44 protein-coding genes (1 of these 44 running past the window's edge) are annotated in these 57,671 nt (G+C 70.7%); 24 read left to right on the top strand and 20 right to left on the bottom strand.

What is annotated here, in order from left to right; translation table 11 throughout:
• Together HV826_RS12815 and HV826_RS12810 are read right to left on the bottom strand one after the other, a co-directional pair.
• On the bottom strand, positions 1-2,792 hold the 5' portion of the coding sequence (locus HV826_RS12815) for a tetratricopeptide repeat protein (protein ID WP_176417299.1). Its footprint begins 322 nt before the window's first position; the window shows 2,792 of its 3,114 coding nt (coding positions 1-2,792); its start codon is at positions 2,790-2,792; its stop codon lies beyond the left edge, outside the window.
• 57 nt (positions 2,793-2,849) lie between these two features.
• Positions 2,850-3,668: a PHP domain-containing protein gene (locus tag HV826_RS12810; protein ID WP_176417298.1), complete on the bottom strand. Its 819-nt coding sequence runs from the start codon at positions 3,666-3,668 to the stop codon at positions 2,850-2,852.
• Between the two features lie 118 nt (positions 3,669-3,786).
• Between HV826_RS12810 and HV826_RS12805 the strand changes: the two genes are divergently transcribed.
• The 3 genes from HV826_RS12805 to HV826_RS12795 all read left to right on the top strand — a co-directional run bounded on the left by HV826_RS12805 (position 3,787) and on the right by HV826_RS12795 (position 5,205).
• On the top strand, positions 3,787-4,074 hold the full coding sequence (locus HV826_RS12805) for a hypothetical protein (protein ID WP_020478791.1): 288 nt from the start codon (positions 3,787-3,789) through the stop codon (positions 4,072-4,074).
• A gap of 62 nt (positions 4,075-4,136) precedes the next feature.
• Positions 4,137-4,571 (top strand): OsmC family protein, encoded by a 435-nt coding sequence (locus tag HV826_RS12800; protein ID WP_176417297.1) that lies wholly within the window; start codon positions 4,137-4,139, stop codon positions 4,569-4,571.
• Positions 4,572-4,677: 106 nt separating this feature from the next.
• Positions 4,678-5,205, top strand: a complete 528-nt coding sequence (locus HV826_RS12795) for a hypothetical protein (RefSeq protein WP_217917877.1) — start codon at positions 4,678-4,680, stop codon at positions 5,203-5,205.
• A 74-nt stretch (positions 5,206-5,279) separates the two neighbouring features.
• Here the strand turns inward: HV826_RS12795 and speA are convergent, their stop codons facing one another.
• Positions 5,280-7,310 carry a biosynthetic arginine decarboxylase gene (speA, locus tag HV826_RS12790; protein ID WP_176417295.1) on the bottom strand — a complete coding sequence of 677 codons (2,031 nt, stop codon included), beginning with the start codon at positions 7,308-7,310 and terminating at the stop codon, positions 5,280-5,282.
• A 239-nt stretch (positions 7,311-7,549) separates the two neighbouring features.
• On the opposite strand from speA, the gene clpX reads away from it, so the two are divergent.
• Positions 7,550-8,620: an ATP-dependent Clp protease ATP-binding subunit ClpX gene (gene clpX / locus HV826_RS12785; RefSeq protein ID WP_176417294.1), complete on the top strand. Its 1,071-nt coding sequence runs from the start codon at positions 7,550-7,552 to the stop codon at positions 8,618-8,620.
• Between the two features lies 1 nt (position 8,621).
• On the opposite strand, the gene HV826_RS12780 is transcribed toward clpX, so the two are convergent.
• The 3 genes from HV826_RS12780 to dnaK all read right to left on the bottom strand — a co-directional run bounded on the left by HV826_RS12780 (position 8,622) and on the right by dnaK (position 13,426).
• Positions 8,622-9,377, bottom strand: a complete 756-nt coding sequence (locus tag HV826_RS12780) for a CvpA family protein (protein ID WP_176417293.1) — start codon at positions 9,375-9,377, stop codon at positions 8,622-8,624.
• Positions 9,378-9,391: 14 nt separating this feature from the next.
• Positions 9,392-10,042, bottom strand: a complete 651-nt coding sequence (locus HV826_RS12775; RefSeq protein ID WP_368670906.1) for a J domain-containing protein — start codon at positions 10,040-10,042, stop codon at positions 9,392-9,394.
• 1,776 nt (positions 10,043-11,818) lie between these two features.
• Positions 11,819-13,426, bottom strand: coding sequence for a molecular chaperone DnaK (gene dnaK, locus HV826_RS12770; protein WP_163785134.1), 1,608 nt, complete (start codon positions 13,424-13,426; stop codon positions 11,819-11,821).
• A gap of 205 nt (positions 13,427-13,631) precedes the next feature.
• Between dnaK and HV826_RS12765 the strand changes: the two genes are divergently transcribed.
• From HV826_RS12765 to HV826_RS12750, 4 genes are all read left to right on the top strand, one after another.
• Positions 13,632-14,465 carry a class II glutamine amidotransferase gene (locus HV826_RS12765; protein ID WP_176417292.1) on the top strand — a complete coding sequence of 278 codons (834 nt, stop codon included), beginning with the start codon at positions 13,632-13,634 and terminating at the stop codon, positions 14,463-14,465.
• A gap of 197 nt (positions 14,466-14,662) precedes the next feature.
• On the top strand, positions 14,663-14,995 hold the full coding sequence (locus HV826_RS12760) for an ATP-binding protein (RefSeq protein WP_368670905.1): 333 nt from the start codon (positions 14,663-14,665) through the stop codon (positions 14,993-14,995).
• A gap of 277 nt (positions 14,996-15,272) precedes the next feature.
• Positions 15,273-17,201, top strand: a complete 1,929-nt coding sequence (locus HV826_RS12755) for a GYF domain-containing protein (RefSeq protein ID WP_255217192.1) — start codon at positions 15,273-15,275, stop codon at positions 17,199-17,201.
• 19 nt (positions 17,202-17,220) lie between these two features.
• Positions 17,221-17,550 carry a DUF1330 domain-containing protein gene (locus tag HV826_RS12750; protein ID WP_176417290.1) on the top strand — a complete coding sequence of 110 codons (330 nt, stop codon included), beginning with the start codon at positions 17,221-17,223 and terminating at the stop codon, positions 17,548-17,550.
• 87 nt (positions 17,551-17,637) lie between these two features.
• Here HV826_RS12750 and HV826_RS12745 read toward each other — a convergent pair whose 3' ends face one another.
• The 4 genes from HV826_RS12745 to polX form a co-directional block, all read right to left on the bottom strand.
• Positions 17,638-19,860, bottom strand: a complete 2,223-nt coding sequence (locus tag HV826_RS12745) for a M4 family metallopeptidase (RefSeq protein ID WP_176417289.1) — start codon at positions 19,858-19,860, stop codon at positions 17,638-17,640.
• A 226-nt stretch (positions 19,861-20,086) separates the two neighbouring features.
• A complete protein-coding gene (mrtX, locus tag HV826_RS12740) occupies positions 20,087-20,806 on the bottom strand; it encodes a myxosortase MrtX (protein ID WP_176417288.1) in 720 nt (239 codons plus the stop codon).
• Positions 20,803-21,423 (bottom strand): trypsin-like peptidase domain-containing protein, encoded by a 621-nt coding sequence (locus tag HV826_RS12735; protein ID WP_176417287.1) that lies wholly within the window; start codon positions 21,421-21,423, stop codon positions 20,803-20,805. Before HV826_RS12735 ends, mrtX begins: the two co-directional genes overlap by 4 nt.
• 19 nt (positions 21,424-21,442) lie before the next feature.
• A complete protein-coding gene (polX, locus tag HV826_RS12730) occupies positions 21,443-23,188 on the bottom strand; it encodes a DNA polymerase/3'-5' exonuclease PolX (RefSeq protein ID WP_176417338.1) in 1,746 nt (581 codons plus the stop codon).
• Positions 23,189-23,266: 78 nt separating this feature from the next.
• Between polX and HV826_RS12725 the strand changes: the two genes are divergently transcribed.
• The 7 genes from HV826_RS12725 to HV826_RS12695 all read left to right on the top strand — a co-directional run bounded on the left by HV826_RS12725 (position 23,267) and on the right by HV826_RS12695 (position 30,758).
• Positions 23,267-23,584 carry a Rieske 2Fe-2S domain-containing protein gene (locus tag HV826_RS12725; RefSeq protein WP_176417286.1) on the top strand — a complete coding sequence of 106 codons (318 nt, stop codon included), beginning with the start codon at positions 23,267-23,269 and terminating at the stop codon, positions 23,582-23,584.
• 182 nt (positions 23,585-23,766) lie between these two features.
• The gene (locus tag HV826_RS37130; RefSeq protein WP_176417337.1) at positions 23,767-24,234 is read left to right on the top strand and encodes a MogA/MoaB family molybdenum cofactor biosynthesis protein; all 468 of its coding nucleotides are present in this window, start codon (positions 23,767-23,769) and stop codon (positions 24,232-24,234) included.
• Positions 24,235-24,399: 165 nt separating this feature from the next.
• Entirely contained in the window at positions 24,400-26,442 is a 2,043-nt protein-coding gene (locus HV826_RS12715; RefSeq protein WP_176417285.1) for a M20/M25/M40 family metallo-hydrolase, read from the top strand.
• Between the two features lie 106 nt (positions 26,443-26,548).
• On the top strand, positions 26,549-26,905 hold the full coding sequence (locus tag HV826_RS12710; protein WP_176417284.1) for a GatB/YqeY domain-containing protein: 357 nt from the start codon (positions 26,549-26,551) through the stop codon (positions 26,903-26,905).
• 82 nt (positions 26,906-26,987) lie between these two features.
• The gene (locus HV826_RS12705) at positions 26,988-27,953 is read left to right on the top strand and encodes a TIGR02757 family protein (RefSeq protein ID WP_217917466.1); all 966 of its coding nucleotides are present in this window, start codon (positions 26,988-26,990) and stop codon (positions 27,951-27,953) included.
• Between the two features lie 88 nt (positions 27,954-28,041).
• Positions 28,042-29,607, top strand: coding sequence for an ATP-binding protein (locus HV826_RS12700; RefSeq protein ID WP_176417283.1), 1,566 nt, complete (start codon positions 28,042-28,044; stop codon positions 29,605-29,607).
• Positions 29,604-30,758 carry a hypothetical protein gene (locus tag HV826_RS12695; RefSeq protein ID WP_176417282.1) on the top strand — a complete coding sequence of 385 codons (1,155 nt, stop codon included), beginning with the start codon at positions 29,604-29,606 and terminating at the stop codon, positions 30,756-30,758. The genes HV826_RS12700 and HV826_RS12695 overlap by 4 nt, the downstream gene beginning before the upstream one ends.
• A gap of 12 nt (positions 30,759-30,770) precedes the next feature.
• Here HV826_RS12695 and HV826_RS12690 read toward each other — a convergent pair whose 3' ends face one another.
• Positions 30,771-32,258, bottom strand: a complete 1,488-nt coding sequence (locus HV826_RS12690) for an NAD(P)/FAD-dependent oxidoreductase (RefSeq protein ID WP_176417281.1) — start codon at positions 32,256-32,258, stop codon at positions 30,771-30,773.
• 285 nt (positions 32,259-32,543) lie between these two features.
• Here HV826_RS12690 and HV826_RS12685 point away from each other — a divergent pair, with 285 nt between their 5' ends.
• Complete coding sequence (locus HV826_RS12685) at positions 32,544-33,662, top strand: tetratricopeptide repeat protein (RefSeq protein WP_368670904.1); 1,119 nt, start codon at positions 32,544-32,546, stop codon at positions 33,660-33,662.
• 6 nt (positions 33,663-33,668) lie between these two features.
• On the opposite strand, the gene HV826_RS12680 is transcribed toward HV826_RS12685, so the two are convergent.
• The 3 genes from HV826_RS12680 to HV826_RS12670 form a co-directional block, all read right to left on the bottom strand.
• Positions 33,669-34,427, bottom strand: a complete 759-nt coding sequence (locus HV826_RS12680) for an energy transducer TonB (RefSeq protein ID WP_176417279.1) — start codon at positions 34,425-34,427, stop codon at positions 33,669-33,671.
• Between the two features lie 166 nt (positions 34,428-34,593).
• Positions 34,594-35,310 (bottom strand): response regulator transcription factor, encoded by a 717-nt coding sequence (locus tag HV826_RS12675; protein ID WP_176417278.1) that lies wholly within the window; start codon positions 35,308-35,310, stop codon positions 34,594-34,596.
• Positions 35,307-37,136, bottom strand: coding sequence for a HAMP domain-containing sensor histidine kinase (locus tag HV826_RS12670; RefSeq protein ID WP_176417277.1), 1,830 nt, complete (start codon positions 37,134-37,136; stop codon positions 35,307-35,309). Before HV826_RS12670 ends, HV826_RS12675 begins: the two co-directional genes overlap by 4 nt.
• Positions 37,137-37,322: 186 nt before the next feature.
• On the opposite strand from HV826_RS12670, the gene HV826_RS12665 reads away from it, so the two are divergent.
• The gene (locus tag HV826_RS12665) at positions 37,323-38,069 is read left to right on the top strand and encodes a pyridoxal-phosphate dependent enzyme (protein WP_217917467.1); all 747 of its coding nucleotides are present in this window, start codon (positions 37,323-37,325) and stop codon (positions 38,067-38,069) included.
• A 27-nt stretch (positions 38,070-38,096) separates the two neighbouring features.
• Here HV826_RS12665 and HV826_RS12660 read toward each other — a convergent pair whose 3' ends face one another.
• From HV826_RS12660 to HV826_RS12645, 4 genes are all read right to left on the bottom strand, one after another.
• Positions 38,097-38,861, bottom strand: a complete 765-nt coding sequence (locus HV826_RS12660; RefSeq protein ID WP_176417275.1) for a hypothetical protein — start codon at positions 38,859-38,861, stop codon at positions 38,097-38,099.
• A gap of 171 nt (positions 38,862-39,032) precedes the next feature.
• Positions 39,033-41,447 (bottom strand): ABC transporter permease, encoded by a 2,415-nt coding sequence (locus HV826_RS12655; protein WP_255217190.1) that lies wholly within the window; start codon positions 41,445-41,447, stop codon positions 39,033-39,035.
• 150 nt (positions 41,448-41,597) lie between these two features.
• Entirely contained in the window at positions 41,598-42,278 is a 681-nt protein-coding gene (locus tag HV826_RS12650) for a hypothetical protein (protein ID WP_176417273.1), read from the bottom strand.
• 120 nt (positions 42,279-42,398) lie between these two features.
• Complete coding sequence (locus tag HV826_RS12645; protein ID WP_255217189.1) at positions 42,399-45,293, bottom strand: ATP-binding protein; 2,895 nt, start codon at positions 45,291-45,293, stop codon at positions 42,399-42,401.
• A gap of 498 nt (positions 45,294-45,791) precedes the next feature.
• On the opposite strand from HV826_RS12645, the gene hppD reads away from it, so the two are divergent.
• The 4 genes from hppD (at position 45,792) to HV826_RS12625 (ending at position 49,529) form a co-directional block, all read left to right on the top strand.
• Positions 45,792-46,856: a 4-hydroxyphenylpyruvate dioxygenase gene (gene hppD, locus HV826_RS12640; protein WP_176417272.1), complete on the top strand. Its 1,065-nt coding sequence runs from the start codon at positions 45,792-45,794 to the stop codon at positions 46,854-46,856.
• A 30-nt stretch (positions 46,857-46,886) separates the two neighbouring features.
• Positions 46,887-48,224 (top strand): homogentisate 1,2-dioxygenase, encoded by a 1,338-nt coding sequence (hmgA, locus tag HV826_RS12635; RefSeq protein ID WP_176417271.1) that lies wholly within the window; start codon positions 46,887-46,889, stop codon positions 48,222-48,224.
• Between the two features lie 7 nt (positions 48,225-48,231).
• Positions 48,232-48,612 (top strand): Rieske (2Fe-2S) protein, encoded by a 381-nt coding sequence (locus HV826_RS12630; RefSeq protein WP_176417270.1) that lies wholly within the window; start codon positions 48,232-48,234, stop codon positions 48,610-48,612.
• Positions 48,613-48,752: 140 nt separating this feature from the next.
• Positions 48,753-49,529 carry an endonuclease/exonuclease/phosphatase family protein gene (locus HV826_RS12625; protein ID WP_176417269.1) on the top strand — a complete coding sequence of 259 codons (777 nt, stop codon included), beginning with the start codon at positions 48,753-48,755 and terminating at the stop codon, positions 49,527-49,529.
• A gap of 12 nt (positions 49,530-49,541) precedes the next feature.
• Here HV826_RS12625 and HV826_RS12620 read toward each other — a convergent pair whose 3' ends face one another.
• Positions 49,542-50,369, bottom strand: coding sequence for a serine protease (locus HV826_RS12620; protein WP_176417268.1), 828 nt, complete (start codon positions 50,367-50,369; stop codon positions 49,542-49,544).
• Between the two features lie 3 nt (positions 50,370-50,372).
• Entirely contained in the window at positions 50,373-51,167 is a 795-nt protein-coding gene (prtB, locus tag HV826_RS12615) for a M57 family metalloprotease PrtB (protein ID WP_176417267.1), read from the bottom strand.
• Positions 51,168-51,566: 399 nt separating this feature from the next.
• Between prtB and HV826_RS12610 the strand changes: the two genes are divergently transcribed.
• The 3 genes from HV826_RS12610 to HV826_RS12600 form a co-directional block, all read left to right on the top strand.
• Positions 51,567-52,778, top strand: a complete 1,212-nt coding sequence (locus tag HV826_RS12610) for a DUF6068 family protein (protein ID WP_368670903.1) — start codon at positions 51,567-51,569, stop codon at positions 52,776-52,778.
• A gap of 94 nt (positions 52,779-52,872) precedes the next feature.
• Entirely contained in the window at positions 52,873-53,994 is a 1,122-nt protein-coding gene (locus tag HV826_RS12605; RefSeq protein ID WP_176417265.1) for a hypothetical protein, read from the top strand.
• A 306-nt stretch (positions 53,995-54,300) separates the two neighbouring features.
• A partial coding sequence (locus HV826_RS12600) for a type I polyketide synthase (RefSeq protein WP_255217193.1) occupies positions 54,301-57,671 on the top strand: 3,371 nt, incomplete at its 3' end.

The following is a 57,671-nucleotide window of genomic DNA, read 5'->3' as shown; positions in this document are numbered from 1 at the left end:
TCCGGGCTGTCGTCCCCCTGCGCGGCTTCGTCCAGGGCCAGGGCGCGCTGGCAGCGGGTGAGTGCCGCTCGGAACGCGCCCGTCTCCAGGTCCACCCGGGCCAGGTCCCGCTCCACGCCGCACGCCACCACGCTGTCGGTGCCGTTCTCCTTTTGGAGGAGGCTCAACGCCTGCGTCAGGTTGCGCCGCGCCACCGCCGGCCGGCCCGCGCGCAGGTGGATGAGGCCCAGGTTGCGCAGCGACATCTCCAGGCGCGGCGAGTCCTGTCCCACGCTGCGTTGGATGCGCTCCAGCGCCTGCTGGTTGTGGGTGAGCGCCTCGTCGAGCCGGTCGGAGTCATAGGCCACCATGCCGAGTCCGCCGAGCGCGGTGACGGTGCTGGGATGGTCCGGCCCCTTGCTGCGCTCGAAGATGGCCAGGGCCCGCGCGTAGTGGCTCCGGGCTTCCTCCAGGCGTCCCTCGCGGCGCAGCAGGCCCGCCAGGTTGTTGAGTGGCGCGGCCAGGCTCGCGTGCTCCTTGGAGCGCGCGGCCTCCAGCAGCGTCAGCGAGCGTTGGAACGTCTCGAGCGCTTCCTGCGTGCGGCCCAGGGAGAGCAGCTCGGTGGCGATGTTGTTGAGGTTGAGCGCGAGCACCGGGTGCTCGGGGCTCCACTGGCGCTCCTGGAACGCGTAGGCCTGGGCCTCCCGGTAGAGCGCCAGGGCCTCCTCCGCGCGGAGCTGCCGGGAGCGGACGCGCCCCAGGCCGGTGAGGAAGTACGTCACGCGAGGCCGCGAGGGGCCCGCGGTCCGCCGCGCCAGCTCCAGCCCCTGAGTGAACTCCGCGTCCGCTTCGTCCAGCTTGCCCTGCACCAGGAACAGGCCGCCCATGCGCAGGTGCAGGTCGGTGGCGATGTGCGGGAAGCGCTCACGGCCCAGGCGCTCCACCGCGGCGCGGGCGTGGTGTACCAGCCGGTTCGCCTCGTCCATGCGCGCCATCTGGTCGCCCACCACCCACAGGAGGAGGTTCCAGACGCGGGCCACTGTCTCATCGTCGCGGCCCGCCTCGGCGGCCCAGAGCGCCTTGTAGAGGTGCTCCTCGGCCTCCTTGGGCTTGCCCGCGAGCCCATGGGCATAGCCATGCAGCGTCAGGACCTCTGCCTCCAGCGGGCGGTACTCCAGCCCCTGGATGGCCTGGAGCAAGGCCGTCGTCTCCTTCAACGCGCCAGGGTGGTTGCCCGCGTCCATGTGGGCCCGCGCCTCGGCCAGCTTGCGTCGCGCCGCGTCCACGCGAGGCCGCAGGGCATCCGGAGGCTGAGGCCGGTTCACCAGCTCCGGAGCGTCCCGGCAGCCGGAGACACCCTCCAGTGACGCCACCAGCTGCGGCGCGTTCTGCACCGTTCGCGCGTCCGCCTTCTCCAGCACGTCGACGACGGCGGCCAGATGCCACAGCCGCGTGTCCAGGCACGCGGCCGTCTGCCATGAGGCGTTGGCGTCATCGCGCGAGGCCGTGCACGCGTCGGTGCGCAGCGCGCGCCACGTGTCCGCGTGTCCGTCCAGCGTGCGGGCGACGGCTTCCCACGCGGCGGCGGCGAAGGGCTTTCCCGTGGCCAGGAAGGCCGCGTGGATTCGCTCGCGGCGCTCCGGCCCCCAGATGGTGGTGAGGCGCTCCGCCTCCCGCTCGCAGCCGGCCTGCCTCCGGTGCGCCGCCACGTAGCCCACGGTGAGTCCCAGCGCGCAGGCCACGGCGGCGGCGCCGACCCAGGCCAAGCGCCTCCCGGTGCGGGGGGCCAGCTCGGCCAGCAGCGCCTCCATCGTCGGGAAGCGTTCCTCCGGTCGGGCTCGCAGGCCCCGCAGCACCGCGCGCCGCACGCGGGCCGGGATTTTCGATTCGCGCTCCGGCGCGCGGATGCGTCCTTCCCGCGCGGCCTGACCCAGTGCTTCCAGCGTCCGGCCCTCGAAGGGGCGCACGCCGTGGAGCGCTTCGTACAGCGCCACGCAGAAGCTGAACTGGTCCGAGCGCGCGTCCACGCCGTGGCCCTGAAGCTGCTCGGGCGCCATGTACGCGGGTGTGCCCAGCAGCGCGCCCGAATGGGTCAGCGGCGAGTCCACCCACGAGGTCGGCGCCCTCGCCGCGTCCAGGCTCGCGGGCGCGGCGTGGCCGAGGACTCGCCGGTGGGACGGGCGGGCCAGGCCGAAGTCCGTCACCCGCACGCGACCCTCCTTTCCAACGAGCACGTTGCCCGGCTTGAAGTCGCGGTGGACCAGCCCGGCGGCGTGGGCGGCCGCAAGTCCCCGGCCCGCGTCCACGAACACGCGCACCACGTCCTGCCAGGGACGCGGCGACTCCAGCCACTCCGCCAGCGACGCGCCCTCCACCAGCTCCAGCGCCAGGAAGACGCAGTCGTCGCAGACGCCCACGTCATGGACGGTGACGACGTGCGGATGGGCCAGCCGGGCCAGGGCCTGGGCCTCGCGCAGCAGCCGCAGCCGCAGCTCCTCCAGGTGCCGGCCCTCGGGGCGCAGCAGCTTCAGCGCGAGCCTTCGGTCCAGCTCCGGGTCATGGGCCGCGTACACCTCGCCCATGGCGCCCCGGCCAATGCGCTCCTGCACCACGTAGCGTGAGAGCTGGGTGCCCGGAATCACCAGGGGCCCATCGACGGGCGGGGGCACGGCCTCCGAAGCACTCGCGCCCAGGGCCAGGTGCTCCTGGCAGCGCTCACAGCCTTCCACGTGGGCCAGGACGCGCGTGCGGTGCGCGTCCGGGAGCGCCCCTTCGAGGAAGTCGCTCAGTGTCGTCTCGCTCGGGCACCCCATGGAGGCCAGGAGACTATCAAATTCCGGGAATTTTCACTTTTACCCGCCTGTGACGGCTCAGGCCTGGGCGCGTGATTTGAGCCGGGCGAAGAGCTCGGGAGGCATGGAGGCGGTGCCCAGCCGGTGGTCGGCGGAGATGGCCTCGCCGTGGAAGTCGCTGCCCGCGGTGGGGACCAGGTCCAGCTCCCGGGCCAGGCCGAGGTACTTCTGGCGCACGCTGGGGTTGTGGTCCTCGTGGAGCACCTCGAGGCCGGCCAGGCCCACCTGGGCGAGCGCGCGGATTTCGAGCCGCTCCATTCGCGACGAACCTGGGTGGGCGAGGGTGGCCGTGCCGCCCGCGTTGCGGATGAGGCGGATGGCGTCCTCGCCGGCCAGCTTGAAGCGCTCCACCCAGGCGGCGCCGCGCGTTCCCAGGAAGCGGTCGAAGGCCTCCTTCACGTCCACCACCCAGCCTCGGTCCACCAGCACGCGGGCCAGGTGGGGGCGGCCCAGCTGCGCGTCGCCGGCCACCGCCCGGACGTGCTCCATGCGCACCGGGTAGCCCAATTGCCGCATGCGCTCCAGCAGGGCTTCCATGCGCTGCTCGCGCTCCAGGCGGAGCCGGTCGGCGAAGCGGGCGATGTCCTCGTCGTCCGGCCTCAGGAAGTGCCCCAGGATGTGGCACTCGCGTCCATGGATGAACGCGGAGATTTCGATGCCCGGCACCAGCTCCACGCCGTGGGCGCGCGCCGCCACCGCGGCCTCGGCCAGGCCCGCGACGGTGTCGTGGTCCGTAATCGCCAGCACCGTCACCCCAGCGGCGGCCGCCCGCGCCAGCAGCTCCGTGGGCGCGTATTGACCGTCGCTGGCGGTGGTGTGCGAGTGCAGGTCAATCACGGCGGGCTCCGGGGTGTGGGGCGAATGTTTCCCATACGCGACCTCTGCCGGGTTTCACACCAACTTGCGGCATGGGGGGTGCCGCCGCCACCGGGGGTGTGGCTACTGTCCGAGCCCTATGGGCAAGAAGTCCGATACGACCATCGAGAACCGGGTCTACCTCTTCGAGTCACTGGCGAGCAGCTACGTGGCGTCCGCCACCGAGGTCTTGTCCTCGGAGGACCCCGCGGTGCGGCAGCGCGCGCGCCGGGCCCTGGCGGAGCTGGCCTTCGTGTCCTGTGTGATGGCGGACACTGCGCATCTGCCGGCCGAGCAGGTGCGAGCCCAGGTGCTCGGCGCGCCCGAGCGCGTCCCGGAGGCGCCTTCAAAGGTGTCCGGCGGCGCGGCCCGGAAGCGCAACAAGTAGCGGCTACTGGTGCTGTTCGGGTGGTATGCCAGCCGCGCCCTTTTGCTTCGAGGAGCGCCGACATGAGCCTGCCGCAGACGCCCGCCACGGGTGTGGTGATGACGCTGGTCAGCCAGCCCCAGTTCAAGACGCAGCTCACCCATGGCCCGTCGGGCATGGTGAACCAGACGGAGGCGCCGCGCGACAACGGGGGCACCGGGGGCAGCTTCTCTCCCACGGACCTGGTGGGCGCGGCGCTGATGTCATGCGCGGTGACGACGATGCACCTGTTCGCCTCGCGTGAGGGCATTGCCCTGGGGGAGGTGAGCGCCCGCGTGGAGAAGCGGATGACGCCGCCGCCGCGCCGCATCGCCGAGCTGGTGCTGGACATCCAGATGCCGGCCGGCCTGTCCGCCGAGCACCGCGCCACGCTGGAGAAGGTGGGCCGCGAGTGCCCGGTGGCCCGCAGCCTCCACCCGGACGTGAAGCTGCCGCTGACGTTCAGCTACCCGGACTGAGGACGCCAGGCCGCTTGCCCTCCAGGGGGCCTGCTCGCGCGTGCTGCGGGTGGGCGCCTTCGTGTTCATCCTCCCCGGCTGCGGGGCTCGTCCTGGAGGACACGGCATGCATGCGAAGCGGCTGGGCATCTACCTCAATGACCACCTGGCGGGCTCGGTGGGCGGGCTGGAGCTGGCGATCCGCACGGAGGCGGAGAACCACGGCAACCTGCTGGGCCGCTACCTGGCGGCGTTCATCCCCGAGCTGAAGGAAGACCAGTCCACGCTGCTGTCGGTGATGGACGTCCTGGAGCTGAAGCGGGACGGGCTGAAGACGCGCGCCGCGTGGGCGGTGGAGAAGGTGGGCCGGCTGAAGCGGAACGGCACGCTGGTGCGCTACTCGCCCCTGAGCCGGCTGCTGGAGCTGGAAGGGCTGTGCGCGGCCACGGAGGGCCGCTTGTCCCTCTGGCGCACGCTGGCGCGCGTGTCGGTGAAGGACGCGCGGCTCGCGGTGTTCCCCTTCGAGTCGCTCGTGCAGCGCGGCGAGGCGCAGCGCTCCGTGCTCCAGCGCCTGCGGGCCCAGGCAGCTGACGTGGCCTTCGCGGAGGAGCCGCAGCCCTTCGGCTCCGGAGAGCCGCTCGTCGCGGGCCTCTGACGGACGCCCAGGAATGAAGAAGCCCCCTGCCGCGGCGCGCGACAGGGGGCGGGGACTTCATCCGGGCGCGGGGCTCAGGTGCCCGACGTCTCCGACGCACCGGGGGGCGGCGTCGTGGGCCGGGCGCCCGAGGTGTCCGGCGTGGGCACCAGGCGCAGCTGGCTGGCGCTGCCGCCGAAGCTCGCGTCCACCTCGCGCTCCAGGTACGTGTAGCCGGACAGGCCGTCCTCGTACATGCGCAGCAGGTTGCGCGACTCGTCCAGGGTGATGCGGCCCTGGCGCAGCGCGGCCTCGGTGAACTTGCGCAGCCGCGCCACCAGGTCGTCCTTGGTGTAGCTGACGTAGTTGAGCACCTCCGTCACCGTGTCGCCGGCCACCACGTTGTCGATGAGGTAGCCCCCGTTGGGCCCCAGCGACACCTGCACGGCGTGGGTGTCGCCGAACAGGTTGTGGAGGTCGCCCAGAATCTCCTGGTAGGCGCCCACCATGAAGATGCCCAGGTAGTAGTCGTCATCGTTGAGCGCGTGCAGCTCGAGGGCGTCCTTCACCTCGCGCTTGTCGATGAAGTGCTCAATCTTCCCGTCCGAGTCGCAGGTGATGTCCGCCAGCGTCGCGCGGCGCGTCGGCTTCTCCGCCAGACGGTGGATGGGCATCATCGGGAAGAGCTGGTCGATGGCCCACGAGTCCGGCAGCGACTGGAACACGGAGAAGTTGCAGAAGTACGTGTCGTTGAGCGCCTTCTCCAGGGAGTCCAGCTCCTCGGGAATCTCTCCCTGCTCCCGCGCGATGCGCATGATTTTGTGGCAGGTGGCCCAGTAGATGTTCTCCGCCGCCACGCGCTGCTCCAGCGACAGGTGGCCCAGCGAGAAGAGGGTGAGGCTCTCCTCCTTGGCGTCCTGCGCGTCGTGCCACGCCTCCAGCAGGTTCTTGTTGGTGACCTCGCGGTAGGTGGACCAGAGGTTGCGCACCACGGAGGGCGCCTTCTCGTCCACCTTCTCCGGGACTGGCGCCGGGTTGAACTCGCTGGTGCCCAGCACGTCCACCACCAGCACCGCGTGGTGCGCCACCACGGCGCGGCCGGACTCCGACACCAGCGTGGGGTGCGGCACGCCGGCCCTGTCACAGGCCTCCATGACGCCGAACACCACGTCGTTGGCGTACTCCTCCGTGGTGTAGTTCATGGAGGACGCGAAGTTCGTCTGGGAGCCGTCGTAGTCCACGCCCAGGCCGCCGCCCACGTCCAGGTACTTCAGCGGCGCGCCCTGACGGGCCACCTCCACGTAGAAGCAGCCCACCTCGCGCAGCGCGTTCTTCACGTTGCGGATGTTGGAGATCTGGCTGCCCAGGTGGAAGTGCAGCAGCTCGAAGGAGCTGAGCAGCCCGGCGTCCTTCATGAAGCTGATGCAGTTCATCAGCTCGGAGGAGGTCAGCCCGAACTTGGAGCGGTCACCGCCGCTGGCCTCCCACTTGCCGGCGCCGCGCGTGGACAGCTTCACGCGGATGCCCAGCCGAGGCGCGATGCCCGTGCGCCGGGCGACCTCCGCGATGAGGGGCAGCTCGCTGGGCTTCTCCACCACCAGGATGACGTTGCGGCCCAGGCGCGAGTAGAAGAGCGCAGTCTCGATGTACTCCTCGTCCTTGTAGCCGTTGCAGATGACGAGCGCGTTCTCGTTCTCCAAGAGCGCCATCACCGCGAGCAGCTCCGGCTTGCTGCCGGCCTCCAGGCCGTAGTTGTAGCCCTTGCCCGCCTCGATGAGGGTCTCCACCACGTAGCGGTGCTGGTTCACCTTGATGGGGTACACGCCGCGGTAGCCGCCCTTGAACCCGTGCTCGGTCATGGCCTTGCGGAAGGCCTCGTTCAGGTGGACCACGCGGTGGCGCAGCACGTCCGTGAAGCGGATGAGCAGCGGCAGGCCAATGCCCCGGCGGCGCACTTCGTCGACCAGCTCCTTCAGGTCCATGTTCGGGGCCTGGGGACCGTCCGGGTGGACGATGACATGGCCCTTCTCGTTGATGCCGAAGTAGGGGTTGCCCCAGTTCCGGATTCCGTACAGCTCGTGCGCGTCGGCGAGGGTCCAGCGGTGGGGAGGGGCGTTTGCGGGCATCGGCGTCTCGAGGCTCCCTGGGTAGAGGGGGTGGACTCCCATGAACAACGGAAACGCTCACGGGAATCGCGCGGGAAGTATCGGAAAGCCCCTCGGTATTCAACAGCCGCCTGTGCGGAGGGCAGGCAGGCTGGCGGGACGACCGCCCGGTGCGCCTCCTCCCGCGGGCCGACCCTCCATTCAATTCCTACCCTTTCCGGGTGAGTCCTGAGGGACGCGTGGAAACAAGGGGAGGGTACATGGAGTCGTCCGCACGCAGGGAAGAAGCGGTGCTGACCCCGCGGGAAATCTACGAGCGGCTGGATCGCTTCGTCATCGGCCAGGCCGGCGCCAAGCGCGCCGTGGCCATCGCCGCCCACAATCACCTCAAGCGTCTCCTGGCGCGAAGGCTGCGCCGGACGTCGCTCATCAAGAAATCCAACATCTTGCTGATTGGGCCCACCGGGAGCGGCAAGACGCACATCGCCCGCAACCTGGCGGACATCCTCCACGTGCCGTTCACCACCGTGGACGCCACCGAGTACACGGAGGCTGGCTACTACGGGAAGGACGTGGAGGTGATGATCTCCGACCTCCTCTTCAAGGCGAATCACTCCGTGGAGGACACCCAGCGGGGCATCATCTTCATCGACGAGGTGGACAAGATTGCCCGCCGCTCCCAGGGTGCCCGCAACGGTGCGGGCAGCCGCGACATCGGCGGCGAGGGTGTCCAGCAGTCACTGCTGAAGCTGCTGGAGGGGCGCGAGGTGTACGTGCCCCTCAACGTCACCCAGGCCTGGAACAAGAGCGACTTCGTGCAGGTGGACACGCGCGACATCCTCTTCATCTGCGCGGGGACGTTCAGCGACTTGCACGATGATGGGGATGAAGGGAGCCGCGCCATGGGCTTCGGCGCGGAGGACGCGGCGAAGCGCGGCCAGAAGCGCATCAGCACCCGTCAGTTGACGGACTTCGGCATGCTGGCGGAGTTCCTCGGACGCCTGCCGGTGGTGGTGCAGTTGGAGCGGCTGGGTGAGGAGGACCTGATTCGCGTGCTCACCGAGCCGCCGGACTCCATCGTGCGCGAGTTCCGCGAGCTGCTCTCCATGGATGACCTGGAGGTGGACTTCGCCGGCCCGGGCCTGCGCGAGGTGGTGCGCTATTCCGTGGAGCGTGGGCTGGGCGCTCGAGGATTGCGGTCCATCCTGGAGCACGTCATGGCGGACGTCATGTTCGAGGCGCCCGAGCGGCGGCGGCGCCAGGTGACGGTGGACGCGGGCTTCGTACGGGAGCGGCTGCGCGGGCTGGATTCGACGCAGCTGAACGTGTGAGTCAGGGCTCGCGCTCGGAGGCGCGGGCCGCGGCGCCCAGCCGGGCCGCCACGTCCGGGTCCTGGATGAGCTGGAGCACACCGTCGTGGCGCAGCAGCGCGGCGGTGTCTCCGCGCGCCAGGGCCTGCTTCAGCTTCGGATCTTTCAGCAGGCGCTGGAAGCGGGCGTCCTTGCGCAGGGCCTTGTAGGCCGGGTCGTCCTGGAGCTGTCCCGCGCGCTTCGGGTCGCTGGCGGCCTTGGCGACCTCCACCAGGTTCTTCACCGGGGCGAACTGCGTCATCTCGAAGAGGTTGTAGCGGCGGGCGACCTCGATGGAGAGCGACTCCTTCGGGGACAGGCCCACGCGGCGGCCCGCGATGACGACGTGCTGTTCGAAGAAGGCGATGGCGCTGAGCACCACCCAGGCGATGATGCCCATCTTCGCGCCGCCCAGCGCGAAGCCGAGGAAGCGGTCCAGGCCCCGATTCTCATTGTGCTGGCCGGTGGAGAGGATGCGCAGCAGCAGCGCGCCCAGGGCGTAGCGCACCGCGAGCCACGTGCAGATGAACACGAGCACCGTGCCCACGATGGCGCCCAGGAAGAGCGGGCTGCCCAGGGCCTCCGCCAGGTGTGGGGCCGTCACGGGGCCCAGGCGGCGCGAGGCGAAGTAGCCCACCGCCAGCCCCACCACGTTGGCGACCTGGCGCGACGCCCCGGTGATGGCGCCAATCATGGCGAAGAACAGCACCAGCCCGAGGATGATGAGGTCGATGACCATGGGCGCCGCCGCCGTCAGCGAATCTTGAACGAGCCGCCCTTGTCGCGGGACTCGTCCTGGGCCTGCTTCTGGACCTCCGCCAGCCGCTCCTTGTAGCGGGCGTTGGCGGGCTCATAGGTGAGCGCCATCTTCAAGTTCCGCTCGGCGGCGGACCAGTTGCCCGCGTCCGCGTCCTTCTGCGCCTGCTGGAAGAACTGGCGTCCCTTGGGGTGGGTGCCGATCTGCGCTTCCTGCTCCTTCTTGGCGGCGGCCTTGGTCTCCGCTTCGGAGGCCTCGGTGAAGCGCAGCTTCTGGGCGCGCTCGGGGCCCGCCACGTCGACGACGTACTTCTTGCGCTTCGTGTCGTCGCGCAGGACGTAGTAGGCCTCGGTGACGCGCTTGTAGAGCTCGTTGATACGGTCCTTCAGCTCCCTGGAGTCGACCTGGAAGAAGCGGTCCGGGTGGTAGGTGCGGCTCTCCCGGTAGAAGGCGCGCTTGATGTCCGCGGGCGTGGCGGTCCGCTCCAGCATGAGCACTTCGAAGTAGTCGAGCTGGTCCAGCTTCGCGCAGCGCGATTCCAGGTCCGCGAGTTGCTGGATGTCCAGGCCCGGGCCCGTTGACGCAGCAGGCGCCGGCGGTGGCGTGACCGCCGTGGCAGGGGTAACGGGCGGGACAATGGGGGCCACGGACGGAATCGAGGGCACCGCGCCGGGCGGAGCGCGTGGGGCCGGCGTCAGCGGTGCGATGCCTGGGACGGCGGGCGCCACGGATGGGACGGAGGGCGCGACGGACGGGGGAGGGCGCGGCGGTGTGGTGCCGGCGGGCACCAGCGCTGGCAGGGACATGGTGGGCCGGGCCCCGGGCCGCTGCTGTGGAACCGTGGAGGGCGCCACGGGAGGGACGACCTGGCCTAGCGCGAGTACGGGAGGCGGCCTTGGCGCCGGTGCTGGTCCTTGGGGGCGCGCCGGTGCGGAAGGTACGGCGCCTGCCTGGGGCGCGGCAGCGGGGATTGTCGGGGCGACTGTCGGGACCGTCCTCGTCTGTGCCGGAGCGCGGGGCGCTACCGGGGCAACGGAGGGGAGGACACCTGGCGAAGCGGGCAAAGCTGGAGCGCCCACCGGTGCGATGGAGGGCACGGCGCCCGTGACTGGGGACGCGGCGGCACCCACGGGAGCGACGGAGGGAACGGCTCCGGTCGAGGACGGCGACGCTGGTGTTCCCATGGGCGCGATGGCGGGGGGCACGGCGGGAATTGCGCCCAGGGTGGGACGCCGCGCCGGAGGAACCGCACCCGCCGGACGCGGAGCCGGCGTGTTTCCGCCAACTGCCGGGCGAGGCCCGGGCGTCGGTGCTCCCGCGGCACTGGGGTTCAAGCCCTGGCGCGGGGCGGGCGTGTTGGCTCCAGTGGGCGCGGCGCCAGCGGGCGCGACGCGTGGCACGGGCGTCGTCGCGCCAGCGGTGGCGGAGGCCGGTGCCGGTCTCGAAGCGGGCGCTGTGGTGCCTGCAGGGGCCACGCGGGGGACAGGTGTGTTCGCACCAGCGCCCGTCACCTGTCGCGGCACGGGCGTGGCGGCCCCCGCTGCACCGGTGGCCGGACGCGGCACGGGCGTGGTGGCCCCCGCTGCACCGGTGGCCGGACGCGGCACGGGTGTCCGAGCGTCCGCACCCGCTGTACGCGGCGCAAGGGCCGCCGCCGTGCCTGGCGAGGACGCCGAGGTTCCTGTGCCAGTTCCTGCCGGGCGCGGCACCGGTGTCGTGGCGACCGGCGTCCCTTCCGCAGTCGCGCGTTGCCCAGGCACAGCTCCTGCCGACGACGGCCTCGCCGCGGCACCCACCGCAGGAATCGCGGGCAATGTCGTGGGCGTGCCTCGCGGCGCGGGCCCCGAGCCCGGCGCCGTGGGCGCTGCCCCAGCCGGAGATGGACGCGCGGCAGGGCTCGTCACGGCACCCACCGCCGGAATCGCGGGCAATGTCGTGGGCGTGCCTCGCGGCGCGGGCCCCGAGCCCGGCGCCGTGGGCGCTGCCCCAGCCGGGGATGGACGCGCGGCAGGGCTCGTCACGGCACCCACCGCCGGAATCGCGGGCAGCGTCGTGGGCGTACCCCGCGGCGCCGGCCCCGAACCCGGCGCCGGTCGTGTCGGCGCCGTCGCTCGTCCAGGCGCGCCCTCTCCAGCGCCCGTCCGCACCGTGGGAATCCCCGTCATCGTGGCTCGGGGCGGCACCGCGGGCGTCACGCCCGAGGGACGCGCGACAGGCGTTCCCTGAGGCCGAGGCGGCGGAGTCGGCGCGCTGGCGGCGGGCGACGACGGAATCGTCCCGGGCGTGACGGGACCGGGCACGGCGGCCGTCACGCGTGGGACGGCGGGCCGGGCGGGCGTGGCCGGTGTCCCGGGCGTGGCTCCCGGCGGTTTGCCGGCGCTGGGGTCTGAAGGCTCGGACATCGGCGTGGTCGGGTCGCGGCCTTACTGCGCCGCGGCGGGCAGGTCGTCGCTGTTGTGGCCAGCAAGCCGGGTGTTCCGGTTGGCCTGGATGGACTGCTGGATATCGGCCTCGCTCATGCCGGAGGACAGGGTGATGGAGGTCGACGTCTTCTGCCCCGTCTCCGTGTCGCACGCGGACACGTGCACCAGTCCATCCGTGTTGATTTCGAAGGTGACCTCAATCTTCACTTCGCCGCGGTAGCCGATGCGGAAGCCCGCGAACTCGAACTCGCCGAGCATCTCGCACTCGTCGGCGCGGTTGGACTCGCCCTGGTACACGCGAATCTTCACCTTCTCCTGGCCGTCGCGGCTGGTGGTGAACGTCTTCGAGCGGTCGATGGGAACCGGCGTGTTCTTGTCGATGATCTTCTCGGTGTACCCACCCACCGTCCCGATGCGCAGCGACAGCGGCGTGACGTCCACCAGGAACGTCTGCGTCTTGCTGTCCAGCAGCGCGTGCGACTGGAGCGCCGCGCCCATGGCCACGACCTGGTCCGGGTTGATGCCCTCCAGCGGGTCCTTCTGGAAGTAGTGCTTCACCGAGTTGCGGATGATGGGCAGCCGCGTCGGCCCGCCCACGAGGATGACCGCGTCGATGTCGGCGGCCGTCAGGCGCGCGCTCTGCAGCGCCTCGTCGCACACCTTGAACGTGCGCTGCACCAGGTCCATCACCATGCGGTTGAACTGGTCCTGGTTGAGCTGCCCACGCAGGTCCATCACGTTGCCGTCGGCGTCCTGGCAGATGCCCTGGCAGAGAATCTCCGCGGAGCCCGTCTGGCCCACGTCGATCTTCGCCTTCTCCGCGGCCTCCTTGAGCATCTGCAGGCAGTACTTGTTCTGCCGCACGTCCAGGCGCGTACGGGCCAGGAAGTCATCCGCCAGCCACGTCATGATGCGGTCGTCGAAGTCGTCGCCGCCCAGGTACGTGTCGCCCGCGGTGGCCAGCACCTCGAAGACGTCCTTGCCAATCTCCAGGATGGAGACGTCGAAGGTGCCGCCGCCCAGGTCGTAGACCACCACGCGCTGGTTGACGTCGCGCCCGAAGCCGTACGCGAGCGCCGCGGCGGTGGGCTCGTTGAGGATGCGCAGCACCTCCATGCCTGCGATGCGGCCCGCGTCCTTGGTGGCCTGGCGCTGGTTGTCGTTGAAGTACGCGGGCACGGTGACCACGGCCTTCGTCACCTCCTGGCCCAGGTACGTCTCCGCCACCGCCTTCATCTCCTTGAGCACCAGCGCGCTGATCTCCGGGAGCGAATACGAGTGCTCGTTCACCGCGATGCGCACCGAGTTGTTGTCGCCCTCGACGATGCGGTACGGCATCACCGCCTGCGCCTTCTTCACCTCGTCGGAGAAGTAGTAGCGGCCGATGAGGCGCTTGGCGGAATAGACGGTCTGCTCCGGGTTGGTGATGATGTTCTTCTTGGCCGCGTTACCGACCAGGACCGAGCCATCCTCGAGGAACGAGACGCAGGAGGCGTGAGTCGTCTCTCCCCACTCGTTGGGGATGACGATGGGCTGGCCGTCCTGGACCACCGCCACGCACGAGTACGACGTGCCTAGGTCGATGCCGATTGCGATGTCGTCCGCCATTCCGTCTCCGGTGAAGACCTTCAGCAGAGGTCCGTCGGTGAAGCGCACGGAGGTTAGGCACCCCCAGAAGCGGGTGTCAACGTTCCCGTGTCAATAAAGCCCAGCCATTTCAAGGGCTTAGCGAGGGTGCAAGGGAGCATGCCCGCTGGCTTGAGGGGGCGCTCCGAGGCCATTATCTCTCATGGCGAAGGGGGTTTGCTCATCCATGTCCGTCATCCTCGCCGCGCTGACGTCCGACCCGAACCTGCTGCGCTGTGAGCTGCACCGCCTCCAAGGCCAGGTCCTGCTCCAGGCAGGGCCGAAGGCGAACGCCTTGGGGGTGGGCGCCTACGCCCAGGAGGAGGTCCTGTTGCGGCGCTTCTCCAGCGGCGAGGAGCTGACCCTGGACTCGCTCGCGCCCCCGCATGAATCGGAGGCGCTGCTGTTCCACGCCGGCCAACTGCCCGTGGGCTTGTCGCTGGAGGAGAACACCCAGCCCTTCCGCTCCCGGCGCTGGTTGTTCGCGCACCAGGGCGGAGTGCGGGGGTTCGAGCTGCTTCGCGCTCCGTTGCTGGAGTCGCTGCCGGACCACCTGCGGCGCCAGGTTCGCGGTGGAACCGAAGGGGAGCTGCTGTTCGCCGTCTTCCTCAAGCGCCTGCGCGAATTGGGCCGCACGGAGGATCCGCGGCTGGAGGCCGAGGTCGCCGGCCGCGTGCTGGCGGACACGGCGCGCGAGGTGGCTCGGGCCGCGGTCCAGGCCGGCGTGGCACGCACGCCCACGCTCAACCTGGTGGCCACCAACGGCACGCTCCTGGCGGCGACCCGGTATGGCGAACAGCCCTTGTACTGCACGCGGCTGGAGGGGTCGGCCGAATGCGAGCTGTGCGAGGTGACGCCCGCGACACCGGACACGCGGCCCTCGGTGGGGGCGCACCGGCGCCGTCGCACCGTGGTGGTGGCCAGCGCGCTCAAGCGCACCTCGGGGTGGGTGGAGCTGGCTCATGGCCACACGCTGTCGGTGGGGCCGGAGCTGCAACTGCACGAGCTGTCCGGGACGTAAGCGACGTGCGCGAGGAAGGCGCCTGGGGGCAGGGATGACTGAGGCCCGCTTTAAATCCCCCGTGAGGAGGTGCTTCCATTTGGGGGGTTGTGTCAAAATATTGAGTCTCGGCTGGATTTACGGTGCTCGCGCCTCCCATGTTCTCAGAAGTTGAGCCGATGTTCATCATCGAGGTCCGCTGAAGGAGACATGGGTGAGTGGTGGTTGGGTGTGCTCGGCGTTGTTGCGCGTCTTGCAGCGACTCATGTCGGAGACGGCGGCGCGGTGGGGTGAGTGAGCTGGCGCGCAACCAGATTTCGCATGCCGGGGGCGGCACCATCCAGCTCGTGCCGCAACTGGCGCCCAAGCGGCTGCTGCGCGTCAGCGCCGAGGACTCCGGACAGGGCATCCCGGACCTGGAGCGCGTGCTGTCGGGGACGTACAAGCGCAAGACGGGCCTGGGCTTGTTGGGCGTGAAGCGGTTGGCGGACCGCTTCGACGTGCGCACCGGCCCGAAGGGTACGCAGGTGGACTTCGAGGTGTGGCTGTGAGGCTCGGGCGCTGCGCACGCGAGGCACGCTGAACGCTCGGAGGGCAGCCAGGGCAGCAGGGTGTGTCGTGCCAACTGGCTGTGTGTGAATGCCGCACAGTCGGGGCATTGTACGAAGGTGGGGCCTGGGAACTACGCTAGGGCTCCGTCCCACGTGGGGGCTGTGTCCACCTCCGCGCAGACGCTCGCCGTTTGACGAATCGCCATGGTGGCATTCCATTGGGTGAGGTCTGATGGTGCGGCTTAATCGGGACCGGATGGAATCAAGGAGCGGGTCGATGGCCGGCAACTCAGGGGAAGACAACGCCAACCCGGGGCACGCCCGGGAGGTCGCCCCAGAGCGCCCTGACGAGGGCGATTCGCCCGTGCTGGATGGCGTGTCGGATGCGGAGCTGGACGCCATCGTGGGTCAGCTGCGCACGGACAAGAGCCTTCGTGTCCGGCCCAGCGCGCAGCCGCGCTACCGCGAGGCCACGCCGTCGGAGCGGCTGCACCGGGGCGCGGGCCGTTCAAGGGCGTCCGCCTTGGGCGAGGAGACGGCGCCGCCGAAGGAGGCCGCGCCCGTCGTGAAGCATGCTTGGTACTTCGTCACGGGCGGCGCGGCCTACGGTCCTCACGACCTCGCGGACCTGAAGGCCCATGTCGAGCGCGGGTTCCTGGGCTTTGATTCCCTGTGCTGGCGCGAGGGTTTCGGTGAGTGGCTGCCCCTGGGGCACATTCCGGAGCTCGCTTCCGCGCTGCTTCCGCCGCCCGTGCCCGCGGGACCTCCCCCCGTTCCGCCGGAAGCGGCCGGGGCCTTCAGACCTCAGGCCGCGCGCGCGGTGGAGGTCTCCGAGGCCACCACGGAGCGGGTGATCTTGGATGCACCGGGCACGGTGGTGCCCCCCTTCGCGGCCATTGCTCCCGCCGCCGTCGTGGCGGCTCCCGCGGTGGGCGCTGCCGCCATGCCGCGGGCGCAGGCGTCCGGCGCACCACCTCCCGCGGCGGCCCCAGGGGCTCCGGCCGCGGGCGCCGTCGTCGAGACGGCTCCGGAAGCCGTCGCCGCGGCGCTCGCGCCGGAACCTGTCACCGCGCCGGCCGCGAGTGACTTCGCCGCGGACGGAGCTCCGGCGTCGCACCCGATGCCCGTGGCGGAGCCGGTGGGAACCCACGCGGTGCTGGCGGCGCCGTCGCCCGAGGAGCGCACGCGTCGCAAGCGCCGGCTGGGGCTCATCCTGGCGGGGGGGGCCATCAGCGGCATGTCGGTGGCCCTGGCGCTGGGCGTCTTTGGCGGAGGGGACGGCCGTGGCGCCGCGAGCCCCGGCGATGCCGTGGACACGGCGCGCGGCCCCGGTACGCCCCCGCCCGCGGAACAGCCGGCGGCCGCCGCGCCTTCGCCGGAAGCCGTTGCGGCTGCGAGCCAGGGCGGCGGGGCGTCGGGCACGGCGACGTCAGCGGGTGGCACAGGCGGCGCGAGTCCGAGCCTCGGCGGCGCGGGCGTCGCGACGTCGGCCGCGGAGCGCGCGCGAGACCCGAGCCAGGTACAGGCGCCCGCCCGCGCATCGCCGCCCGCGCTCTCGGCCGTCTCGGTCGACCGCGGAGGTCGCGTGCCAGAGCTGACCGGCACGGAGAGCACGGCGCGCGCCGCGACGGGCGGCGGACGGCCGTCGCCGGAGGAGCGCGTCTTCGAGCGGCCCACGGGCAGCCTCTCCTCGCGCGACGTCGCCGTGGCCTTCGTCATCGGGAAGCACTCCGTGGCGCCTGCTCCGGAGCCGGAGCCCGCCAGGCGGCCCGCCACGACGGTCGCGGAGGCCGCGACGGCTGGCGGCTCGGAGGATGACCTGGGGCCCGACGCGGACTTCGACCGCGTGCTCTCCGGCCCGGGACCCAACGCCACCAAGCACCACAAGCCGACCGTCTATGTCCCGCCCGACCCGACGGCGCCCCGCGAGTCGCTCGACCTGGCCACCGTCTTCGCGGTGGTCCATGCCCGGCGCTCGGAGCTCGCGGCGTGTGCCCGCGAGCAGTCCGCGCCGCCGCGGGAGGGGGACCGGGCCGTGCTGCGCTTGAGCGTCCTGCCAAGCGGGAAGGTGGAGTCCATCAACACCGAGACGCCGTGGCTGCGCGGCACGTCGCTCGTGCGTTGCATGCAGCAGAAGATAGGCGCCTGGACGTTCCCCAGGCACCGAACGCAGGGAGCGCCCGTCGTCTTCCGATACGAGTTCTGAGCCGCCGCGAGGAGCGCCCATGCCTGCTTACGTCCTGGTCGAGGTCTCGGTGCACGACGCGCAGACCTACGAGCGGTACAAGCAGCTCGCGCCTCCGTCGCTCAAGCCCTACGGGGGCCGCTACCTGGTCCGGGGCGGCCCCACCCAGGCCCTGGAAGGCACCTGGCAGCCCCCGCGCTTCGTCCTGCTGGAGTTCCCCAGCGTGGAGCACGCCAGGGCCTGGTGGGCGTCCCCGGAGTACGCCGCCGCCAAGGCGCTCCGCCACGAGAGCGCGCACTCCATCATGTTGCTGGTGGAGGGCGTGCCGGCCACGACGCCTGTCACCGAAACAGGGGGGTCACCGCCCTGAGCGGTCGCTGAAAAGCCGAAGCCCGGCGCCAGCCCGCGGTAGGTCGCGGGCCGGGCCGGGCTCAGGTGTCTTCAGTGAAGCGGGGGGCTAGTTCACGCCGACGGCGGTCCAGCTCTCCTTGACCTTCGCCACTTCGGCGGAGTCCGCGCCGTAGAGGTCCGTGGCCGCGTTGATGGTCGCGGTGCGGGCCTGGGCGAACGTGGTGCTCGGCGTCATGTAGTGGGCCAGGGCGCGGTAGTAGATCTTCAGGCCCTTATCCATGCCGATGGCGTCCTTCACCTCGATGCCGGACGTGCGGTTGGTGCCGCCGTTGGTCAGCAGGTAGAAGGCGTTGTTCGCGATGCCGCTGGAGCCGTGCACCTCGGTCTGCTTCGGGTAGTTCTTGAAGTTGTCGATCGAGTAGTTGTCCTTCGTCGGATCGTCCATGTAGCGCAGGCCGTCGGTGTCATCGCCGTTCGTCGGCGTCCAGGCCGTCTCGCCCACCGTCCAGTTGAACTTCACGTCGGGGTTCTTCTGGGACGCGTACCACTCGAGGCCAGCGCCCATGATGTCGCTCATCGCCTCGTTCAGACCACCGGACTCGCCGCGGTAGATGAGGCCGGCGGTGCGCTCGGTGAGGCCGTGGGCGATCTCGTGACCCGCGATGTCCAGCGCGGTGAGCGGACCGGAGTTGCGGCCGTCGCCGTCGCCGTAGCTCATCTTCTCGCCGTCCCAGTACGCGTTCACGTAGTTGTTGCTGACGTGGACGTAGGAGACCAGCTTCTCACCCGCGCCGTCGATGGAGTCACGGCCGAGGACGTCCTTCATGAAGTCGTACATCATCTGGCCGCCGTAGTGCGCGTCCACCGCGGCCTTGTTGCGCTCCGGGTCCGTGGGCTCGCCCCAGACGTTGTTGTCGTCCTTGATGGGCGTCTGGCCGCTGGCGCGCTCGCGGTTCATCGCGTCGTAGGTCGCCACGCCGTCGCCGCGCGTGCCGTCCTCGAGCGTGTACGTGCCGTCCGCCTGCTGCTTCGTGTCCAGCGCGACCTTGCCGCTGTACATGGACGTGTCGTCCGCGACCTTCTCACCGGTACCCGGCTCGTTGGGCTCACCGGCCTTCGGGGTGATGGTCAAGCCCCAGCCGTTCAGCGTGCCCGTGTCGCGGCGCGCGTTGTCCTTCACCGACAGCGTCCACTCGCCCTTCGCGGACTCGCCCGCGAAGCCGCTCAGGTCGAAGCTGCCCTTGACGTGGTCCGCGCTGCCACCCGTGCGGTTGTGCACCGTCTCCGACTTGCCGGAGGGGCTGGTGAGCGTGATCGACAGGTCGCCCTTGAACGTGTGGTCGATGTCCAGGTCCAGCTTCAGCTGGTCCACGGTGCCGTCCTGGGTCACGTTGACCTTCGACGTGACGGTGGCCAGGTCGGCGATCTCCGCCTTCGGCGTGGCCGAGGCCTTGATCTCAGTAGGCGTCGCGGCGGCGCCGTGAGCGTGGTCCGCGCCGTGGGCGTGGTCCGCGTGGTCCGCGCCGTGGGCGTGGTCCGCGTGGTCCGCGCCGTGCGCGTGGCTGTGGCCGTGCGCGGCGCCATGCTGACGGGCGTAACCGTCAATGGCGTTGAACTGCTCGAAGAGCTTCCCGGTGTTGGCGTCCACCAGGTAGTTCATCTTGCGGGGCTGGTCGGTGCCATCCACGTTGGTGACTTCCACGCGGTAGGCGGAGTGGTACTCACCGGAGATGTCCTTGTAGATGACCCGCTCGGAGTTCGGCTGGCGGTCCGGCTTGCCGTTGAACTCCTTCAGCGCGATGTCCAGCGCCTGGCTGTGCGTCACCTTGGGCTTCTGCATGCCCAGGCCGGCCGGGATCTCAGACTGATCGCCGGTGGTGCTCTTGAGCTTGCCCTCGGAGTCGAGGTGCGTGACGACCTGCTCGCCGAAGACCTTCACGCCTTCGTGCTGGCGGTCCAGACGCACGTGCGTCATGCCCAGCGAGTCACGCTCCACGCTCTTCGGCGTGTACGCCGGGAACTGCACGCCGCCGATGATGCCGGGGTTGCGGATGGACGTCTGGGTGGAGGGCGTCAGGTGCGCCAGCGACGTCTGGATGGCCGTCTGCGCCTCGCGGCTGTCCAGGGAGAGCCGGCCCACGGGCGGCGGCAGCGGCTTCAGCGTCTTCTCCGCGCGCGCCAGGTCAGACGTCTTGGCCGCGGGGCCGAACCCGTCCTTGATGACGTTCGGGGCGATGGTCGCCGGCTTCGCGGCCGTCTTCGACTGAGCCTCGGAAGCAGCAGTGGGGCGAATCGTGGGCTTCGGACCTTCGGTGCGGCGAATCGTCATTGGGGGTCTCGAACTCAGTGCAAGGGGGTTGAAGAGTTATCGCCGCAGTGTGGCACGGAGTTTCTTGTGATATTTTCGACGCAACAAGTCATTCCCGTAAGACAAGTAAAACCCTGTCGAGCTTCCGTTGAAATCAGGTTACGGGCGCGTCAACACACCCATGTTTCACGGAGGGTGGGCGCGGCGCTGCTGCGGGGAGTGGGGGGGCGGTGAAACTCGGCGAAAATCAGCCGAAAAAAGAAACCTCGAGAAACCGCACGTAGAGGTTGCAGGCCGCATGAAACAGGGCGGCGCCGATGACAGTGCCGGTGCGCTCGCGCATCCACCCGAAGAGCAGCGCCGGGAAGAACACGGACAGCCGCCACGCCTGGAAGATGGCCAGGTGGCCCAGGGCGAACAGCAGCGCCGTCAGCCAGAAGGCGGGGCCCAGCCGGCCCCCCAGGAACTTGCGGCCCTGAGGCCAGGCGTCGCGCAGCCGCGTCTGGAGGTAGCCCCGGTAGAAGAACTCCTCTGGCAGCGCGACGACGAAGAGCTGGTCGATGAACCACTCGCCGAAGCGCGGGGGCAGGCGGGGCTGGAAGCGGGCCTCGCCCATCAGCGGCGTGAGGTGCCTGGCCAGGGCCGTGGGCAGGTGGGGCAGCAGCTCCGCGAACGCGGCGAAGCCCAGGAAGAAGAGCGGGCCCACCACCGCGGACAGCAGCAGGAACAGGCGCAGGTCCTCGCGCCACGCGCGCAGCGACAGGCCATAGTCCCCGTAGTCCTCGTCACGCCAGCGCATGGGGATGAGCGGCAGGTAGAGGAAGCCCACCGTCGCGACCAGCTTGGGGACGCTGGTGCCGCCCAGCAGGAGGAAGGTGGCGACGATGGACAGGAAGCCCACCGCCCACAGTCCCACCGCTTCCTGCACGGCGTTCGGTCGCCAGGGAGTCGTCACGGCCCGGGTCATGGCATGTCCACCGACGCCAGCTCCACCTTCACCGCGTTCAGCGGAAGCACCCGGCAGCCGCGGCGGTGCTTCTTCACCACCACCGCCACCAGCCGGCCCTCCGCGTCGAAGACGGGGCTGCCCGCGGGCAGGGCCAGGGGGACGTCATAGAAGGGGGCCTGGGCTGCCCGGGCTCGCGCCGACACGGGGCGCGCGGGCTGGCTCTTCCTGGCGGGGAGGACGCCCACCAGCCAGCGGCCATCGAGGCTGTCGCCGTCCCGAAGGACCTTCACGGGCGCCGCCGGGTAGGTGCCATCCGGGGCGGCGAGCACCGCCACCTGGAGGTCCTGGCTGGCCATCACCACGCGGGCGGGCAGCGTCTTTCCGTCGTGCTCCACCGTGGTGGCGTTCAGGCCGGTGAAGCCGCTCCCCACGGGCGTGACGGAGGTGAGGACCTGACCCGCCGCACCCACGAAGACGCCGGGCCCCGCATTCCGAGGACCCTTGACGTGCACCACCGAGCGCCCGTGCCGCTCCAACACCCGCTGGAGGTCGGCGCGCGAGGGCTTGTCGGCCTCCGCCGCGGCGGAGGCGAAGGGGAGGAGGCAGAGGAGGAGCAGCGGCGGCAGGCGGGACATCGGCGGGTGCCGCAGCCTATCACCGGCGCTCGCGCAGCGCGGTGACGAAGCGGTCCGCCGGGAGCGTGTTGAGCACGTCCCCCTTCCGGGCCCAGCCCCGGCGCGCGGTGGCCACGGCGAAGGCCAGGTTCTTCAGGTCCTCCTTCTGGTGCGCGTCGCAGCTCACCACCAGGCGGACGCCCCGCTTTACGGCCTGCCGGACATATTCGGCCTTGATGTCCAGGCGCGCGGGCTTGCCGTTGACCTCCACCGCCACGCCGCGCTCGGCGGCCCGCTCCAGGAGCTCGTCCATGCGGACGGGGTAGGGCTCCCGGCTGTTGATGAGCCGGCCGGTGGGGTGCCCCAGAATCTGGAGGCAGGGGTTGTCCAGCGCGGCCAGCAGCCGGCGCGTCATCTGGTCCTCGTCCATGCTGTGCCGGACGTGGACGGAGCCGATGACGACCTCGAGCTGCTCCAGCACGCTGTCGGCATAGTCGAGCGCGCCGGACTCCATGATGTCGACCTCGATGCCCTTGAGCAGCCGCACGCCGGAGACGGCCGCGTTGACGCGGTCGATCTCCTCCCACTGGCGCTTGAGGTCATCCACCTTCAGGCCACCCGCGTGGATGGCCGCCTCGCTGTGCTCGGTGACGGTCAGGTACCGCAGGCCCAGCGCCCGCGCCGCGAGCGCCATCTCCTCCAGGCTGTTGCGCCCGTCGGACCAGGTGCTGTGCGCGTGGACCGCGCCCTGGACGTCCTCCAGCGTGAGCAGGTCCTTGGGGAGCTGGCCTGCGCGCGCGGCCTCCACCTCACCGGTGTCCTCGCGCAGCTCGGGGGGCACGTACTGCATGTCCAGCAGGGCGTAGAGCCCGGACTCCTCCGTCACGGGCACCTTGGTGCCGTCCTCGCGGTGGACGCCCCATTCGGAAATCTTGAGGCCGCGCTCCTGCCCCAGGTTGCGCAGGCGGATGTGGTGCGCCTTCGAGCCGGTGAAGTGGTGCAGCGCGGTGGCGAAGTCCTCGTCGGGCAGCACGCGCAGGTCCACCTGGAGGTCACCGGCCTCCAGCCGCACGGAGCACTTGCTTTCGCCCTTGCCCAGCACCGCGGCCACGCCCGGCGCGTTCGCCAGGGCATCCAGGACGGGGCCGGCCTCCGGCGCGGAGGCGATGATGTCCACGTCCGCCACGGTCTCCGCCTGCCGGCGCACGCTGCCGCCCAGGCTGGCGCGCACCACACCTGGCGCGGCCTTCACCCGCTCCAGCAGCGCCGTGGCCACCGGCAGCACCTCGCCCAGCAGCTTGCGCCCGCCGCGCGCGCGCCGGTACACGGCGATGCCTTCCAGCATCTTGGCTTCGCTCTTCGCGCCGAAGCCGCGGAGCTCCCGCACGCGGCCTTCACGGCAGGCCCGCTCCAGCGCTTCGATGCTGCTCACCTGGAGCTCACGCCAGAGCGTGGCCACCTTCTTCGGCCCCACGTCCGGCAGCTGCGTCAGCTCCAGCAGGCCGGCGGGGAACTGGGCCCGCAGCTCCTCCAGGTAGCCGAGCCGTCCGGTGGTCACCAGCTCGGTAATCTTTTCGGCGAGCGCGGCGCCGATGCCTGGGAGGCTCTCCAGCCGGCCCTCCGCGACCAGCGGACCCAGCTCCTGGGGAAGCCCGGCGACGCGGTCCGCCGCCATGTCGTAGGCGCGGACGCGGAACCCGCTTTCGCCCTGGAGCTGGAGCAGGAGGGAGATGTCACGGAGGACCTGGGCGACGGTGGCCTTGTCGACAGCAGTGGGGATGGTCACGTCGGGAGTCACGGGGAGAAGGTAATGCCCGGGCATCGGGAGTGCAGCCAGTCCCGCGTTGTGGGAAAAGGGGCCGCGATGACGAAGATCAAGCTGGGACCGGCGGACTTCGCCGAGAGGGAAATGCGGGGCTACGAGGTCGGCAAGCGCAACGTGTGTATCGCGAAGATCCACGGGCGCTACAAGGGCCTGGACGATTGGTGCAACCACGCCGGGTGTCTGCTGTCCGGTGGTCGCATCGAGGACAACCTGGTCGTCTGCCCGTGCCATGAGGTCGGTTTCGACATGGACACCGGCCACAACGCGACCTCGCCGGGGGTTTGTGACGACCAGCCGACGGTGCAGGTCGCGGTCGAAGACGGCGCGCTCGTCATCGATTGGCCCGACACGCCCTGAAGCCCCTCCCGCACTCTGGAGTACCCGCCATGGCACACGACGACCACGACCACGACCACGGGCCGCACGGGCACCACGGTCATGACCCCGAGCACGCGCATCATCATCACCACGACCACCATCATCACGCCCCGCACGGCCACGACCACGGCCCGGCGGAGGAGCACAAGGCGCGAGCGCCGGTGCATGTCAGCACCTTCATCGTGACGTGCTCGGACAGCCGCGACGCGGCGCGCGATGAAAGTGGCCGGGTCCTGCGCGAGGGCCTGGAGGCGGCGGGCCACGGCATCGCGGGCACCGTCGTGGTGAAGGATGACCCGGAAGCCATTCGCGGCGCGCTGGAAACCGCGCGCGAGGCGGGGGCCCGGGCCGTGCTGTTCACCGGCGGCACCGGCATTGGCCGACGCGACTGCACGGTGGAGACGCTGCGTCCGCTGTTCGAGAAGGAGCTGCCAGGGTTCGGCGAGCTCTTCCGGATGCTGTCCTACCGTCAGGTGGGGAGCGCGGCGATGATGTCCCGCGCCACGGCGGGCACCTGCCAGGGGATGATTCTCTTCGCGCTGCCGGGCTCGCCCAAGGCCGTGCGGCTCGCGCTGGAGGCGCTCATCCTCCCCGAGCTGGGCCACGCGGTGCGTGAGCTGTCTCGTTAGCGTCCACGCCGCGCTTGTCTCAATCCATGAGAATGGCTGAGGCTGGCGTGTTTCGTCGCGAGCAATGTCCCCTGTTTTCGCCGGAAGTGTAAGTTGACGGCGAAGGCGGGGATTTCTCTCCCTGCCATCTCAACCGCACGTCCCCGCATGGCAGTGGAGAAACGTATGAACATGAAGCGCCTCGCTTCAGTCCTCCTGGTGCTCTGTAGTGTCTCGGCGTTCGCGAAGGCGCCCCCGTCGCAGGCTCCCGACCCCGAGGTGTGGATCACCCTCGGCTCCGATGCCCTCGAACACGTCAACGCCGCCTTCGCCAGCGCCGGGCATGCGGCGCCTTCGATGAGCGGGCAGAAGGCGGACGTCACCGCGCTGCGCGTGCGGGAGTCCCAGCTCAACCTCATCTCGCGGATGATGCACGAGAAGCTCAACCGCTGCGGTGGCTTCATCTACCACGACACGGAAGCCGCCGCGCTCGCCGCCCTGGACCCGTCAGCCGCGGCGAAGGCCGCCAAGGCCACGGCCGTCACGTACAGCCTCGACAACGCGTCGACGGTCAACGCGTTGCAAGCGGGGGTTCAGGAGCTGGCCATCCGAGGGGTCATCGACCACCTGTCCAGCTACGCGACGCGCTACTACACGTCGACGACGGGCGTGACGTCCGCCAACTGGCTGAAGGGGTACTGGGAGTCGCTGGTTCCGGCGACGCGCTCCGACGTCACCGTCGAGTTCTTCAACCACGCCTCGTGGGCGCAGCCCTCCGTCATCTTGACCATCACCGGCACGACCCTGTCGGAAGAGGTCGTCGTGCTCGGTGGCCACCTGGACTCCACCAGCAGCGGCAGCACGGCGCCCGGCGCGGACGACGATGCCTCGGGCATCGCCACGCTCACCGAGGTGATTCGCGTGGCCATGCTCCAGAACTACCGCCCGGAGCGCACCGTGAAGTTCATGGCCTATGCGGCCGAGGAAGTGGGCCTGCGTGGCTCCTCGGCGATCGCCACGAAGTACGCCGCGGATGACATCGACGTGGTGGGTGTGCTGCAGCTCGACATGACGAACTACCAGGAGCGGTCGGACGTCGACGTGGCCCTGGTGAGCGACCGGACGAACGCGGCGCAGAACACCTTCGTCACCAGCCTCATCGACACGTATCAGCCCGAGCTGGAGTGGACCACGACGATGTGTGGCTACGCGTGCTCGGACCACGCGTCATGGACGAGCGCGGGCTTCGCGGCCTCGATGCCCTTCGAGGGGCCGCTGAACAACTCCAACCCGTACATCCACACCGTCAATGACACGCTCCACAACAGCGGGGGCGACGCCCGCCACGCGCTCAAGTTCGCGAAGCTGGCCGCCGCGTACGTGGCGGAGCTGGCCAAGGGTGGGGTGGTCATTGACGAGACGCCGCCGGAGGTCGCCATCACCGCTCCCGCCGCCGGCAGCACGGTGTCTGGCGTGACGACTGTCACGGCTTCCGCCACGGATGCTTCCGGCGTGAACCGCGTGGAGTTCTTCGTGGATGGCGAACTGAAGGCGACGGACACCACCGCGCCGTACGCGTTCGACTGGGACACGGCCGCGGTGCCCAACGGCAGCCACGCCGTGACGGCGCGGGCGGTTGACCTCGTGGGCGTCGCGGCGACCAGCAGCGCGGTGACCGTGACGGTGAGCAACGCGACCAGCACGGCTGGCTTCGACCCCATCCTGAGGGCGCCGCGGTGTGCCTCGGTCTCCAACGCGTGTGACTCCGGCACGCTGCTCAACGGCCGCGGCGGCTTCGTCGGGCCCGAGGTGAACGCGTCGAACACCCTCAAGAACTCCTGCAGGGACGGCTTGTCGGGCACGCACCTGGTGGACCAGTCGAACGAGCGCATCGTGGTGTCCACCGTGGACGAAACGGCGTTCGCGCCGGGCAAGCTGGTGCGCGTCGACGCGACGGTCTTCGCCTACAACAAGATCAACGACAAGCTGGACCTGTTCTACACGACCGACGCCAACAACCCCGCCTGGCAGCACATCGCCACGCTGCCCGTCCCGTCCAAGGGCCTCCACACGTTGTCCGCCACCTACACGCTGCCGGAGGGCACCGTCGTCCATGCCGTGCGCGCGGTCTTCCGCAACCGCGGAAGCACGACGCCTTGCATGGAGGGCAACTACAACGACCACGACGACCTCATCTTCGCCGTGCAGCCGTCCGCGTTGCTGCGTTAACGCTCCGGGTGCGTCGGGTCTCCAGGCCGCGTCGCTGCCTGGGCCTGGAGACCTCTGACGGAGCGCGCACCTTGAGCCACCCCACGCGCGTCGATAGGGTGCGCGCATGCGAACCGTGGATGAGTGGAAGGCGGCGCTGCGCTCCGCATTGAAGGATGCCATGCGCGCGCGGAGTACACAGGCGGCGGCGGTGCTTCGCGAGACGCTCGCGGCCATCGACAACGCGGAGGCACCGGACCTGCGCGTGGCACCCGCCGCCGTGGGTGACGGGTTCGCTGGAAGCGCGGGTGGACTGGGGAGTGGTGAAGTGCCCCGGCTGGCGCTGACGCCGGAGGCCGTGCAGGCCGTCGTCGACCGCGAGCTTCAAGAGCGGCGGGACGCGGTGGCGCTCTACGAGAAGCTCGGGAAGCATGACGAGGCGAGTGCCGTGAAGGCACAGCTGGACGTGCTGCTGGCGCTTTGAGGGAAGACGGGACGGCGGCCCGCCGTTCCTGCACCATGTGGGAGTCCCCGTCGTGACACCGCGCTCGAGGAGCCGCACCGTCTTGGCCACCACCGGGCTTTCCCCGCGAGCCGCCGAGCACCTCCGGCCCCGGCTGGAGGCCGTGCTGACGTCCACCGACGCGCGGGCCCGCATCGCGTTTGATCCGGTGGAGTTCCCACATCGCTACCAGGACGCGCGAGACATCGAGGTCAGCGCGCTGCTGGCGGCCGGGTTGGCATACGGCCGCGCGGACCTGTTCCGTCCCAAGGTGGACGCGCTGCTGCGCCGCATGGGGCCATCTCCCGCCGCCTTCGCCGCGGCGCTCGACGTGGCGGGGGCGCGGGCGCTGCTTGAAGGCTTCGTGTACCGCTTCAACGTGGGCACGGACGTGGCGGTGCTCCTGCTGGGCATGGGCCGCGTGCTGCGGGAGCTGGGCAGCCTGGAGGCGCTGTTCCTCCAGGGACTCCAGACGCGTGACACCCTGCACGGCGCGCTGGACCACTTCACGACGGGCCTGCGCGCCATCCCCATGGACGCCCTGCGAAAGGCCCTGGGGCCGGAGCGCGGGCTGAATCACCTGCTGCCCTCGCCGCTGGGCGGGGGGGCGGCCAAGCGACTCAACCTCTACCTCCGGTGGATGGTGCGGGGGCCGGACACCGTGGACTTCGGCATCTGGAAGCGCGTGCCACCTTCCGCGCTCCTGATTCCCCTGGACACCCACCTGGGTCGCATCTCGCGGCACCTGGGATTGACCCGCCGCAATGATTTGACGTGGCGCACGGCGGAGGAGGTGACCGCCGCGTTGCGCGTGTTGGACCCGGCAGACCCCGTCCGTTACGACTTCGCCCTGTGTCACTACGGCATGAGTGGGGCCTGCCCCGCCCAACCCGTGGCGGAGAATTGCGGCCGCTGCCCGCTGCTGCAGGCGTGCGCCGTGGGGCCTCAGGTGGTGGCGACGGCGACCCGCCGGGTCCCGGGAACCACCGCTCGGAAGGGCAGAGAACTGTCGGCGACGCGACGACGTTGACCGTGGAGCGCGCGGGCGCTGCAATGGGCGCGTGGCTCCGGCTCCCGCGCGCGGAACCCGGGGCTCATGGGGCCGGAGGATTGACGCCGTGTTTGTGACGCTGGTGGCATTACCTCCCGAGGTGTCGGAGGAGGTCGAGCGAGGGATTCTCGAGTCCGACACGGGACGGAACTGCCAGATTTTGCGTGTGCCCCTGGCGGGGACGTTGCCCGCGGCCATCTCCGAGGGACTCATCGTCCTGTGGGACGACGGGGGCCTCTTGTCGGAGCTGTGCACGAGCTGTCAGCGGTTGAATGCCCTGCGCGGGGTGCCCCGCACGCACCTGGTCGTGCTCACGAACCGCGCGCCCGTGGAAGCCGACGCGCTGGCCGAAGCCGGCGCGGATGAGTGCCTGCCCGCGCCCGGGACACACTGGGGCGTGCGGCTCGCGAGCCTGCGCCGGCGCCTGTGGGCGCTGTCGGAGGGGGACGCCACGCCCACGCCGAGCCTCCACGAGGTCACGGACCGCGCGCGGCTGGAGTCGCAGTGGGTGCTGGCGGACCGGATGGCGTCGATTGGCACGCTCGCCGCGGGCGTCGCGCACGAAATCAACAACCCCCTGTCCTACGTCAGCTCCAACCTCTCGTACCTGCGTGAGCTGCTCTCCCAGCCGGAGCTGTCTCACGACCAGCTCATGGAGCTGCGTGAGGTGGTGGCGGAGGCCCAGGAAGGCGCTGGCCGCGTCAGCGCGATTGTCCGCGACCTGCGCACCTTCTCCCGCGCGGATGAGGAGCTGCACGGCCCGGTGGACATGGTGCATGTGGTGGACGGCGCGCTGCGGCTGCTCCGCAACCAGTTGGGGTTGGTCGCCCGGCTGACGTGCACGCTGGAGCCGGTGCTGCCCGTTCATGGCAACGAAGCGCGCCTCACCCAGATTGTCGTGAACCTGCTGTTGAACGCGCTCCAGGCGCTGCCGGACCGTGCGCCCGAGGAGAACCGGCTGCGGGTGTCCCTGCGCGCCAGCAGCAGCCGGCACGTGGAGCTGGAGGTCTCCGACAACGGGCACGGCATGGCGCCGGACGTGCAGCGCCGCATCTTCGACCCGTTCTTCTCCACCCGTCCCGTCGGAGAGGGCACGGGGCTGGGGCTGTCCATCAGCCTCACGCTGGTGCAGGCCATGGGGGGACGCATCGAGGTCTCCAGCGCGCCCGGCTGGGGCAGCACCTTCCGCATCGTCCTTCCCACGCAGGCCGCGGGCCAGACGGAGGGCGCGGCGTCAGCGCAGCTGCTGGAGCCAGCGGTCGCTCGCATCCGCCGGCGGCTGCTGCTCATCGATGACGAGCCCTCCGTGGGCAACTCGGTGAGCCGGCTGGTGCGTGACGTGTATGAGATTCACGTCGTCCAGGACGCGCGCGAGGCCCTGCGCTTGCTCTCCATGGGGGAGCGGTTCGATGCCATCCTGTGCGACGTGATGATGCCGGGCATGAGCGGGCTGGACTTCGTGGTGGAGCTGGAGCGGCTGGCGCCAGACCTCGCGCTGCGCACCGGGCTGATGACGGGGGGCGCCTTCACCGCGCAGGCGCGTGAGTTCGTGGGCCGCCGCACGCGCGGGCTGCTGGAGAAGCCCTTCGAGCGCGAGCGCCTGTGCACCTTCGTGGAGCACCTCTTCCAATGAGCCGGTTGGTGCGGCGGAGCCTGGCGGCGTCGCTGGTGGCGCTGCTGGCCGCGGGCCTGTGGGTGGTGCCGGGGTGGCTGCGGGGCCTGTCGCTGGTGGTGCGCGCGGCGGGCATGCAGGGCCGCGTGGAGACGGCGCTCGCGGACTGGCGCACCGTCCCCTTCGACGTGAGTGACATTCAGGTGCCCACGCGTCACGGCTCGGTGCGTGCCCGGCTGTACCGGCCGTTGACGCAGCGCGGGCGCACGGTGGTGCTGACCTCGGGCGTCCACGCGGATGGCATCGACGAGCCTCGGCTGGTGACGCTGGCGGAGGACCTGGCCATGGGCGGCCAGCCGGTGCTCACCCCGGAGCCGCCGGACCTGCTGCGCTACGAAATCACGCCGCGCCTGCCGGACATCATCGAAGACGCCGCCGTGTGGGCCGCGTCGCAAGCGGACCTGTCGCCCGGCGGGAAGGTGAACCTGTTCGGCATCAGCTTCTCCGGCGGCCTGTCCGTGGTGGCGGCGGGACGACCCGCCTTGAAGGACAGGGTTGCGGCCACGCTCTCCTTCGGCGGGCATGGGGACTTGCCGCGCGTGCTCACCTTCCTGTGCTCGGGCGAGCTGCCGGACGGAAGTCATCTGGCCCCGCATGACTATGGCGTGGTCATCATTCTGCTCAACGTGGCGGAGAAGCTGGTGCCGGCCGAGCAGGTGGAGCCCCTCCGCGCTGGCATCCGGACCTTCCTGCGCGCATCGCATCAGGCCATGGTGGATGGCCGCCTCGCGGCGGAGACGTTCGCCAGGGCGCGCGAGCTCCAGGCGGAGCTGCCCGAGCCGGCGGCCACGTTGATGGGCTACGTGAACGCGCGCGACGTGGCGGCGCTGGGCCCACGCTTGCTGCCCTTCGTGAAGACCTTCGCCGCGGACCCGGCGCTGTCACCGGAGCGCTCGCCGCCGCCCACCGCGCCTGTCTTCCTGCTGCACGGCGCGGGGGACACGGTGATTCCCGCCATGGAGTCCCGCCGGCTGGCCGCGGCCCTGAGCCCCCACACCGAGGTCCACGCGCTGGCCACGCCGCTCATCACCCATGCGGAGATGGATGGGCCGCAGGCGCTGATGGACGTGTGGCGGCTGGTGCGCTTCTGGGCGGACCTGCTCGACGCCTGAGTGGAGCCTTCCTCAGCTTCGCGAGGCGATGCTCGCGGCGGTGCGCACGCCGCCCACCGCGGTGGCCAGGGTGCTCTGGCCGGGGAACACCGAGTCCCCCACCAGCCACAGTCCCTCCCGGACGTGGAAGGGGCCCAGGTGCCGGTAGTTCTCCAGGCCCGCGCGCCGGGGCACGCCGCCCACCGCGCCCGCGTCGCGCTGCGTGAAGCGCTGATACGTGCGGGGGGAGGCCGTCATCGCGTGCGTCTGACCCTCCAGCCACTCCGGCGCGAGCCGCCGCAGCCCCTGGTCCATCCGCGCCTGGATGCGCTCCACGTAGCCACGTTGTGCCTCCACGGGGAGCCCGGAGAGCGTCGTCAATGGCACATGGGTGGACACCGTCACGGTGCGGTGGCCCGGTGGCGCTCGGCCCATGTCGGCCTCGCCGCTGATGGACATGAACAGGTGGTTGCCTTCGATGAACGGCGCGGCCGGGTCCTCCACCAGCTCCAGATGATGCGCGTGTCCAGCCGCCCCGTCGGGTGCGCGCACCACCAGGTATCGCATCGCCGCACCCCAGCCGGACTCGACGCGCTGGGACAGCCTGTCCAAGCGGGGCATCGTCTCCAGGGGAACGCCCAGCAGCCGGCTCAAGCTCCGCGGCAGCACGTTGGCCACCACGTGCCGTGTCCGCAGCTCGCCTCGGCGCGCGCTCACGCTCCATCCTCCGGCGACCGGCGTCACGGCCTTCACCCGGTTGGCCAGCAGGATGGTGCCTCCCTGGGCCTCCACCGCGCCCGTCAGGGCCCGCGCGAGCTGACCGATGCCGCCCCGGACGTGGCCCGTGCCGCGCCAGTAGTAGTCCATGGCGGCCAGGGCGAAGAGGGCCTCCGCCTCGGCCGCGCTGCACTGGACGGTAATCTGGCAGAGCGCGTCCAGGTACGTGCGCAGCGGCGCGAACGCCGTCAGCCCCAGGTGCTCCAGCACCGCGCCCAGGGGGCGTCCCAGCCACCGCAGCAGCGGGGGATACTGGAGCGCCCGGCCCGCGTGGCGCAGCAGGGCGCGCACGTCCAACGGGGGCAGCAGCGTCGGGTCATCGAAGAGGGGCCACAGGGCGCCGGCCACCTGCGCCTGGAGCGCGAAGAGGCGCCGCACCGCGGGCGCGGGGGCATGGGGCAGGGCGCACAGGGTTTCGATGAAGCGCTCGCGGTCCCGGTACACGGCAAGCCGCGAGGTGGAGGTCCGCAGCTCCACCACGGGGTCCAGCCACTCCACCGTGACGGGCAGGGCGAGCTCCCGAATCCACCGGCCGAAGAGCTGGTGCGGCTCGAAGCCCGAGAAGAGCGTGGCCCCTGCTTCGAAGGCATGGCCGCCCCGCTGGAAGGTGCTGGCGCAGCCGCCGGGGTAGTTCAGCGACTCGCACAGCGCCACGCGAGCGCCTCGCCGCGTCAGCTCCAGCGCGGTGGCCAGTCCGCCAAACCCCGCGCCCACCACCACCGCGTCGTACCAGGTGCTCGGCATCGTCCCTGCCCCGAAACCCGGGGCGGCTTGGAGGACGGCCGGGAAGACCGTGCCCTCGCCGCCCGGAACCGCGACCCGGGTGGGGCGCGGCGCTTGGGTCCTAACGAAGGCGCGCCGGCCACGCGAGCCCTTTCAGGCCACTTCCGGAGTGCTTGCCTGGCGGTGGACATCTCCCAGGCGAGGGGGCTCGGGATGTGTCGATGTGTTTCGAGGCTCCGGATGGAGGAACTCCCGGGCGTAGACTGGAGGCCGTTGTCCTCGCATCCTTCGAAGGGGCCCTCGCGCGTGCGTCCATTCTTCATCGTCCTCGGCTGTTCCTTCGTCCTGGGTTGCGCGTCCACGCCGAAGCCCGTCCCAGCAGCGCCCCCCGAGGCCGCCGAGACGTCCCAGGCGGAGGACGGGACGCCGCGGTACCTCTCGCCCTCCGAAATCATGAAGGTGCTGGAGGACTCCAAGGTCGCCTACCGGGTCGACGGCAAGGACTCACCTCCGGGCGGGTGGGGCGACCAGCTATGGCCTCAGCGCGTGGCCCTGATTGACGTCCCCCAGGTGGTGGTGGAGGACGGCCGCCGCACCATTCGCGAGTGGCCCACCCCCGCCGGGCTGAAGGCCCTGCTCGATGAGGCCGAGCCCCACTTCCAGGCGAAGCGCTACGCCGAGGCCGCGAAGCTGTACGCCCAGGCCACCGAGCTGTGCCCCGAGTGCTACGTGGCGTGGGTCTTCCGGGGGGACGCGGACTACTTCGCCGGAGACGCGGCCACCGCGCTTGCGCACTACGTCCGCGCCACCACCCTCAACCCCTATGACCACCGTGCCTGGTTCTTCCAGGGCAACGCCCTGGCGAAGCTGGGGCGCTTCGAGGAGGCGCTGGAGGCCTGGGCGCAGTGTCTGTCGCTGAGCCCGCGCTACCCCGTCATCCGCCAGTTCTTCCGCACCAACGCGCACCTGGGCCTGATCATCCGCGGTGACACCATTGTCCCGCGCGGGTACGCCGAGCGCGACGCGGAGGGCGTCTCCATCCAGTTCGACCCCAACCACGACCCGTCCTGGCTGGCGTTCGCCAACTGCAAGGCCCTGTGGCTGGGCGAGCCGTCCCACCGGGAGCGGATGACGGGCTCCACCGAAGAGCAGTTCACCTCCGTGGAGGAGATGGAGTGCCTGGCCTCGGCGCTGGCGGTCCATGAGAGCCAGAAGGCGGAGGGCAAGACGGACGCCTCGGACCCCACGCTGGACCGCCTCTTCGCCATCGCCCAGGAGGGGCTGCTGCTGGAGGCGGTGTTGTTCGAGGTGGGCGCGCGCGTCCACCCTCAAATCACGCTCACCCTGGAGGATGCGCTCCGCCAGCGCCTCAAGAAGTACGTCCTGACGCACGTCCTGGTGCCGGCGGGAGGCCATGGGGGCTGAGCCGCCCTACCGGGGCAGCTTGAGCCGCAGGGTGAACACGTAGGACACGCTCACCGTCCGGCCCTGGTACTGCACCGGGGTGTAGCGACGGCCGTGCAGCGCGTCGAGCACGGACTCATTCATGTGCGGCAGGCCCTTGATGATGCGGCAGTCCGTCACGTCGCCGCGCACCGTGATGACGCACTTGGCGGTCATGGTGCCCTCCACGCGGGCGGCGATGGCCTGGTGCGTGTACTCGATGCCCGGGCCGCCCATCAGCCTGGGCAGTGTCATGCTCGCTCCGAAGGGGAGGATGTCGGTGCCCGTGCTCTCCTGCCCGGGGCTCAAGCCGGGCACGAATGGCACGCCAATCACGTCGCTGTCCTCGTAGCCCTCCGGGTGTCCGCCCGGCACGCCATCCCCCGGGTTCGCCAGCTCGTCCGTCGCGGTGCTGGTGTCGGTGCTCGCCACCGCCTCCACCGGCTTGGGCGGCGCGTCCACCACCGGCGGCGGGACCCGCGCGGGCACGCGGTCCCGGTTGCGTGGACGCGGGCGCGGCGCGACGGCGGCCTTCGGCTGCGCGGGGGCGGGGGAGCCCTTCGCCACGCGCGGGGGCTGCGCCACCCGGAGCACCAGCTCCTTCGGCTCCGGAGGCTCGCTCGGCCCCGGCGGCCTCGCGGAGATGAAGAGCACCGCCCCGAACAGGGCCGCATGCAGGGCGATGGACACCCACACGCCCGTGCCAAGACGTCCAGCCCGCTGCCGCTCGATGACCGACTTGAACATTCCGGATGCCTCCCTCTGCGTCAGGCGCTCCCGGTGACGGCCGTGCGAGACGGGCGGCACCGACGGGGACGGGTGGTTGCGGAGCGCCCTGTCCACGCAAGAGTCAACCTACGGAGTCGGCTTCTTCGAATGGCGGTGGGTCGGCCATCGCTTCGTCATGGTTGTGTCATGACGAAGCGACCTCCATGCGGTAGCCCACGCCCCGGATGGTGTGGATGGAGAAGCCGGAGGTGCTCGTCCACCCCAGCTTCTTCTTCAGGCTGGAGACGAAGTTGTCCACCGTGCGTGGGTCCACCACCACGTCGCGGCCCCAGACGGCGTCCAGGATTTCGCCTCGGGGCAGGGCCCTGTCCCGGTGCCGCAGCAGGAAGGCCAGCAGGTCGAACTCCGTGCGCGTCAGCTCCACCCCCGAACCGTCCGCGCGCGACACCTGCCGCCGGCCCAGGTCCAGGGTGAAGCCGCTGAAGCCCAGCTGCTCCGGCGGCGCCGTGCCGGAGCGGCGCACCAGGGCGCGCACCCGGGCCAGCAGTTCCCGCAGCCGGTAGGGCTTGGTGAGGTAGTCCTGCGCGCCCACCTCGAAGCCCTTGAGGATGTCGTCCTCCAGCGAGCGCGCGGTGAGCATCAGCACCATGCTCTTGTTGCCCTGCGTCCGCAGCCGGCGGCAGAAGCTGTAGCCGTCCTCGCCGGGCAGCATGACGTCCAGGATGAGCAGGTCGAACACCCGCTCTTGCAGCAGCCGCTCCGCGTCGCGGGTGCTGGGGGCCTCGGCGACGAGGTAGCCCTCGTCCCGCAGGTTGTCCCGGAGGCCGACGCGCAGGTGGGCGTCGTCCTCGACGATGAGGATGGAGGGACGCGAGGGAGGGGAGGAGGTGGCGGTGTTCATCGAGCGGGCTCGTTGAATATCAGCGCGAAGGTGGTTCCGTCGGGCCCCGAGGAGGCCACCTGGATGTCACCCCGGTGCAGCTTCATGATTTTGCGGCACAGGGCAAGGCCCAGCCCGCTGCCATGGACCTCCGTCCCGGGCACCGTCAGCCGGTAGAAGTCCAGGAAGGCGTTCTCCCACTCGGACTCGGGGATGCCGACGCCGTTGTCCTGGAAGAGCACCGTGCAGCCGTAGCCGGGTATCACCTGCGCGCGGATGGAGATTTCGACGGGGCTCCTGCGGTTGTAGGCACACGCGTTGCGTCCCAGGTTGGAGAGCAGCATCCGCAGCAGGCCCGGGTCCGCTTCCAGCTCCACGCCTTCCAAGTCGGAGGTGATGTGGACGGGGACGTTGGTGGCGCTGGCCAGGTCGTCGCGCAGCGGGTGGATGAGCTCCTCCAACCGCACGCGCGAGGTCCGCAGCGTCCAGCGGCCCTTGTCGATGCGGTTGAACGACAGGATGTTCTCCACCAGGAAGTGCAGCCCATCCGCGGCCTGGACGATGCGCGCCGGGTAGTCACGCACCTCCGGCGCCTGCGCCAGCTTCCGCTCCAGCGTCTCGCCCAGCAGGCGGATGGAGGCCAGGGGCGTGCGCAGCTCGTGGGAGACGGTGGCCACGAAGTCGCTCTTGAGCTCCAGGAAGCGGTACTTGCGCTGCTGGGCCACCACCGCGAGCGCGACGATGGCCACCGCGAGCCCGCCGCACACGGCCACCAGCAGCGTCTTCAGCCCATGGCGCGCGTCGATGTCCGCCTCCTGCCGCGCCCACTGCGGCATGTCCACCGCCAGCTTCAGCGTGCTCAGGGGGAGGACGGCGCCGCCCGCGCGCAGCCGCAGGCGCCCCGTGGCGTCGAAGAGCCCGCGCGCCTGCAGGTCCCGGGTGATGGGCTGGAGCATCGCCTCCAGGTCCACCGCGACGCCGTACACCGCCTCGCCGCGCAGCGCCACGTACCAGGACTCGCCCAGGAGGGTGGGCTCGTCGAGCTCCTCGGGAATCACCAGCATGCCCGCGCCCGCTTCGCCCGCCCGGGCCAGGAAGTCGCCCGTGGGCTCGCCCAGCGCGGCGCTCACCCGGACGATGCGCGCATGGAGGAAGTCGAAGTCCGCCTGCGTGAAGCGTGAACGCTCGCGCAGCACGTCCCGTTGCAGCCCCGACGCCCGGGCGAAGCCGCCCAGGTCCTCCGGGAGTCCCTCGCGCAGCAGGGCCCGCACCAGCGGCGTGGTGGCGGCGCCGCGATGAAGGCGCTCCACCACCAGCAGCAGGAAGGGCAGCTCCTGCTCGGGGGGCAGCCGGTTCGCCGCGTGGTAGCGCAGCAGCTCCTCCACGCGGGTCGCCGCGCCCCGCGCGTCCTGGGCCGCCAGCGCCGCCTCCACCGCGCGCAGCCGCGTGAGGCGCGGCTCCCATGCCCTGGAGGGCGCGCCGTCCTTCAGCCGCGCGCGCAGCAGGGCGTGCACGTCCTTCGCGGGCGTCCCGGTGCCCGGCATGGGGAGGGTGAGGCGCGGCAGGAACTGGTAGCCGCGGAAGTTGAGGTAGTAGCCCTCGCCGGGCTCGAGCGGGTCTCCCACGGCGGCGTGGAGGGTGGGGATGCGCTCGTCGAGCCGCTTCGCCAGGTTCTGCCGCAGGGCCTCTTCGGCCGCGTGAGCCAGCGCGTCCCGGCGCGAGCGCAGCTGCGCGTGGGCGTCATCACGCTCCTGGCTGAAGATGCGCTGGAGGCTGAACAGCCCCCAGCCCAGGGCCAGGAGGCCACAACCCAGGGCGACGAGCGTAGGAAGGAGCCGGCGCAGCATGTGGAGCCGCCGCTGACTATCGCACAGCCGCCTTCCCGCAGAGGCTTTTCACTTCAGCCTCCTGGCGGGGGCGAGTGTCCTGGGCAGGTGAACGGGCGGACTTCGGGTCCACGTCCGGACAGCCCCCGCGCCGCGCGGCTGGCGTGGGAAGCCCCCACCGGGGAGGTTGGGGACGGAGGTTCACGCATGCGCGTCGTGTTTCCCTTGTCACGGCCCTGGCCGGGGGGGCCGGTGGTGCTCTGGGGTGGAGCGCTTCCGGCGGGCAGTCTGAAGTACCTGACGTTCTCCCATCACCTCGAGTCCGCGCCCGCGGAGACGAAGGGCCTGGTGGAGCTGTCGGGGGCGTCGTCGGCGCTGGCGCTGGACGCGCTGGGCCGCGAGCGCGGGCTGCCGGTGGTGGCCCTCACGGACACGATGGGCACCGCGTACCTGCGAGCCAACGGCTTCGGTGGGGAGGTGCGCACCGTGCACGGCTTCACCCAGGCCTGGGAGCTGGCGCTGGACTACGAGCGCCAGGGCTGGTTCTGGCCCCGGCAGCTCGCCAATGGCGCGCTGGTGGAGAGCGTGGAGTCGTGGACCACGCGGCTGCTCGACGTCATCCGGGACGTGTATCCCGCCGTGCGCTGCGTGGTGTGTGGCTTCGGCACGGGCGCCACCGTCGCGGGGCTGTACCGGCCCTTCTCCGCCGCGGGCTACGAGGTGGTGGGCCTGCAACCCGCGCCCGGCAGGACGATGCCCGGCTGGCGGCGCTGGGCCGAGCAGAGCCTGGGCTCCAAGGACCTCTTCTACCCCTACCGCGAGGATGTGCCGCTGGAGACGGCGGAGGAGAAGGCGGTGGACTCGCTCGCCGCGCTGCTGGCCTGGGCGCGCTCGGAGCGGCGTCCGGAGGAGGTGCTCGTCATCTCCCACAACGCGAGGCCCCCGTTCGAATGACGGGGGCCGTCGTCACGGCGCGGCGCTTCAGCGGCCCTGGCCGCCACGCTGACCGCCCGGGGGGCCCCCCACGCGGCGATCTCCGCGGCGCAGCGTCTGGTACTGGGCGCGCTGGGCCTCGTCGAGGAGGGCGTTCATCTCCTGGTCGGTCTGCTGGCTCTCCGTGCGCAGCGCCTGGCGCATGTCGCGCATGGACTTCGTGCCGGCGCGGACCTCATCCATGAGCGCCTGGCGCTTGGTGGCCTCGGCCTCCATCCGGCGCGTCAGCGTCTGCTCCTGGGTGTAGTTCAGCCGCGCGTCGGTGACGAACTTGCGCACGCGCTCCTGCTGCTGCGCCTGCTGCTGGATTTGCGCCTGCTGCCACTGCTGCTGGCGCTGGGCGCGCTGCTCGTTGCGCATCTCATCCTGGACGTTGCGCACCGCGTCCTTGAGGTAGTCGCGGCCACCCGCGGAGTTCAGCGCTTCGCCGGCGACCATGCCGTGCACCTCGGCGCGCAGCTGCTCCACCTCCGCCGCGAGCGCCGCGGGCGGCGGCGAGGCCACCACCTTCCCATCCGCTGTCAGCGTGGGGCGCCGCTCCACCTCCATCAGCCGGCGGGACAGGCTGATGGACGTGTCCTCCAGGGCCTTCATCCGGCGCTCCAGGCTGATGACGTCCGCGGCGACGCTGGTGGGCAGCTCCGGCGGAGGGGACGGGGCCGGAGCCTGCACCGTCTCACGTGGACTCCAGAGGGCCACCACGAGCGCCGTGGCGGCAAGGAAGAGGGCGGCAATGCTGGCGAGCTTGTTCACGTCTACTCCGACGGAGGCTGGGGCGGCTTATTCCATATCAGGTGCCGTCCAGCCCTGTCCGCCCACCCGTCGGGGGCAAATCCCCTGGGGCCGGGCCCGGTTCGCCCGCCCGGGTGCCCGCTCCCCAGCCGCCCGGGGGGGCCCCGGGCAGCGGCGGCTTGGGCGCGAAGCCTACTCCGCGCGCAGGGACACCGACGGCGGGACGCGGCTGGCGCGCAGCGCGGGCAGCCAGCAAGCGAGGAGGGAGATGACCGACAGCGCCAGGGCCACGCCCAGGAAGATGTCCGGGTCGAAGGGACTGACGCCGTACAGCGTCGCCGCCATGAGGCGGGTGCAGCCGAAGGCCGCGATGAGCCCCACGCCCACGCCCGCCGCCGTCAACCGCAGGCCCTGGCCGAGCACCAACCCCAGCACCTGCCGCGGGTGGGCCCCCAGCGCCATCCGGATGCCCAGCTCCCGCGTCCGTTGGCCCACCGAATACGCCAGCACGCCGTAGACGCCGACGCTGGCCAGGAGGACGGCGAGCACGGCGAAGGCCGCCAGCAGCCGCGTGGCGGCCTTGGGGCGGAGCAGGATTTCCTCCACCCGCTCGGTGAAGGGGCGCAAGTCGTAGAGGGGCTGCTCTGCGTCCATCGCCTTCACCTCCTCGCGCAGCGCGGCCAGCGCCGAGGCGGGTGAGCCCTGGGTGCGCACCAGCATCGTCATGGCTCGCAGGGGATATTGGGCGTAGGGCATGTAGGTTTCGGGCTGGGCCGGCTGGGTGAGCGTCTCATGGCGGACGTCCTCCACCACGCCGACGATTTCCCGGAAGGGTTGCGCGTCATCCCAGCCCAGCCGCACCCGCCGGCCCAGGGCCTCCCCTCCACCGAGGAACTTCCGAACGAAGGCCTCATTGACGATGATGACCGGTGCGCTCTTCTCCGTGTCCTGGGTGCCGAAGTCGCGGCCCTGTCGCACGCCAATGCGCATCGCGGAGAGGTAGCCGGGTGAGGCCACCCGGAAGTCCGTGTAGTAGCGCTCACCGGGCGAGGTTGCGCTCCCCTCCAACTCGAAGTCGCCCGCCGAGCTCGAGCCTCCCAGCGGCGCGTCGTTGACGAAGCCCACCGCCTCCACGCCCGGACGCGCCCTCAGCCGCTCCGCGACGCCGTCAAAGAAGGCCCGCTTGCGCATGTCTTCCTGGTACGCGTCGGGGGACAGCGTCAAGCGCGCGGCGACGACGCCCGTCGCGTCGAAGCCCGGGTCCACCGCCTGGACGTTCTGCAGCGAGCGCACGATGAGGCCCGTGCCCACCATCAGCACCAGCGCGAGCGCGAGCTGCACCATGACGAGCGCGCTTCGCAGCGGATGTCCGGCGCGCGCGCCCACGGCGTTGCCGGACTGCCGCAGCAAGGGCAGCACGTTCATCCCCGAGGCATGCAGCGCGGGCGCCATGCCGAAGAGCAGGCCGGTGCCCACCGACAGCAGCACGCTGAAGCCCAGGACGGTGCCGTTGAGCTCCAGCGGCGCCCCGCGCAGCATGCTGGCCGGCAGCAGCGTGCGCACCAGCTCCTGGCCCCACAGCATCAGCAGGACCCCCAGCACGCCGCCCAAGAGGGACAGGAGCACGCTCTCCACAAGGGACTGCTGGAGCCTTCGTCCCCGGCTGGCGCCCAGCGCCGCCCGGATGGCGCCATCCCGCTGCCGGGACAACGTCCGCACCAGCATGAGGTTGGCCACGTTGGCGCACGCGATGAGCAGCACGAAGCCCACCGCCGCCCACAGCATCCACAGCACGTCCCGCGTGTTGGCCGTGAGGTGGTCCTGCCAGCCCGTCACCCGCACGGAGTGGGGCGCTTGCCCTGGCTCGGGATGGCCAATGGCTTGCGCCGCGCGCTCCAGGTCCGCCCGGGCCGCCTCCAGCGAGGTGCCCGGTGCCAGCCGCCCCAGCACCGAATGGTAGTGGTTGCCGTGGCGCTGCGGGTCCTGCCACTCGGGAACCCAAAGGTCCGTGTCCTCGGAGAACTCCGGGAACGAGAAGGACTCCGGCAGCACGCCCACCACCGTGTGGCTCCGGCCGTTGAGCAGCAGCGCCTGGCCCACCACGTCCGGTGCGCCCCCGAGCGCCCGCTGCCAGTAGCCATGGCTCACCAGCACCGCGGAGGTGTCGCCCCCAGGCGGGGCGTCCTCTTCGCGGAAGTCACGCCCCTGCGTGGGGTGGACCCCCAGCACGGAGAAGAAGTTGGGGGTGATGCGCCCCGCCCGCACCCGCTCGGGTTCGTCCGTGCCCGTCCGGTTGAGGTTGATGCGCCCGAAGCCCGCCAGCTGGCTGAAGCCCTTTGAGTGCTCCCGCCAGCCGAGCAGCTCTGGCGGTGACACGGAGGCGTGGGTCACCGACTCCTGCACGCACCAGATGCGCACCAGCGAATCGGGCGACGGAAAGGGCAGGGGCCGCAGCAGCATGGCGTGGATGGCGCTGAACAGGACGGCGTTCGCCCCGATGACCAGCGCCAGCGTGAGGCCCGCGGCCAGCGTGAAGCCGGGGGTTCGTGTCAGGGTGCGTAGCGCGTAGCGGAGGTCCTGGCGGAGCGAGTCCATGGCTGCGGCCATGAGCGAAGGACATGCCAACCGCCCCGCGAGCGCAACCACCGGGCATTTCGAGGGGGGCCTTCTCGGAGGAGGTCGGAGGAGTGCGCGGATGCGGGAAGGCCTGTCCCGGAAATGGACAGGCCCGCGACGGGACGCCTGCTCCCCGAGGCGTCAGTGGACGTCCCACCGGGCGGCGATTTCCTCGCACGCCAGCCGGACGTCGTTCATCCGGCGCTGCTGGGCCCTGGGCGCCTGGAAGAGCCGGCCCGCGAAGACGTCGAACACGCCCACCAGCCGCGGGTCCACCGGGCCGCGCTGCTCCAGCCGCTCCTCGGCGTACCGCTGGAGCACCGTGGCGATGTACTGCCCGGAGCGCTCGTCCAGCGGCGTGTGCTTGGAGAAGTAGAGCTTCAGCAGCCCGGAGCGCATCCGCCCCTGGTCATCCACGCCGCGCAGCAGCACGTCCGGGCGCACGCTGATGTCCACGCCCGCCAGCGCCAGCGGCGGCAGGTCCGCGTCCACGGGACTGGCAATCGCCTGGGTGGTCAGGCCCCCCGCGGACACCAGGCACCGCTGGAGCGCCTCCGCGCACAGGGCCAGCCGGTGCGCGTCGTAGTCGGATTCCGGCTGGGCGTTGAGGAGCCGCCGCTGGTGGTAGCGGAGGATGACCTCGTCCCGGCCTCCGCACAGGAACTCGATGATGGCCTGGGCGGCGGCGGGGTAGCGCAGGTATCGCGGGTCCACCGGGTGCTTCTGGCCCTGGATGATGCGCTTTCGCAGCGACGGCGTCGCGGTGAGGTACTGGCCCAGCTTGTTGACGGAGACGCGCGGACTCTCATGGGTGACGGTCATGGTTCGGCCTTCCTTTCCGGCTTCGGGAATGAAGGCAGACTACCGGAAGGGTCTGACATCTCCGGGGCGGCCAGTGGGGCCGGCCACCCCATGAAAAGAAGACCCGTGGGGTAGGCCCGGTCAGGCCCGTCGTGGTGGGCCTCGGGTGGCCATGGAGGCGATGACGGCCATCAGCTCCACCGGCTCAATGGGCTTGGGCACATGGGTGGTGAAGCCCGCGAGCAGCGCGCGCGTCCGGTCCTCCATGCGGGTGTAGGCGGTGAGGGCCACCGCGGGGATGCCCCCGCCCTGTGCCGCGGGCAGGGCCCGGACGCGGGCGATGAAGCGGTACCCGTCCTCCTCGGGCATGCCGACGTCGGAGACGAGCACGTCGAAGGACGCCTCGCGGAGCTCGGCCAGCGCGTCCTCCGCCGAGCTGGCCGTGGTGACGATGCCGCCACACGTCTCGATGATGCTGCGAAGCAGCTCGCGCGTGTCCTCCTCGTCGTCCACCACGAGCACCCGCAGGCCCGCGAGCTGGGGCGGGCAGGGGAGGTCCTGCTCCCGCAGCGGGCCGCGGAGCGTGGGCGGCACCCGGACCTCGCGCCGCAGCGCCACGGCCTGCGGCAGGCTGACGGTGAAGGTGGCCCCCCGGCCCTCGCCCTCGCTGGTGGCCATCACGGTGCCGCCGTGCAGCTCCACCAGGTGCCGGACGATGGCCAGTCCCAGCCCGAGCCCCCCGGCCTTGCGCGTGGTGCTGCCGTCGGCCTGTCGGAAGCGCTCGAACACGTGCGGCAAAAACCGCGGGGAGATGCCCTGGCCCGTGTCGGCCACCGAGATTTCCACCGAGGAGTTCCGCCGCTCCACCAGCACCTGGACGCGGCCTCCCTTGGGGGTGAACTTCACCGCGTTGGACAAGAGGTTCCACGCCACCTGCTGCAGGCGGCTCGCGTCGCCCATGATGGTGCCGCTCGAGTCGAGCGCGGCCTGGATGCGGATGCCCTTCGCGTCGGCGGCGGGCCGCAGTGACTCGAGCGCGGCCTCCACGACCTGGCTCACGTCGACGGACGACACCTCCAGCTTCAGCTTGCCCGTCATGATGCGGCTCACGTCGAGCAGGTCCTCGACGAGCTGCCCCTGGGCGCGGGCATTGCGCTCCACGGTGGCCAGCGCCCGCTCCCGCTTCTCCGGCGGCAGCGTGCCGGTCCTCAGCATCTGCACCCAGCCGAGCACCGCCGTGAGCGGCGTGCGCAGCTCGTGGGAGACGGTGGCGAGGAACTCGTCCTTGAGCCGGTTGGCCTCCTCCGCCTCCTCGCGCGCCACGCGCTCCCGGGCGAGCAGCCGCTCCCGCTCCGCCTCCAGTCGCTTCTGCGCGCGGATGTCGCGGCTGACGGTGGCGATGCCCAGCTGCCGCTGGGTGTCGTGCTCCACCAGGGCGAAGGTGTGGTACTGCGCCGCGATGGGCTCGCCCGTCGGGAAGTGCCGGAAGCGGAACTCCCCCTCCCACCGGCCGCCCTGGAGGACGGCGGGCGCGATGTGCTGGTCGACGTAGGCCTGGTCTTCAGCCAGGAAGAAGTCCCGCAGGTGGTACCGGGTGATGTCTTCATCGGGCTTCAACCCCAGCAGGCGCCGCCCCGCGTCGTTCACCCACACCGCCCGGCCGGACGGGGCTCCCACGCCGATGAAGTCGGGGGATTGTTCGACGATGGTGGCCAGCCGCTCGCGCTCCTGTTCGGCGCTCCGCTGCTCCGTCACGTCCTGCAGGGCGCCGACGACGCGGTCAGGCTGCCCCTGGGCGTCGAAGTGCGTCTTCACCATGGCCAGCAGGAAGCGCTGCACGCCATCCCAGCCCTGTACGCGGCACTCCAGGCGGATCGCCCCCGCGCCCGGATGCAGCGCCTGTTCAATCGTGCGCCGCGCGCGGTCCCCGTCGTCGGGGTGAATCCGGGCCGCGGCCTCCGCCAGCGTCGGGGACTTGCCGGGGGGGAGGCCCAGGTGCTGAAGGGCCCGCTCGTCCCACGTCAGCACGCCGCGCGCGTACTGCAACTCCACGACGCCCAACTGCCCGGCGGCCAACGCCATCCGCAGGCGCTCCTCGCTGGCCCTGAGCGCGGTCTCCGCCTGGGCCCGCCGGACCACCTCCGCTTCGGCCTGGGCCCGGGCCTGCTGGGCGTGCGCGAAAGCCTCGCGCTCGGCGCGCTTCTCCCGCTCCACTGCCAGGTGGGTGACCACCTCGCGCGCCACGTCCTCGAAGAACCGGCGATAGGTGTCGTCGAAGCGCAGCCGGGGGCTGATGCCCAGGATGAGCACGCCCCTCAGGCTGTCCGTGTGGGTGCGGCGCAAGGGCAGCACCAGCGCCTTCTCTGTCGGCTCGGGCCAGGGGCCGAACTGGCGGGCTCCCAGGATGGACGGCACCGACTCCAGGAGGACCGGGACGTTCGCCGCCACGGCCTGCTTCGTGGCCTCCGTGATTCGTCCCAGGTCCATGACGGCGTGCCGCGCCAGCCCATCGAGCCCCGTGGACGCTGTCAGCCCCAGCCGCTGCTCGCCCTCGTCCCAGTCGTAGATGAGCGCGAAGGGGATGTCCTTGGGGTTGTCCGCCAGGGCCCGGATGGCATCCGTGGTGGCGCTCGCGGAAGGCCCGTTCACCCGGGGCGCCAGCGCGCGAACCGTGGCCAGCCGGCGCTCGCTGAGCACGACGTCGGTGACCTCGAAGACGACCTGGAGGATGCCCGCGATGGTGCCCGCCTCGTCTCGCAGGGGGCTGAAGTCGAAGGTGAAGTAGGCCTCTTCATTGAACCCGTAGCGGGTGAGCATGAAGCAGGTCTTCGCCACCTGCGTCACTTCGCCCGTCTCCAGGAGCTTGCGCATCCAGGGCGAGATGACGGGATAGGTGTCGGGCCAGCACTCGCGGTAGGTGGCGCCCAGGTAACGGGGATGGCGCGGGCCCATGATGACCGCGTAGCCGTCGTTGTAGAGCTGGATGAGCTCGTCTCCCCAGAAGATGATGGCGGGGGCCGGCATCTCCAGAATCATGGCGACGAACGACTGCAGCGGGCGGGGCCACGACGCGTAGGGACCGAGTGGAGTGCGGCTCCAGTCGTGCGAGCGCAGCAGCTCCCCCAGTTCGCCACCAGGGCCAGGGAGTTCAGTCTGGGAAGTGAGTTGTTTCACGCGGTCGGTGAGGTGCGGGGCGGGTGCGTAATCTAACGACGCAGCCTGCCGCGTCCTGGCCGTGTGCGTCCGGCCGAAACGCGACGAAGCGGGGGAGCAAGCGCTTGAACCACGCCCAGCGTCGTGCCGTGAACAGCCCTCCGCCGTCCGAGCGCCGTCCATCCCCAGGGCAAGTTGATGGTGGATTCACGACGCAAGGTGTTGTGCAACCCCCTGACAGTCTCTGGCTGGACTTTGTACTTTTTATGCAAGGGGGCCATTCCTACTTTCGCCGGTGGAGGCGCTCTTGAGTACGGGGCGCTTCGAAGACTCGCGCGGGCCGTGGAGGCCCGCGCCCCAGCAACGCACGGAGGCGGCGTCATGGCGGATACGGCAGAGAACCCTCTTGGGCTGAACGGCTTCGAGTTCGTGGAGTTCACCAGCCCCCAGCCCGAGGTGATGGAGCGCCTCTTCGAGCGGCTGGGGTTCACCGCGTACTCCAAGCACCCGTCCAAGGAGCTGGTCCGCTACAAGCAGGGCGGCATCAACCTGCTCGTCAACCGCGAGCCCGCCGGGCAGGCCGCTGAGTTCCGCGCGGCGCACGGGCCGTCCGCCAGCGGCATGGCCTTCCGCGTGGCGAACGCGCGCACCGCCTACGAGATGGCCCTGGAGCGCGGCGCCAAGGCGGCGGACCCGGAGCGGGGCTCGCTGGGCGAGGGCTCCTATGTCGTGGAGGGCATCGGTGGCAGCCTGCTGTATCTGGTGGACCGCCACGGGGCGAAGGGGTCGCTCTATGACACCTGGCAGGAGCTCCCCGGCGCCGAGGAGGCCGAGGCGAAGAACAGCGTGGGCCTGGAGACGCTGGACCACCTGACGCACAACGTGCGCCGCGGGCAGATGCGCACCTGGTCGTCCTTCTACAACCGCATCTTCGGCTTCACCGAGCAGAAGTACTTCGACATCAAGGGCCAGGCCACGGGCCTGTTCAGCCAGGCGATGATCGCCCCGGACCAGGCCATCCGGATTCCGCTCAACGAGAGCCAGGACGACAAGTCGCAGATTGAAGAGTTCATCCGTCAGTACAAGGGCGAGGGCATCCAGCACCTGGCGCTCACCACGCCGGACATCTACGGCACCGTGGAGCGGCTGCGCGCGCGCGGCGTGGCGCTGCAGGACACGCTGGACACCTACTACGACCTGGTCGACAAGCGCGTCCCCAACCACGGCGAGGACCTGGCGCGGATGCGGAAGAACCGCATCCTCATCGACGGCAACGAGGAAGAGGGCCTGCTGCTCCAGATCTTCACCGAGAATCTCTTCGGGCCCATCTTCTTCGAAATCATCCAGCGCAAGGGCAACGAGGGCTTCGGGAACGGCAACTTCCAGGCGCTCTTCGAGTCCATCGAGCTGGACCAGATTCGCCGCGGCGTCATCAAGGTCGACTAGGCCGCGCGCCGCGCTTGCGAGGAGAATCCGGTGACTACCCAGCCTTCCTCCGCGGTGTCGCCGGGGAGCGTCCTCAAGACGGCTCCCGGCGCCTATCTGTCTGGCTTCGGCAACGAGTTCGCCACTGAGGCGGTGCCCGGCGCGCTGCCGGAGGGGCAGAACTCGCCCCAGCGGGCGCCGTTCGGCCTCTATGCCGAGCAGCTGTCGGGCTCGGCCTTCACGGCCCCGCGCCGGGAGAACCGGCGCTCCTGGCTGTACCGCCTCCGGCCCAGCGCCAACCACCCGGCGTTCCAACCGCTGGCGCAGGGGCTGTTGCGAAGCGGGCCCTTCGACGAGGTGCCCGCTTCCCCCAACCGCCTGCGGTGGAGTCCCCAGCCCCCGCCGGCCCAGCCCACCGACTTCGTGGAGGGGCTGGTCACCTACGCGGGCAACGGGGACGCGGCGTCGGGCGCGGGCATCAGCATCCACCTGTACGCGGCCAACCGCTCCATGGTGGACCGGGTGTTCTTCGACGCGGACGGTGAGCTGCTCATCGTTCCGCAGGCGGGGCGGCTGCGGCTGGTGACGGAGCTGGGCGTGCTGGACGTGGCGCCGGGCGAAATCGCGGTGGTGCCGCGCGGGGTGCGCTTCCGCGCGGAGCTGCCGGAAGGCCAGGCCGCGGGCTACGTCTGTGAGAACCACGGCGCGTTCTTCCGCCTGCCGGACCTGGGGCCCATTGGCGCCAACGGTCTGGCCAACCCGCGCGACTTCCTGACGCCTATGGCGGCCTTCGAGGACGTGGACCGGCCCACGGAGGTGGTGCAGAAGTTCCAGGGGCGGCTGTGGTCGGCCCGGTACGCGTACTCGCCGCTGGACGTGGTGGCGTGGCACGGCAACCTGGCGCCGTACAAGTACGACCTGGCTCGCTTCAACACCCTCAACACGGTGAGCTTCGACCATCCGGACCCGTCCATCTTCACGGTCCTCACGTCACCCAGCGAGGTGCCGGGCACGGCCAACTGCGACTTCGTCATCTTCCCGCCGCGGTGGATGGTGGCCGAGCACACCTTCCGGCCGCCCTGGTTCCACCGCAACGTGATGAGCGAGTTCATGGGGCTGGTGCACGGCGTCTACGACGCGAAGGCGGGCGGCTTCGCCCCGGGCGGCGGCTCGCTGCACAACTGCATGAGCGGCCACGGCCCGGACCGGACCAGCTACGAGCAGGCCGTCCAGGCGGACCTGAAGCCTCACAAAATCAAGGACACGCTGGCCTTCATGTTCGAGTCGCGCTGGGTCCTCCGGCCCACGCGCTTCGCCATGGAGTCGCCGGCGCTTCAGCAGGACTACGACGCGTGCTGGGCGGGTTTCCAGAAGGCGAAGCTGCCTTGAGGGCCGCGTGAGCGCGCAGGAGGCGCCGGCGGAGCGCAAGCGCGTCTGGTCGACGCCGGCCAACGTGAAGCTGCTCCCGGTGAGCGCCCTGGAGGACCCCGGGGCGCGCAACCTCGTCCTCCAGATGGGGGACGCGTTCTTCCACGGCTTCCTGGTGCGCAAGGGTGACGCGGTCCACGGCTACGTGGACCGGTGTCCCCACGCGGGCCTGCCGCTCGCGCGCGAACTGGACCGCTACCTGACGCCCGACAAGACGCTCATCGTCTGCGGCTGGCACGGGGCCCTGTTCCAGGTGGAGGACGGGCTGTGTGTGGGCGGGCCGTGTTCGGGTGGCCGGCTCACCCCGTGGCCGGTGACGGTGCGCGACGGCATGGTCGTCACCGCCTGAGCCGCCGCAGGCAAGCGTTCGGCGGCACGTCCGTCGCGGGGCGCTCAGCGCGTTAAGCGTGCAAGTCTTGATTGGCTGGTCCTGGTGCCGGAGCCTGTGGCGGCGTCGTGGTGACGCCGTTCTTGAAAGGTACGGGCGCGATGATGAAGCGACTGGCAGCCCTGACAGGTGTGGTCCTCGCGGTGATGGTGGCGTCCGGAGCGGCCTGGGCCCGCGTCGAGCAGGCCGCGCCGCAGCCGGTGGCGGTGGCGCAGCTGCGGGTCGTGACGGCCAACCTGGACTTCCACCGTGCCGAGGCGGCTCGCAGGGATTGGAACACCATTGGTCCCGAGGCCGACATCGTGTTCGTCCAGGAGGCGAAGTACGTGCGGATGCGCGACATCCTCGGAGACGGCTGGGCGGTTCGTCAGGACACCTCGTCGGAGGATCGGCAGGGGAGCGCGGTCATCATCCGCAAGTCCGCGGTGAAGAGCATCGGCGAGCTGCAACTGGTGAAGGGGGTGGACGCCAGCGCCTGCCCGGGGGGCGGCATCATGACGCGGTGGATTGCCCGCGTGGACGTGCAATTGCAAAACAACCGCTGGATTCGGGTCGCGTCGCTGCACATGCCGCCCGAGCGCTGTCAGATGGGCCTGGGGAGCCCCTACGCCAGGATGGCGGACAGCGTGGTGGCGTTCGCGAACCGCAGTGACCGGCTGCTCGTCCTGGGCGCGGATTGGAACAAGGTGGTCGACAGCGACCCGAACGAGATTGGCGCGCGCACGGGTTTGAAGCCGCGCGGCCCCGACTCCGGCCTGCGCATCGACGGCTTCTACGTATCCCAGGCCATTGGCACCCAGGGCCTCGAATTCCTGCCGCAGACGGGTGACAACAAGCACCGTCCGGTGAAGATGAACATCACCGTTCCGGCGCCGTAGCGGGCCTGGCGCTCAGGGCGCGAGCCGCGCGTGGGGGGCATCCGCCCCTGGTGTGCGCGTGGCCGTGGCCGGCGCGTCGACGTCCTCGGGTTGCAGATAGGCGGAGGCTTCGACAATCGACTCCACGGTCCAGCCTCGGTTGGAGCCCCGTCCGCTGACTTCACAGTCGCCGTCGGTGTGGACGCCCAGCAGGTGCCCTCGCCGGTTGAGGACGCCTGCGCCGGAGCTGCTGACCAGGGTGTCCAGGTCGCCGTAGAAGACGAGCCCGTTGCACGAATCGAGGTAATCGCCCTCGGCGACGACCTTGGGGTATCCGCGGGGGTGCTGGAGGATGGCCAGCCGCTCGGTGGCCTGAGTCGTCAGCGGGATGGGGGGGACATCCGGCAGGACATCGAGCTGGATGAGCGCATAGTCCGGCGCTATCGACTGCTCGATGACGGTGCCTTCCGTAATCAAAGGGTCGCCGTCCGCGTCGTCCTCGAAGTTGAAGACAATCAGCGGGATGTCCCCGAGCCTGACACAGTGGCCCGCGGTGAGCACCACGGCGCCCGCGCCCGCATGAATCAGCGTCCCGGTGCAGCGCCCGTCGATGAGCACGACGGCGTCTTCCCGGTCCTGGATGACGTCAGCGAACTCACCCACGTAGCTGTTGATGGGGGTGAAGTCGAGCGTCGGACCGCACTGCGCGAAAGCACGAACCTCCGGTCTGGCGGGTGGCTCACAGACGGCGGGCTCGGTCTGCTCGGACCGTCCTCCGCAGGCGGTGAAGCCCAGGAGGACGGTCCCAGCGAGGAGCGAACCCCACGGCGTCATGCGGGAATCCGTGGGGTGTCGCGCCATGACTTAGTACAGGTACTGAAGCGCCGTGATGTCGGAGCTCTTGAAGTTACCCGTCTCGGACGAGCTGAAGCAGGAGTTCATGAGCGAGCCGCCGCGGGTGGCCGTGGTCGGCGTGCCGGGGATGTGGATGGCGCCCACGCCCGCGCTGCCCTCGTTGCCGCCGGAGCCGCAGCTGATGCTGCGGTTGTAGTAGTCAGAGTGGCGCAGGCCCACGGCGTGGCCCAGCTCGTGCGTCACGACGTGCTCGACCACGGCCACGCCGTAGCTGGCCGTGCCGGTGCCGATGTTGATGATGCCGTAGGGACGGCCGCCGGAGGGGAAGCCCGCCGAGCCGCCAGCGCCGGACATGGTGCGCGCGGAGATGGTCGCGCTGCAGCCCGTGCCGCCACGCTGCATCCGGAACGACAGGCCCAGCGCGTTGTAGTTGGCGATCGCCCGGTCAAGGCCGGACATCAGCGTGGCGTTGCCGGAGTACGCGGTGTTCGGGACGATGCAGATGCGGCTGATGGACGCGGCGACGAGGTTCGTCGTGCGGTACTGCTCCGGCGTCGACAGGTCCGACTGGAGCATCTCGCGGGACGCCTCGAGCGTCACGTGCGAGTCGCGGCCCACGTACACCTGTCCGTCGGAGAGCAGGATGTCGTCCGCCGGGAAGCCGGCCTCGACCAGGTTGGCGATGATCTCATCCTGCTCGTTCTGCTCACCGGCCTGCATGTCGGTGCCGCAGCCCGTCAGCATCATGCTACCGGTCACCGCGAGGACAGCAGCTCCCTTGAACATCTTCTGGAACATGGGCATCGGAAATTCCTCGTCCGTTTGACTGCGGGGGGTCGCGTCGTCCGCCTGGTATCCACCAGCCGCGGCGAGACGCGTCCCGGCCCTTGAGCAATTGATGGGCCAACGAATCCCGCAGGGTGAGAAACCCGAAAACGTTGACTAGCTTGGAGTCCATGCGCTCCAGGCCCAGGTCACGGGTACGTAAACGGAGTTGACGTCGGCCGCCGCAAGCCCGCGAGACGACGGTGGATTCCTTGGAAACGGCCAAGCGTTCCAAAACCACACAGTGATGTCTGGTTATCGGTCACCTGCCCCGTGGGGCAAAGACACCCCAGGCATGATCTGACACAGGTGAAAACAAACTACAACCCTGTAATGAGGTGGGAAGGGATACACGCGTCCGACGAGAGGTGCGCGTGAATGCACTGCCGGTGTATCCAGTCGCGTATGCCAATGCGCCACGTCACCTGTCCTGTTGCCGCGCTGCTGGGCGCGGTCCTGTCGTTCCTTCCTGGCTGTGGGAGCACGATGTCGAGCAATCCCTCGCCCGTGGACGCCCAGCGCCAGGACGCCACTTCGCAACAAGCCGCGGAGGCCTGGAAGCGCGCCCGCGTGGGTGATCGCGTCACCTATGCCTTCTCCGCGAACCAGGGCCCCACGCCTGGTGAGGCTGACGCCGCGCGCACGCTCGATGGCCAGTTGACGCTGGAGGTCGTGTCCGTGCAGCAGCCCTGGGTCTACGTGCGGGTGGCCTTCACGGACGCGGCGGGCAAGCCGTTGTCTCAGACGCGGCTGGCGAAAGACCTGGTGGTTCCGGTGCGCTCGGACGTGACGCGCCCGGTTGACGTGCCGCGTCCAGGGCAGGTGACGGCGGAGCGTCCGTCCTTCTCCGGCCGCGACTGGGAGGCCACCCGCTATGTCAGCGATCAGCGTCCCGTGGATGGTCCGCTGCGCACGCGCGTGTATGCCAATGACTCGACGTTGCTCTACCTGACGCGCGGCCTGCTGGAGGCGAGCACCGAGTCCGCCGGGTTCCGGACGCCGGGCGGCGTCAAGCTGTCGCTGCGTGAGTTCCAGGAGGGCTCCGCCGAGGCCAGCGCCCCCGCCCCCTCATTGGAGCGGCCGCTGGGGCCCGGCGCGTATTACGACCGGAGGGTGGACCTGGCGCCCACGCAGGAGGTGCTGCGCGTGTGTTTCACCGCCGAGCGCGGTTATGTCCTTCGCTCGGAGGGGCCCGTGGGCACCGGGAGCGACCCCTGCTCCGACTTCTCCAAGGCGGAGCCAGAGGCCCTGGAGGAGTTGGTGATGAGCCTCCCCTGGGATGCGCTGGTGTCAGGGGCGTGGCCTCCCGGCGCGGCCAAGGCGGGTGCCGGTGGCACCTTCACCATGGCGGACCGGAGCGTGCCCACGCTGACCGAGCAGCGCACGGACGACGACGAGGGCACGCGGCACGTCTACACGGAGACCTACGCGGCGGACCCCTGGGCGCCGGGGCTCGCGGGCGTGCCGTATGAAGCGCGCTTCCAGTCGCTCGACAGCGCCACCGAGCGCGTGGGGGCGGGGGGCCAGCGTGAGTCCGCGGGCGGCAGCAGGCTCGTCCAATGGGGCCCGTGGCTCGGCGGGCAGCCGTGACGCTGCGGTAGGCTTCAGGCAGCGGCCCCATTCCGAGCCAGCCAGGGCAGGCGGCCGGAATGGGGCGCTACACTGGGGGCGGACTGGAGGCGTCATGCACCTGGAGAGACTTCGTCGGCTGCCCGCGCTCGTGCTGCTTGGACTTTCCCTCGCCGGTGGGCTGGGGTGCTCGGAGGAGGACGCGGGCGTGGACACGCCCAACCCCCTGACGAATCCCAAGGAGGGGCCACCCGCTGGGAATCCGAACCCGGAGGCCACCTGCGCCATCCCGGCCGAGGCCGGCCTCGCGGACGTCTCCCGGCCCACCACCGTCGTCGGCACGGGGAGCCCGGCGAGCTGCACCAGTGACGCGTTCCTCCAGGCGGTGGCGCGGGGTGGGGTCATCACCTTCGACTGTGGTCCCGAGCCCGTCACCATCACCCTGGAGCGGACGGCGAAAATCTTCAACGACACGGGGCCGGAGATTGTCATTGACGGGAAGGGGCTGGTGACGCTCAGCGGGGCCGGGCGGCACCGCATCCTGTACATGAACACCTGCGACGCGGACCAGGTGTGGACGACCGCGCACTGCCAGGACCAGGACCACCCCCGGCTGACGCTGCAGAACCTGACGTTCGTGGACGCCAGCTCCAAGGCGGAGACCGAGTTCGACGGCGGTGGCGCCGTCTGGGTTCGCGGCGGGCGCGTGAAGGTCATCAACTCCCGGTTCTTCAACAACGTCTGCGCGGACGTGGGGCCAGACGTGGGCGGCGCCGCGCTCCGGGTGTTCAGCCAGCACCGGAACCAGCCGGTGTACGTGGTGAACACGACCTTCGGTGGCAAGGCGGGTTACGGCGGCGCCTGCTCCAACGGCGGTGGCATCAGCAGCATCGGCGTGTCGTGGACCCTCATCAACAGCCTGTTCTCCCATAACCGGGCCGTCGGCAATGGCGCCAATCCCGCGCGGCCGGGGACGCCGGGTGGGGGCAGCGGCGGGGCCATCTACAATGATGGCAACACGATGACGCTGTCACTCTGCGGCACCCGGCTTGAGCACAACGAGGTCAACGCGCACGGCAGCGCCATCTTCTTCGTGAGCAACGACCACTCAGGGGACATCCGCATCGACCGCTCGGTGATTCGGAGCAACACGGGTGGGTCCTGGTACCCGACGCATCCGCAGATTTCGAATCATGACGACACGCCCATCGTCGTGACGAACTCCACGATTGAGTGAAGATTAGCGCCTCAACCGTCATTTCAAACCGGCACCCACGAACGCCCGAGCGCGTCTGCGGTCCAGCCGCCCTTCCCGCCGGCGAGGCCCGTGCGCGTACGCGTCGCCCTCGCGAAAATTCGCCTAACGCGGAGCACCCGATTCCTTCGGTATTTCTGCTTAATTTGATGATACTGGAATATAAGAAAATTCCGTTCAAAATCAAACGACTCATGCTACCGTGCGCTTGGGGAACACGCGCATCATCAGGGGCTGATGTCGATGGATACAGGGGGGCAGGAGTTGCACGGCATTGCCGTGATTGGCATGGCAGGGCGTTTTCCGGGGGCGGAGAGCGCTCGCGAGTTCTGGGAGAACCTCCTCGGTGGCGTCGAATCCATCTCACGATTTCGTGATGATGAGTTGATGGCCGCGGGGGTGCCGGCGGACGTGCTGCGCAACCCGGGCTACGTGCGCGCCAAGGGCGTCATCGCGGACGCGGACTGCTTCGACGCGGGCTTCTTCGACTTCAGTCCCAGGGAGGCGCAGCTCCTGGACCCGCAGCAGCGGGTGTTCCTGGAGAGCGCGTGGGCGGCGTTCGAGGACGCGGGCTATGAGCCGACGCGGCTGACGGGGATGCCGGTGGGCGTCTTCGGGGGCATGGGGCTCAACAGCTACCTCTATACGCACCTGGCGCGGCCGGGAGTCCCGGTGCCGCTCGAGGAGTTCTTCGCGGCCTTCATCTCCAACGACAAGGACTTCCTGTCCACGCGGGTCTCCTACAAGTTGAACCTCCGGGGGCCGAGCCTGACGGTGCAGACGGCGTGCTCCACGTCGCTGGTGGCCGTGCACCTGGCCTGTCAGAGCCTCTTGAGCTTCGAGTCGGACCTGGCGCTCGCGGGTGGAGCGGCCATCACGCTGCCGCTGCGCACCGGCTACCTGCACAACCCGAACTTCATCCTGTCGCGCGACGGCTCCACCCGGACGTTCGACGCGAAGGCGGGCGGCACCGTCTTCAGTCATGGCGTGGGAGCGGTGGTGCTCAAGCGGCTGGAAGACGCCGTGAGGGATCGGGACTCCATCTACGCGGTCATCAAGGGCAGCGCCGTCAACAACGATGGGGCCTCGAAGGTGGGCTTCACCGCGCCGAGCGTGGACTCGCAGGCGGAGGTGATTCGCACGGCGTACACGGTGGCGGACGTGGACCCCGCGAGCGTCGCGTACGTGGAGGCGCACGGCACCGCGACGCCCATGGGGGACCCCATCGAGGTCGCCGCGCTGACGCGGGCCTTCGACTCCGGGACGCGTCGCCCGACGCCGTGCCTGCTGGGCTCGGTGAAGTCGAACCTGGGGCACACGGACGCCGCGGCCGGCGTCGCGGGGCTGATGAAGGTGGCGCTCGCGCTGCGCCATGGCGCCATCCCCCCGTCGCTGCACTTCGAGACACCCAACCCGCACCTGGACCTGGAGTCGGGCCACTTCCGCGTCGTCACCGCGCCCACGCCCTGGCCGGACCTGGGGGCGCCTCGGCGGGCCGGGGTGAGCGCGTTCGGCATTGGCGGCACCAACGCGCACGTGGTGCTGGAGGAGGCGCCCGCGCCGGAGCCCGTGCCGCCCGGTCGCCGCGAGCAGCTCCTGGTGCTGTCCGCGCGCAGCCCCCAGGCGCTCGAGCGCGCCCGGCGCCGGCTGGCCGAGCACCTGCGCCGTGAGCCCTCCGTGGGCCTGGGGGACGCGGCTTTCACGCTGGCGATGGGCCGCAAAACCCTGCCGTTCCGCGCCTCGCTGGTCGCCTCGGACGCGGCCGAGGCGGCGCGGGCGCTGGAGGCCGACCCCTCGGCGGAGCCCGTGGCGGCCCGGCAGACGCCGGTGGCGTTCCTGTTTCCGGGGCAGGGCTCGCAGTACCCGGCCATGGGCCGGGGGCTGTACGAGGTGGAGCCGGAGTACCGCGACACGGTGGACCGGTGCGCGGCGCTCCTGCGGCCGCACCTGGGACTGGACCTGCGGGAGGTCCTCCACGCGGACTTGAGCGACGCGGCGCTGGCACGGCTGGAGCGCACGGAGCTGACCCAGCCGGCGCTCTTCGTCGTCGAGTACGCGCTGGCGCGGCTGCTCATGTCGCGGGGCGTGGAGCCCTCGGCGATGCTCGGCCACAGCGTGGGGGAGTGGGTGGCCGCGTGCCTCGCGGGCGTCTTCCCCCTGGAGGACGGGCTGCGGCTCATCGCCCTGCGCGGCAAGCTGATGCAGGCGCTGCCGCCGGGGAAGATGCTCTCGGTGCCCCTGCCGCGCGACGAGGTGCGCCGCCTGCTGAGCGAGCGGCTGTCGCTGGCCGCGGTGAATGGGCCGGCCTCCTGTGTCGTGGCGGGGCACTCCGAGGCGGTGGAGGCGCTGGCGGCATCGCTCGCGGAGCGGGGCGTTCCGGCCCGGATGCTGCGCACCTCGCACGCGTTCCACTCGTACATGGTGGATGACGCCCTGGCGGCGTTCCGCCGGGTGGTCGAGCAGGTCCCCCTGTCCGCGCCGCGCATCCCGTTCGTCTCCAACCTCACGGGCCGCTTCATCACCCCCGCGGAGGCCACGTCCCCCGACTACTGGGTGCGCCACATGCGCGAGGCGGTGGAGTTCGCCCGGGGCGTGGGCATGCTCCTGCGCGAGGAGCGCGTGCTGCTCGAGGTGGGGCCGGGCAACGGCCTGGGAGCGCTGGCGCGGATGCACCCCGAGAAGGGCGCGACGGCCACCCTCCTGTCGACGATGCGCCACCCGAAGGCCTCCGTCCACGATGGCCGGGTGCTGCTGGAGACGCTGGGGCGGCTGTGGGAGGCGGGCGGCGCGCTGGACCTCTCGGCGCTCTGGCGCGGCGAGCCCCGCGGGCGCGTCCACCTGCCGACCTATCCCTTCGAGCGTCAGCGCCACTGGGTGGACGCGCCCGCGGAGGGCCCCGCCGTCCCGCGCGACGCGCAGGAGGGCCTGTTCCACGCCACCTCGTGGGCAGCGCTGCCGCGGCCCACGCCGCGCCGTCCCGTCGAGGGGGAGCGGTGGCTCTTGTTCCTGGGCGACTCGCGGCTGGCGCGAGCGACCTTCGCCGGGCTGGGCCTCGCGGCCTCCTCCGCCACGCGCGTGGTGCCGGCCGAGGCCTTCGAGCGGCGCGAGGACGGGCTGTACGGCCTGCGCCCTGGCAGCCGCGAGGACCACCAGCGGCTGGTGCGGGAGCTGGCGGCGGCGGGACGGCTCCCGGACCGCGTGGTGCATGCCTGGAGCGTGACGGGGCCCTCGGACGCGCCGCTCTCGTTCGAGACGCTCGGACACGCGCAGGCGCTGGGGTTCTACAGCCTGCTGTGGCTGGCGCAGGCGCTCGGTGAGCACGGCGGTGGCCGGCCCGTGTCGCTGGTGGCGGTGGCCGATGGCGTCCACGCCGTCGGCGAGGGGGAGCACGTCCGCCCGGAGAAGGCGACGCTGCTGGGGGCATGTCGCGGCATCGCGCTGGAGGCCCCGGGCCTGACGTGCCGGCTGGTGGACGTGGCCGCCGAGGGGCCGGAGGCCCTGGCGCACGCGCTGGTGGACGAGCTGCGCGCCGAGGAGGACGCGGGCGTGGTGGCGCTTCGCGGGGCACGCCGGTGGGGGCCCCAGGTCTCCCCCGTGGTGTTGCCGGGCGAGGGCGGGGGGCCGGAGGGCGCCCTGCCGGGGCGCACGTGGCTCATCAC

This window comes from Myxococcus sp. AM010, assembly GCF_013372585.1.
Lineage (GTDB): Bacteria > Myxococcota > Myxococcia > Myxococcales > Myxococcaceae > Myxococcus > Myxococcus vastator.
The sequence above is the reverse complement of the archived record's forward strand: the minus strand, read 5'-3'. Positions and strand labels throughout refer to the sequence as shown.

What these genes read in the sequence shown, in the direction of transcription:
- HV826_RS12805 (WP_020478791.1), top strand. Translation starts at nt 3,787, where the DNA reads ATGGGCAAGAAGTCCGATACGACCATCGAGAACCGGGTCTACCTCTTC.
- HV826_RS12800 (WP_176417297.1), top strand. Translation starts at nt 4,137, where the DNA reads ATGAGCCTGCCGCAGACGCCCGCCACGGGTGTGGTGATGACGCTGGTC.
- HV826_RS12795 (WP_217917877.1), top strand. Translation starts at nt 4,678, where the DNA reads ATGCATGCGAAGCGGCTGGGCATCTACCTCAATGACCACCTGGCGGGC.
- speA (WP_176417295.1), bottom strand. Translation starts at nt 7,310, where the DNA reads ATGCCCGCAAACGCCCCTCCCCACCGCTGGACCCTCGCCGACGCGCAC.
- clpX (WP_176417294.1), top strand. Translation starts at nt 7,550, where the DNA reads ATGGAGTCGTCCGCACGCAGGGAAGAAGCGGTGCTGACCCCGCGGGAA.
- HV826_RS12780 (WP_176417293.1), bottom strand. Translation starts at nt 9,377, where the DNA reads ATGGTCATCGACCTCATCATCCTCGGGCTGGTGCTGTTCTTCGCCATG.
- dnaK (WP_163785134.1), bottom strand. Translation starts at nt 13,426, where the DNA reads ATGGCGGACGACATCGCAATCGGCATCGACCTAGGCACGTCGTACTCG.
- HV826_RS12765 (WP_176417292.1), top strand. Translation starts at nt 13,632, where the DNA reads ATGTCCGTCATCCTCGCCGCGCTGACGTCCGACCCGAACCTGCTGCGC.
- HV826_RS12755 (WP_255217192.1), top strand. Translation starts at nt 15,273, where the DNA reads ATGGCCGGCAACTCAGGGGAAGACAACGCCAACCCGGGGCACGCCCGG.
- HV826_RS12750 (WP_176417290.1), top strand. Translation starts at nt 17,221, where the DNA reads ATGCCTGCTTACGTCCTGGTCGAGGTCTCGGTGCACGACGCGCAGACC.
- HV826_RS12745 (WP_176417289.1), bottom strand. Translation starts at nt 19,860, where the DNA reads ATGACGATTCGCCGCACCGAAGGTCCGAAGCCCACGATTCGCCCCACT.
- mrtX (WP_176417288.1), bottom strand. Translation starts at nt 20,806, where the DNA reads ATGACCCGGGCCGTGACGACTCCCTGGCGACCGAACGCCGTGCAGGAA.
- HV826_RS12735 (WP_176417287.1), bottom strand. Translation starts at nt 21,423, where the DNA reads ATGTCCCGCCTGCCGCCGCTGCTCCTCCTCTGCCTCCTCCCCTTCGCC.
- HV826_RS12725 (WP_176417286.1), top strand. Translation starts at nt 23,267, where the DNA reads ATGACGAAGATCAAGCTGGGACCGGCGGACTTCGCCGAGAGGGAAATG.
- HV826_RS12715 (WP_176417285.1), top strand. Translation starts at nt 24,400, where the DNA reads ATGAACATGAAGCGCCTCGCTTCAGTCCTCCTGGTGCTCTGTAGTGTC.
- HV826_RS12710 (WP_176417284.1), top strand. Translation starts at nt 26,549, where the DNA reads ATGCGAACCGTGGATGAGTGGAAGGCGGCGCTGCGCTCCGCATTGAAG.
- HV826_RS12695 (WP_176417282.1), top strand. Translation starts at nt 29,604, where the DNA reads ATGAGCCGGTTGGTGCGGCGGAGCCTGGCGGCGTCGCTGGTGGCGCTG.
- HV826_RS12690 (WP_176417281.1), bottom strand. Translation starts at nt 32,258, where the DNA reads ATGCCGAGCACCTGGTACGACGCGGTGGTGGTGGGCGCGGGGTTTGGC.
- HV826_RS12680 (WP_176417279.1), bottom strand. Translation starts at nt 34,427, where the DNA reads ATGTTCAAGTCGGTCATCGAGCGGCAGCGGGCTGGACGTCTTGGCACG.
- HV826_RS12675 (WP_176417278.1), bottom strand. Translation starts at nt 35,310, where the DNA reads ATGAACACCGCCACCTCCTCCCCTCCCTCGCGTCCCTCCATCCTCATC.
- HV826_RS12670 (WP_176417277.1), bottom strand. Translation starts at nt 37,136, where the DNA reads ATGCTGCGCCGGCTCCTTCCTACGCTCGTCGCCCTGGGTTGTGGCCTC.
- HV826_RS12665 (WP_217917467.1), top strand. Translation starts at nt 37,323, where the DNA reads ATGCGCGTCGTGTTTCCCTTGTCACGGCCCTGGCCGGGGGGGCCGGTG.
- HV826_RS12655 (WP_255217190.1), bottom strand. Translation starts at nt 41,447, where the DNA reads ATGGCCGCAGCCATGGACTCGCTCCGCCAGGACCTCCGCTACGCGCTA.
- HV826_RS12650 (WP_176417273.1), bottom strand. Translation starts at nt 42,278, where the DNA reads ATGACCGTCACCCATGAGAGTCCGCGCGTCTCCGTCAACAAGCTGGGC.
- HV826_RS12645 (WP_255217189.1), bottom strand. Translation starts at nt 45,293, where the DNA reads ATGATTCTGGAGATGCCGGCCCCCGCCATCATCTTCTGGGGAGACGAG.
- hppD (WP_176417272.1), top strand. Translation starts at nt 45,792, where the DNA reads ATGGCGGATACGGCAGAGAACCCTCTTGGGCTGAACGGCTTCGAGTTC.
- HV826_RS12625 (WP_176417269.1), top strand. Translation starts at nt 48,753, where the DNA reads ATGATGAAGCGACTGGCAGCCCTGACAGGTGTGGTCCTCGCGGTGATG.
- HV826_RS12620 (WP_176417268.1), bottom strand. Translation starts at nt 50,369, where the DNA reads ATGGCGCGACACCCCACGGATTCCCGCATGACGCCGTGGGGTTCGCTC.
- prtB (WP_176417267.1), bottom strand. Translation starts at nt 51,167, where the DNA reads ATGCCCATGTTCCAGAAGATGTTCAAGGGAGCTGCTGTCCTCGCGGTG.
- HV826_RS12610 (WP_368670903.1), top strand. Translation starts at nt 51,567, where the DNA reads ATGCACTGCCGGTGTATCCAGTCGCGTATGCCAATGCGCCACGTCACC.
- HV826_RS12605 (WP_176417265.1), top strand. Translation starts at nt 52,873, where the DNA reads ATGCACCTGGAGAGACTTCGTCGGCTGCCCGCGCTCGTGCTGCTTGGA.